Origin of the sequence: Rhizobium sp. R634 (assembly GCF_002211305.1) — a bacterium.
Classification (GTDB): domain Bacteria; phylum Pseudomonadota; class Alphaproteobacteria; order Rhizobiales; family Rhizobiaceae; genus Rhizobium.
The window spans coordinates 1-56,281 of record NZ_LOKW01000026.1 but is presented as its reverse complement, the minus strand read 5'-3'; the positions used below and the strand labels follow the sequence as shown (position 1 = coordinate 56,281).

Genomic DNA, 56,281 nt, shown 5'->3' with positions numbered 1-56,281 from the left:
TTCTGCATCTCGACGTAGAGCTCGCCGCGCTTCTTCGGGTCAGGCTCCATCGATGCCTTCGCCGTCAGGGCCGTCAGTTCGGGGATATCCCAGGCCGAGCGCCAGACGAAGTTGCCGGCATTGTTGGCTTCCTTCGAATTGTCCGGATTGGACGAGAACTGCTCCATCGAGCCGAGCACGTTCGGCATGTAAGCGCTGGTCTGCGGGATCAGCAGATCGAAATCCCGGGCGCGATGGGCCGCAATGATTTCCGAGCCGTTGCCCTGCTGGATGTCGATCTTGATGCCGACCTGGGCGAGCGATGCCTGGATGGCCGTGGCAAGGTCGATACGCGGCGTTTGCGCGATCGTCTTCAGCGACAGCGTAAAACCATCCTTGAACCCTGCCTCGCTCAACAGCTGCTTGGACTTTTCGACGTCGAGATGCCAATCGGGGTTCGGGACGGCATATTCGAAATTCTCCGGAACGGGAACGTTTCTCGCCCGCCCGTACGGCCCCATGATCGTCTTCTCGATGCCCTTGTAGTCGATGCCATAGGCAATGGCCTCGCGAACCTTCGGGTTGGAGAGGTACTGGTTGCCGGCATTCATCGACAGAACGTAGAAGCCGCCTGTGGGAATGCGCTGGATGGTGAAGCCCTGCTTGTCCTTAAATGTCGCGAGATCGGCTGCGGTCAGCGCACTGGCGATGTCGATATCGCCGCGTTCGAGCATCAGCCGCTCGACCTGGCTTTCCGGAACGTGGCGGACGATGACCCGCTTCATCTTAGGAGCGCCGGCCACATAATCCTTATTGGCATCGAGAATCACCAGTTCGTTCGGAGACCAGCGATTGAGGGTGAATGGACCTGAGCCGGCCGAATGGGTGCGCATCCAGGCATTTCCCCAGTCGTTGTCGGTGACATGCTTCTGCACCTCGACACTGTCGACGACGCTGGTGGTCGATGCCGCGAGCCGGTAGAGCAGCATCTCGGCCGTCACCTGGCCGGAAAAATCGATGCGTACGGTTTTGTCGTCGACTGCCGTGACGAGCTTGTCCACATTGTCCTTGTCGTAGCCGATGCGCTTGAGGTTGGCGGCGGCAGCCTGGTCGAGCTTCAGCAGCCGTCCCAGAGAGTAGACGACGTCCTTCGATGTCACAGGGTTGCCGGAGGCGAAATTAGCCTGGCGCAGCGTGAAGGTGATGCCCTTGTCGTCAACCTTCCAGCTTTCGGCCAGCTGCGGCACGATCTTCCCGTCAGCCGTGCTGTTGACCAGCCGGTCGTAAAGGTTCGACATGATCTCGACGGCCTTGCCTTCGGTGGCCTGATGCGGATCGAGCGACAGGACCTGGGCCAGCGATGTGCCGATCACCAACTGGTCTTTCGGCGTGGCCGCCTGCAACTGCGGTGCAGCGATCGTCAGAGCGCCGATGACGGCGCCGACGAACAAGCCTTTAGAAAAATGCTTCATTGTAGCTCCTCCCTGGACTACTATTAAGAGACATATTATGTCGTCCGTATGTCGTATTATGATTTATCCAAGTCCGATACGATTTGCAAGACCCGAGCGGGCGACTTGATGGAAGCGGATTGGGGAACGGAAAATGACGACATTCAGCCGGGGCCGGCAAAGACTGGCGCAGCAGGTCATCGATCAGCTGCGGGCGCAAATCGAAACGGGAAAACTGCGCGTCGGCGACCAGCTGCCGACCGAGCCGCAACTCGAATCGACATTCGGCGTCAGCCGCACCGTGGTGCGCGAGGCCATTGCCGATCTCAGGGCGGCAGGCTTCGTCAAGCCGATCCAGGGCAAAGGCGTTTTTGTCGCCGATCCCAAGTCGCACTCGGCACTGTCCTTGACCCCAGTGGAAATCAAAAGCATTCCGGAAACCCTGGAATTGCTGGAGTTCCGCATGGCGGCCGAGGGTGAGGCCGCAGCCATTGCAGCCTATCGCCGCACGGCCGAGCAGGAGGCCGCGATTCGCGAAGCCAACCGCAGAATGGCGCAGCTCATCGAGACAGGACAGCAGACGGTGGAGGCCGATTACGCCTTCCACATGGCGATCGCCGCCGCCACGAACAACCGATTCTACGTCGACGTTCTGCGCCATTTCGGCCCGCGCGCCATCCCCCGCGGCCAGTTTCCGACACTCCCCGAAGCCAATGACCGCGATTACCTCCAGAAGGTTTATGCCGAACATGTCGAAATCCTGTCGGCCATCGCCGACCAGGATCCGGAGCGCGCCCGCCAGGCGATGCGCGCACACATGATGGCGAGCCAACGCCGCTATCGCATGCTCGCCGAGCAGCAATAAGGCTCGACTCTCTCAAAAATTCATATTATGTCATACGACATCACTGAATTTGAGAGGGTCTCTGATGTATCTGGGAACACAGGTGGCAGCGCGCGACGATGACGATTATCGGATCTTTGCGCAATTGGGCGTCAAGCATATCAGTGCGGACCCTCCGGGAAAGCCGAGCAGTTGGACGCTTGCCGATATCGAGCGCCATCGCGACAAGGTCGAAAGCTTCGGCCTGATCCTCGACATGATCCAGCTGCCCCTGCCCTCGCAGCCGATCGAGAAGGCATCCTATCCCGACATTCTGCTTGCCGGCCCCGAGCGCGACCGACAGATCGACGCTGTCTGCAAGATGATCGAGGATGTCGCGGCTGCCGGCATTCCCGCGGTCAAATATAATCTCAACCTGATCGGCATCCCGCGCACGCCAGACGAGCCGGGACGCGGTGGCTCGCTGAACGCCAGCTTCCGCTGGGACAAGACGGACCAGCATGCAGCACCCGGCCTTGCCGGCGTTTTGTCCGAGGACGAAAACTGGGAGCGGATCGACTATTTCCTGGAGCGCGTCGTTCCCGTCGCCGAAAGCAACCGCGTCCGGCTCGCCTGCCATCCGCACGATCCCTATACGCCGCCGGGCTATCGCGGCGTCACGCGCGTGCTCGGCACGGTCGAGGGCTTGAAGAAGTTCGTGCTGATGCGCGAAAACCCCTATCACGGCCTCAATTTCTGCCAGGGCTCGGTCGGCGAGATGCTCGAAAATCCCGGCGAGGAAATCGACGACATCATCCGCTGGTTCGGCCAGCGCAACAAGATCTTCAACGTTCACTTCCGCAACATTCGCGGCGGCAAGCTTTCCTTCATGGAAACCTTCCCCGACGAGGGCGACATGGACATGGCCCGTTCGGCCAGGATCTACAAGGAAGTCGGCTTCAAATATATGCTGATGCCCGATCATGTGCCGACCGTCAGCGGGAAGGACCCTTCCGCCACGGCCTTCGCCTTCTGCTACGGCTATATCGCAGCACTTCTGCAGACGCTCGAAAGCGCCTGACACGGCCGATTTTCAACACGTAAGGAATAGGACTTGATGATGAACCCGATTGAATTGAAGAAGGCCGTCGGCAGTGGTCTGCTCTCGTTTCCGGTCACGCATTTCGACGATCAGCTTAAATTCGACGAGGCGAAGTACCGCCGCCATGTCGAGTGGCTTGCCGGTTACGACGCCGCCGCTCTCTTTGCCGCCGGCGGCACCGGTGAATTCTTCTCCCTCAACCCGAGCGAGATCCCGCAGGTCGTCAAAGCCGCCAAGGCCTCTGCCGGCAATACGCCGATCATTTCGGGAACCGGCTACGGCACGTCGCTTGCCATCGAGATCGCACAGGCGGCCGAAAAGGCCGGCGCGGACGGGCTGCTGCTTCTGCCGCCCTATCTGATGTTTGCCGAGCAGGCCGGCCTGATCGCCCATGTCAAGGCGGTCTGCCAATCGGTCGGCGTCGGCGTCATCGTCTATAACCGCGACAACGCCATCCTGACGGCCGACAGCATCGCGCGGCTTGCGGAGGAATGCCCGAACCTGATCGGCTTCAAGGACGGCGTCGGCGATGTCGACAAGGTCATCGAGATCACCACGCGGCTCGGCGACCGTCTCGTCTATGTCGGCGGCATGCCGACCCATGAGGTCTATGCGCAAGCCTATTTCGCCGCCGGCGTGACCACCTATTCCTCCGCCGTCTTCAACTTCGTTCCCGCCCTCGCCCAGCGTTTTTACGGGGCGCTCCGCACCGGCGACCAGGCAACCGTCGACCAGATCCTGAAGGGCTTCTTCTTCCCCTTCGTCGCACTGCGCAATCGCAAGAAGGGCTATGCCGTCTCGATCATCAAGGCCGGGCTGCGCGTGCTCGGCCAGAACCCCGGTCCGGTGCGGCCGCCCTTGACGGATCTCACGCAGGAAGAGCTCGCGCTTCTCGAGAAGATCGTTCAGGCCAACGGCGTCTCACGGATTGCCGCGGAATAATAGCCGTGACCGGGAACGGCGGTGGCACTGCCGCCGCAGACTTTTCCTGCGGCTCAATTTGTTGAGAGACCTCGATCCTCACTTAACGTCATCCTCGGCCTTGTGCCGAGGATCTGCTGTGCATCGACCCGTGGCAGATGCTCGGGACAAGCCCGAGCATGACGAAAGAGGAGTTAGCGCCAATCATCAGGTCTTGGTGACTGCGCTTACCCAGCGGTCCGGTCGTTGTTGGGCTGAATGAGAACCGCGCCTACAGCGCCACCCCGCTGCCGCGGTCGAACACGTGCACCTGGTCGCTGGCGATGCTTGCCTCGAACACCGCGCCGTAGCGGGCGGGGTATTCGCCATCGACGATGGCCGTGACCTGCTGGCCGGCGAGATCGAAGACCACATGGGTCTGCGCGCCCGTGGGCTCCACCAGCATGGTGCGGCCGGCAAGCGGAGTGCCGCCAGCTATGCCGGGAATAAGATGTTCTGGGCGCAGGCCGATAGTAATGGCTTGGCCGGGTCTGACCCGACGGTCGGGCGCGATACGGATTGCCGTGCCGTCTTCGAGGCGGGCGGCGGGCTCGCCGTTTTGACCCTCTACCGTGCCGTCGAGCATGTTCATCGCCGGCGAGCCGATGAAAGCGGCGACGAAAAGATTGGCTGGCTTCTTGTAAAGTTCGAGCGGCGTGCCCGCTTGCTCCACCCTGCCCTGGTTGAGCACGACAATGCGGTCGGCGAGCGTCATCGCTTCGATCTGGTCGTGGGTGACATAGATCGAGGTCGTCTTCACCTTCTGGTGCAGCGTCTTGATTTCCGAGCGCATCTGCACGCGCAGCTTAGCGTCGAGATTGGAAAGCGGCTCGTCGAAGAGGAAGACGGCGGGATTGCGCACGATGGCGCGGCCCATGGCGACGCGCTGGCGCTGGCCGCCGGAAAGCTGGGCCGGCTTGCGGTCGAGCAGCTTGGCGAGATCGAGCATGCGGGCGGCCTCACCGACGCGGGCCTCGATCTCGGGCTTTTGAACGCCGGCAAGTTTCAGGTTGAAGCCCATGTTTTCAGCGACCGTCATATGCGGATAGAGCGCGTAGGACTGGAAGACCATGGCGATGTTGCGCTCGCGCGGCGTCATCGCATTGACGATATTGCCGCCGATCGCGATCTCGCCGTCGGTGATCTCCTCGAGGCCGGCGATCATGCGCAGCAGTGTCGATTTTCCGCAGCCGGACGGGCCGACCAGGGCGACGAATTCGCCATCCTCGATATGAAGCGAAATGCCATGGATGACATCGACGGCGCCATAGGCCTTGGTTACATCGTGCAGTGAAACGGATGCCATAATTGCAGCTCCAAAAGTTCGGCTCAGGACTTGACGGCGCCGGCGGTCAGGCCGGCGATGATGTGCCGCTGGGCGACGAAGAAGACGATGATTGTCGGAAGGATGGTCAGCGTGATGAAGGCCAGCACCAATTGCCATTCCGTGCCGTATTCGCCGCGATAGACCATGATGCCGAGCGGCCAGGGATATTTCGATTCCGAGTTCAGCATGATCAGCGGCAGGATGTAGCTGTTCCAGCTGCCGACGAAGGAGATGATGCTGACGGTGGCGACGATCGGCCGGGAGAGCGGCAGCGAGATATGCCAGAAAAACCTGAGATAGCCGCAGCCATCGACGAAGGCCGCCTGAAACAATTCTTCCGGAAGGTTACGGAAATAGTTCCGGAACAACAGGATGCTCATGCCGAGGCCGAAGGCCACCTGCGGCAGCACTACGCCCCAATAGGTGTTCAACAGGCCGAGATCGCGGATACGGATGAACAGCGGCAGGATCGCGGTCGCTGCCGGAAACATCAGGCCGAGCAGGAAATAGTTGAGCAGGAAGGACGAGCCGAAGAAGCGCACATGGGCGAAGGCGAAGGCCGCCATCGACGAGACGATCAGCGTCAGCAGCACGGTCAGCGCTGCAATGATCAGCGAATTGCCGATCTGCAGCCAGTAACGCTCGCCGAAGAGAATGTCGGTATAATTCGCCCACTGCCATTCCGTCGGCAGGCCGAAGGGATTGGTGCGCAGGTCGCCCAGCGTCTTGAAGCCGCCAAGCGCCGTCGTCAGCAGCGGGATCAGCACGATCGCCGCAATCAGGGTCAGCGATACGTAGAGATAGATGCGGGTCGAGGCGCGCATGCGGATGGAAGAGCTCATATCAGTCATGGCGCATGAAGATCCTTTTGTAACCGAAGGCGAGCGTCACGCAGATGATGAAGAGCACCACGCCGACGGCGCTGCCGAGACCCACCTGCATGCGCATGACGCCATAGGTGTAGAGAAAGGTGACCATTGTCTGCGTCGAGTTGGACGGGCCGCCGCCGGTCAGCGGCATGATCATGTCGAAGAGCTGCAGCGAGCCGACGACGGCAAAGAAGATCGACAGGCGTAAGGTCGAGCCGAGCAGCGGCAGCGTGACATAGCGGAATTTCTGCCAGCCGGTGGCGCCGTCGATTTCGGCGGCCTCCAGCACGCTCTTGTCGACCGATTGCAGGCCGGCGATGAACAGCATCATGTGAAAGCCGAAATATTTCCAGACGATGACGCCGAGTACGGCGTAGATAGCCACGTCCTTGTCGGCGAGCACATAAGGATTGGCGAAGCCGAAGAAGTTGGAAACGGCGGCAAACAGGCCGTAATCGCCGTCATAGACGAAGCGCCAGATCAGGCCTGCGGCAACGTCGGCCAGCACATAGGGCAGGAAGAAGATCAGCCGGTAGCCGACGACGCCCGGAATGCGGTGGGCTAGCATGGTCGCAAGCCAGATGGCGAGCGGCACCTGGATGCAGATCGAGATGACGATGATCAGGCCATTATTGACCAGCGCCTGGGTGAAGGCCGCGTTGCGGAACAGAACCTGGAAATTGCGCAGCGCGATGAACTCGGTCGGCGTGCCGTAGCCGTTCCACTTGTAGAGGCTGTACCAGGCCGCCTCACCCATCGGCATGATGACGAAGAGCGTGAACAGCAGCAGCGCCGGCGGCAGAAAGAGCAAGAGCACCGTCAGCCGGTCGTGGGCGACCGAGCTCCTGCTGTTTGCGGCTCTTCGTGCCGGCCTTGCGGCTGATGTCATCGAGGGGACTGAAATATTGGCCATGGATCCTGCTTTCGTTCGTCGGCAGCAATGCCGGCGCTCCACTGGATCGGGAGCGCCGGGAAGGTTCTATGGGCGCTGGTTATTGCTCCAGTTCGAAAGCGTCCTGGATCATCTGGGCGCCGTCCTTGGAATTCATCTGGCCGGAGACGATTTCCACCGAGACGTCGTTGACGACACGGCCGACAGCCGCGCCGAGATCCTGGTCGAAGAAGTTCTGATGCCAGGTCGAACCGGCAAGCTGTTTGGCCGATTCGGCCAGCAGCGGATTGACGACGCCGTCATCGGCGCCGACGGCAACGGGAAGCAACATGCCGGCCTTGGCCATCGCCCGCTCGTTGTCGGCATTCGTCAGGAAAGCGAGGAAATCGAGCGCCTCCTTGGAGGCCTTCTTGGTGACGGCCCAGCCGTTGAGGCCGCCGAGCGTATCCGTCGGCTTGCCGGCGCCGCCCTCGACCGTCGGGAAGACGAAACGGCCGATATTGTCGGGTGAAAGCCCCTTGCCGTCGCCGGCATTCTTGCGCTGGTTGGCCTCGGTGGCTTCGAAACCGAGGATCATCGCCGCCTTGCCGTCACCGAAAACGCCAAGCGTCTGCGGCCAGGTGGCGCCGAGATAACCGGGCTGGAAAGGCTCGAGCTTGCCGAGTTCGGCGAGATCGTCGCCGGCCTTGATAATGGCGGGATCGAGGAAACCTTCGCCCTCGCCGTTCTTGGCGGCTTCGAAGACCTTCTGGCCGCCTTCGCGCATAACGAGATAGCTCCAGTAAAAATGGATCGGCCATTTCTCGCCGCCGCCGCCGGCAATCGGCACGATGCCGGCCGCCTTGATCTTCTTCACCGCTGCGAGAAAATCGGTCCAGGTCTTGATGTCCTCAGCCTTGACGCCCGCCTTGGCGAACAGGGCCTTGTTGTAGAAAAAGCTGACCAGACCGACCTTGTAGGGAATAGCCCAGGTCTTGCCCTCAAAGGTCAGGCCGTCGACCGAGGCCGGGGTATAGGCCTTGCGCAGCTTGCCGCCATCGGCATCAAGCGCTGCCGTCACATCCTGCAGCGCGCCGGTCTCGGACTGCTGCTTCAACACGCCGCCGCCCCAGCTGAAAAAGAAATCCGGCACGTCGTCGGATTGCAGCAGAGTGGGAAGCTTGGCCTTGAAGGCCTCGTTTTCGAGGAACTGCATCTGAATGTCGACGTCGGGATGCTGGGCTTCGTATTTCTTGACAATGTCTTCCCAGGCCGCAACGTTTTTCGGGTCGAGCTCGAGATGCAGCCATTTGACCACCGTCGTCGCGGAGGCGGCACTCGCTCCCGCCAGCAACATGCCGGCTGCCGCTGCCATGGATACGATCCGCCTGCCACCGAAAGCGGCGTTTTTCAGCATAAAATTCATGATTTTCCTCCCAGGGGACCTATCCTCACAATTTTTCCCCTATGCGGATTAATTCACCGGAGCTTTTGCCGGATGTCAACCCAAGTGCCGCTATTTTTACCAAATGCGCTTGACAGGCCCGTGGGATTGCCTGCTATTTATTTCGTAACCCGTTAAAAATATTGGCTTCCGCCCAACGAACGATGCCGGCTAGTTTTTCATGAAGACCGCAGATCCAGAATTGATGCGCGCGATCAATCGCTTGAACGTGCTCGATACCATCCGGCGCCATGGTCCGATCTCGCGCATCGAGATCAGCGAACGCACCGAGCTTTCCACCACCACCGTTTCCGCCATTACCGCCTCGCTGCTCGACGACGGGCTGATCCTGCCGCGTCACGAAGGCGATATCCGCAATGAGGCGGTGCGCGGCAGGCCGCGCGTGGCGCTGGAGCTCAATCCCGATGCCGCCCGCGTCGTGGGCGGCAAGATCGCCGCCAACAGAATGGTTTTCGTGGTCACCAATTTCCGCGGCGACGTGCTGTCGAAGCTTGCCCTGCCGATCCGCATCGACCGGCAGCCGATCGGCGTCATCGCCGATCTCGTCGAAGACGGCGTACGGCGGTGCGTCGTGGACGCCGGTCTTTCGCTGGAGGACGTCGAAAGCATTTGCCTCGGCTTCCCCGGCGTCATCGAGCACCGCACAGGCTACATAAGAAGCAGCCCGATTTTTCGTGACACCAATGTCGATTTCGCCGCGGAGATGTCGGCGCGGCTTGCAACGCCGACCATCGTCGAGAGCGACGCTCACGCCATCACGCTCGGCCATCACTGGTTCGGAAAGGCGCGCGATCTGGAAGATATGGTGTTGATTTCGCTGGAACAGACGCTCGGTCTCGGCGTCCTGCACGGCAACAGCCTGTTCCGCGGCGCCGGCGGCCTCAGCCACAATCTCGGCGATCTCGTGCTCGGCATGGGACCGCAGGGCGTGGTGCGGTTGTTCAGCCAGGCCGGCGAGAGCGCGATCCTCGGCGAACAGCAGGCCGACGGCCGTTTTGCCGAAGCGATCCGTCTCGGCCGCGGCATGACCCATGCCCAGGCGCTGATCAAGGCCGATGACGACCGGCTGATCGGCGCTGCGATCCGCGCCGGCGAAGCCGTCGGCTTGACCATTGCCAATATCGTCACGCTGTTTGCGCCGCCGCGGGTTATCCTGGTCGGCTCCAGCCTGGCGCTCGGCGAACCCTTTCTGAACAGCCTGCGCGATGCCTATGCGCTCGCCATTCCGCCCTCGCTGAAGGGGGTGAGCGAACTCGTCTTCGACGATTCGAGTGATGATTTCTGGGCGCAGGGTGCGGCCGCGGTGGCGCTCTACGAACTCTACGAATCGCCCTGGAGCACCACCGGGCCGGCGCTCTGACGGGCGTCATAATCAATATAGATGGAGGAATTCATGGAGAGAGTCGGTATCGGCATCATCGGATGCGGCAATATTTCGGGCGCCTATCTCAAGGCGATGGCATCCTTTCCCATTCTCGACATCCGCGGCGTCGCCGATCTCAACCGGGAACTGGCAGAGGCCAAGGCGCGCGAATTCAACGTTCCCGCCAGGACAGTCGAAGAGCTGTTCGCCGACCCCGACGTCGAGATCATCGTCAACCTGACGATCCCAAAGGCCCATGTCGCTGTTGCCCTGCAGGCGCTCGAAGCCGGCAAGCACACCTATTCGGAAAAGCCGCTCGGGATTAATTTCGCGGAAGGGAAAAAATTGGCGGAGGCGGCGCGCGCCCGCAATCTGCGCATCGGCGCTGCCCCCGATACCTTCCTCGGCGGCGGCCATCAGACGGCCCGCGCACTGATCGACCAGGGCGTCATCGGCCAGCCGGTCGGCGGCTCGGCGAGCTTCATGTGCCCCGGCCATGAGCGCTGGCATCCGAACCCGGCCTTCTATTATGAAGTCGGCGGCGGACCGATGCTCGACATGGGTCCCTATTACATCACCGACCTCGTCAATCTTCTCGGGCCGGTCGCTCAAGTCGTCGGCTTTGCGACGACGCCGCGGGCCGAACGGTTGATCACGAGCGAGCCGCGCAACGGTGAGCGTATTCCCGTGCATGTGCCGACCCATGTCGCCGGCATGATGGCTTTCGCCAATGGCACCGTTGTCCAGATCGCCATGAGCTTCGACGTCGCCGGCCACAAACATGTGCCGCTCGAAGTCTACGGCACCGAGGGCACGTTAATCGTGCCCGATCCCAACAAATTCGAAGGCCCTGTCGAATATCTCAGGAAGGGCGGCCAATTCGAGGATCAGCCACTCACATCACCCTATGCCGACGGCAATTATCGCTCGCTCGGTGTCGCCGACATGGCGCATGCGATCCGCTCCAACCGGCCGCATCGCGCCAACGGCGACCTGGCACTGCATGTGCTGGAGGTCATGGAAGCGTTCCACACCGCGTCGGCGACCGGCCGGACAGTCGCGATATCAACGGCGGTGGAGCGCCCTGCCCCCTTGTCCGATTCCATCGTCGACGGACGGCTGGCGAAATAAATTCAGGAGGAATAACTATGCGTGAAGCACTGATCGTCTGGGGCGGCTGGAGCGGCCACGAGCCGCAGGAATGCGCCGAAATCATCAAGTCCATGCTCGAGGAGGACGGCTTCAAGGTCTATCTCGAACACGGCACCGAGGCGCTTGCCGATCCGTCCGTCCATGATCTCAGCCTCGTCGTGCCGATAATGACGATGTCGAAGATCGAGAAGGAAGAGGTCAAGAACCTCGCCGCCGCAATCGAAAGCGGTGTCGGCATCGCCGGCTATCACGGCGGCGCGGGCGATGCCTTCCGCGACTCCGTCGACTATCAGTTCATCATCGGCGGCCAGTGGGTCGCCCATCCCGGCAACATCATCGACTATACCGTCAACATCACCCGGCCCGACGATCCGCTGATGGAGGGGATTGCCGATTTCCCCTATACGTCGGAGCAATATTACATGCATGTCGACCCCTCGAACGAGGTTCTGGCGACGACCAAATTCACCGGCGAGCACGCCTACTGGATCGACGGCGTCGTCATGCCTGTCGTCTGGAAGCGCAAATACGGCAAGGGCCGCGTCTTCTATTCCTCGCTCGGCCACCAGGCCAAGGAGTTCGACGTGCCGGAGATGAAGACGATCTTCCGCCGCGGAGCGAATTGGGCCGCGCGGTAAGATAGGGCGGTTCGCGGGGGACCAAAAGACCCCTCCCCACAAGGGGGAGGGACTAGGATGCAGCACCGCTTTACATAAACTCTGTCGTATCAATCCGTCAAACGGTAGCAGCCAACACGACCTCTGCTTTTGGCAGCCGCCGGACACCACAGCTTAGTCCCTCCCCTTGTGGGGAGGGGTTGGGGAGGGATTTTTGGCAATCTCAGCGAATGATCAGCGCCGTCCCATAAAGCCCCAGCGCGAACACCGTATGCGCGAGCAGATTGAAGCAGCGGACCTTCATCGGCTTCGGATGTTTCGAAGCGGCCCAGCCGAGGCCGAGGCCAGGCTGCAGCAGGAACCACCCTGCCCCGACCGTGACGATGCCGAAGATCCAGGCGGGAAGGAATGTCGGCGCGGCGAACCATCCCTGCCCCATGATGATCGCAAAGATCAAGCCGTAGAGAATGCCGACGGCGTAGTGGCTGAACCAGCCGAGCGCCAGTTCGTGCTGATAGGGTTCGGCGTCAGCAATACTCTCATGAAAGACCTTGCCGCGGCCGAGATGCCAGAACCAGCGTCCGACCGGCGCCCAATTGGCCGGCGGCTGGCCGAAGACCTTGGCGAGCACGATCGCCCAGAGATCCATGAGGATGGTTGCGCCGGCGCCGATCGCCAGGCCGCGCCACAGAATATCGAACATCGGGAATCACCGGAAAGCGTTAACGTGAAGGGGTGCCAGAAGACCATTGCAAACGTCTTCGCGCAATGGGTTCGACGCAAGTCGGACCTTGCCTCCTCCGTCAGCCGCCCTCGCCACGGGTTTCGCGCGGATCTCGCGCGCTGCCGGCAATATCGCCGCTGATATCATTGGCGAACTTCCGCATCAGCCGCACCAGCTCATTGAAATCATGCTCTTCCCAGTTCTCGAAGATGGCGCGTCCGATCTTCTCGCGGGCGGCGTCGATGCGATCGGTCATCGCCTTGCCTTTGGGGCTGATGACCGCCTCGCGGACACGGCGATCTGCGGCGCTTCCGCGGCGCTCCACCAGTTCCAGACTTTCGAGCTTGGCGACCTGGCGACTGACGGTGGTGTAGTCGCGCCCGGCGCGGTCGGCGAGTTCGACCACCCCGATCGGCCCGAGACGCTCCACCGCGACCAGCAGCGGAAACAGCGCGCGATCGAGCGAAATCCCGGCCTCGCGGACCATCTGCTCGTCCCGCTGAGGGCGGTTCATGACGCTGACGATCTCGATCAAAGCCCCATGCAACTCACGCAGTTTTTCGGATATGTGTGTATTTTGCACATTATTTGTTGACGCCATATCGATTCTCCTATTATGTGCATAATACACATATGGAGATGAAGATGACAGAACATTCTACAGTCGACGTGTTGATATCGGGCGCCGGCGCAGCCGGGCTGACGATGGCGATCGAGCTTGCGCGGCGCGGCATATCCTTTCGCCTGATCGAAAAACTCGACGATCCGTTCCGCGGCTCGCGCGGCAAGGGCATCCAGCCACGAACCCAGGAGATCTTCGAGGACCTCGGCATCCTCGACCGTATCGTCGCACTCGGCGGCTTCTATCCCCGGCAGCGGGAATATAGTGACGACGGAAGCTTCACCGAGTCCGACGCCGTGCTGCGCGAGGAGCCGACGCCGGCCGAGCCCTATCATCTTCCGCTGATGGTACCGCAATTCCTCACTGAAGCCGCGATGCGGGAACGCCTCATCGAGCTGGGGCACCGTCCAGAATTTGGATGCGAACTCATCGGCTTCGAACAGGACGAGGCAGGCGTGACGGCACGGCTCAAGAGCCAATCCGGCGAGGAAGCCATCCGCGTGCGCTGGCTGGTTGGCGCCGATGGCGGCCGCAGCTTCGTACGCCACGCGCTCGATATCGGCTTTCCCGGCAAGACGCTCGGCGTGCGTGCGATCGTTGCCGACGTCGTGCTGACGGGACTGGATCGCGATGCCTGGCACCGCTTCGGCGAAGGCGACATGCGGCGACAGATCGCGCTTTGCCCACTGGCGGGAACGGAGCTGTTTCAGATCCAGGGACCGATCCCGCTCGAAGGCGAGATCGATCTCTCGGCAGCGGGCTTGACGGCGCTGGTGAGCGAGCGCACCGGCCGCGACGATATTCACGTCCACTCGGTTTCCTGGGCATCGGCCTTCAACATGAACGCCCGGCTGGCGGATCGCTACCGGCTCGGCCGCATGTTTCTGGTCGGCGATGCCGCGCATACGCATCCGCCGACCGGCGGACAAGGTCTCAATACCAGCGTCCAGGACGCCTATAATCTCGGATGGAAGCTGGCGGCAGTCGCTACCGGCGCCCCCGATGCGCTGCTCGACAGCTATGAGGAAGAGCGCCGTCCGATTGCTGCGGCGATGCTCGGCCTCGCGACCAAACTGCTCGACGCTCTGAAGCGCGGCGATATCAGGCGCGGCCGCGAGGTTCATCAACTCGATATCGGCTATCCCGACTCCTCCTTTGCACTGGAAAAGCCGGAACGGCATGGCGGCCTGCTGGCCGGCGACCGTGCCCCGGATGCGCCACTGATGGGCGCAGCCGGCCAGCCGGTGCGTCTGTTCGACCTGTTCAAGGGCGCGCACTGGACGCTACTGGGCTATGAGGTGGAGCAAGCAACGATACCACCGCGTCCAGGACTGCACATCCATAAGGTCGGCCGGCGCGGCGATGTCATCGACGAAAGTGGGCATTTCCGCGACGCCTACGCCCCGGCCTCGGGCGACTGGGTGCTTGTGCGACCGGACGGTTATGTCGGCGCCATCGTTTCGTCCCGCGACGCCTGGGCGCTCGAGGCTTATCTGGACAAGGTCGGTCTCGGTCCGGCTGCGGTACGGTCATGATGTACGAGGAAGGATGTTCGACCGGCGCTGCCGCAGGTGCCGCTTCGCAACGGCTTGACCGGCGGCTGATGCTGCCGGTCTTCATCATCGTCAGCCTCGATGCCGCCAGCAGCGGCGCCATCCTGCCGATCCTGCCATTCTACCTCAGGCATCTCGGAGCGTCGCCGCTCGTTCTCGGGCTCGTCCTCGGCACAGAAGCGCTCAGCCAGTTCGTTGCCGCGCCGTGGCTCGGCCAACTTTCCGATCGTTTCGGGCGCAAGAAGATCCTGCTCGCAAGCCAGGCCGGAGCGCTTGTCAGCCTTTTCCTGCTGGCGCTCGCCAACAGCGTGATCTTCGTGCTGCTGGCGCGGATCCTGCTCGGCCTTACCGCAGCGAATTTCTCGGCGGCGGCTGCCTATGCCGCAGACAATAGCGGCCCCACCACACGGCGTCAGGCCATCGGCATGCTGAGCGCGGCCCTCGGTCTTGGCGGGATGATCGGCCCCGGTCTTTCGGGATATCTTGCCGACATTTCGCTGACGGCACCGATCTGGTTCGCGCTGGGCCTGTCGGCCACCAGCATCGTCGTAACCAGTTTCTGGCTGAAGGATGCTCCCGTGCCCACACAGCCGGAGAGCCATTCAAGTGACAATGGTAAGGAAGAGAGGATCGACCGGAAAGCGCTTTCATTTCGAAACCTCCTCGCCTCGCCTGTCATTCGCGCCCTCGTCGTCGTTCTCCTCTGCCACTATTTCTCATATGGAATGTTCAGCTCGCAGCTCGCCGTATTCCTTGGGAACACCTTTATCTGGAATGAGCATGCCTTCGGACCGAAGGAGCTGGGTTATATCCTCACCGCCGACGGCGCGATCAACATCCTCGCCCAGCTTTTCCTCCTAAAATGGCTCAGCGGCTATTTCTCCGAACGAAGCCTGATCCTCCTCGTCTTCGCCATTCTCTCAGTAGGTTACGTCACAGCAGTTTTCGCCGACAATATTCCAACCCTTGCCTTCGCAGTGGCATGCGTCAGCACCGGCGTGGCACTGGCGCGGCCGACATTGGTTGCAGCGCTTTCCGTGCACGTGCCGCAGCAACGGCAGGGCATCGTCATGGGAACAACACAATCGCTTGTCGCCGTCACCGATATCGTCACACCGGTCCTTGCCGGCTTCATTGTCGGGCAGAGCTTGTACGGCGCCTGGATCGGCGCAGTAGTGGCGATCGCGGTGACGGGGGCGGCCATCGCACGCAGCCGGCTCCCAAAGGTCGATCCGGAAACCGCAGGCGGCTGACGGCCCAACAGATCCAGCTCCCGATCCCGACAGAGGCTGCCGCCGCACTGTTCTTTAGAGGGCGTCGCTGGCGCAGATTTTTGCAGTCGTTGAGCAGCGAGCGTATCGCCGCCCTGGCGTTGTCGTCATGCCAAGCAAGCACGGCTTCGACTTCCCAGGTTTGATCGGACCATGCTTGATCGTGTTCCAAGGTCTTGCCGGCTACATCAGTTCAACGCCAGCGGCAACTGAACCGGGCGAGGCAATGGCGGCAGCGGCCGGCTGAGTTCGACCTTTTTCTGCCATTCGGCACGCCGCAACTGATCCCGCTCGCGGGTCGCACGGGATGCTTCGACAAGGGCTAGGGCGTTGGCGATCACCTGTTCGGTATGCGTCATGATCATCTCCAATGTTCCTGTTTTGTTCCAATTTAGAACTTCGACCGAAGAAGTCAAGCGCTGGATGATCTTGTGTGTCGGAGAGGGCGATCGAGCCGCGAGCTAGGATCGAAGCGCGGCAGGCTTTCAGTCCGCGGCTTCTATGACGGCGATGCCAGCCTCGTGGGCCGCTCTTACGAATGCCGCGCGAACCTCTTCCGGCCTGAGGTCGCCAATGATCGCGTCAAGGCACGCCTTTACCGCTTCGAAATATTCTTCGCCGTCGTCCACCGGCCAATCGTGGAGGAGCGTGCGCGCGGCGTCCCATACAGAGTTAATGACGGCATAATGACCTAGCCCCATTGAGGCCAAGCCGAGCGGTCGAAAATTTGCCGTCTGTCTCACTTTCCTACAGCTTTTCCTAGTTTCGGTGAGCTCATCTCTATCGTGCAATTTGCGTGCCGAATGCGCGCCAAGTCAATGCGGGTCGCGGGCGAAGGTTCGGAAGATTATCTCGCTCAGCGCTGGCGATGACAGCCATGTCTCCCGGATCCCCTGTAGGCTTTCGGCGCACCTGATAGAGCGTCGAGCTTTTGAAACGCCCTAAATGCAGCCGAGGTTCCAGCGTCGGCGAAGGCTTTCTGATTAAAATCCAGGCATTCCCTCACAACTTGCAGCAATCTCCGGCACAATCATGTATCTGCCTTTCATATCCCTATTTGACAATGTAATTCATCGGCAAACTCAAGAAATCGTTCGGATCTTTCGATGCCGTTTGCTTTAGCGAAAGCATCGTCAAGATTTCAATTCTGTTCCTCGACTGTGCCCGATGTAGACGGAACAGCCCTCAGACCGTACAATGCGGCACGTTCACATGGTTCTGATCGGGAGGAGCGCGCGATGCCCATCTTCATGGACCGGCACTATCTCGAAGGCACCTCCCCCGCCGAGGTGGCCCAGGCACATCGCATGGATATCGACATTCAGGATCGATACGGCGTCAAGTTCCTCACCTACTGGTTCGACGAGCGGCGCGGGACAGCCTTCTGCCTGGTGGATTCGCCCGATATAGAAACCGTCCAATGCGTGCATCGCGAGGCGCACGGTTTTGTCGCCAATGAGATTGTCGAGGTGGCTCTGTCAGCGGTCGAAGCCTTTCTCGGCCGCATCAACGACCCTGATCCGGCGCCTGGCCAAACGTCGCCGCAAATGGATCCAGGCCACCGGGCGATTCTCTTTACCGATATCGTGGGCTCGACCGAGATGACGGCACGCCTCGGCGATCGCATGGGGACAGAACTGGTCCGCGCCCATGACGCGATCGTGCGCCGATGCCTCGGCAAAAATTCAGGCCGCGAAGTCAAGCACACCGGCGACGGCATCATGGCAGCCTTCGCGGCGACAACGGCGGCCGTCGAATGCGCCATGGCGATCCAGCAGGAATTCCAACATTACAACAGCGGCAACAACGCCCAGCCGATCCATATCCGCATCGGCCTCGATTGCGGCGAACCGGTCGAGGACAGCAATGACCTCTTCGGATCGACCGTGCAGTTGGCGGCCCGCCTCTGCGCGGCAGCCGCCAGCGACCAGATCCTGGTGTCGGAGAACATATTCCGGGAATACGGCACCACCGATCTTTTCGCTCACGCGACGCGGCGGCGGCTCAAGGGGTTTTCGAAGCCCATGCTGGCCTTCCGATGCGACTGGGCTCATGCCGGCCCCGGCGAAAGGTCGACATCCGCTGGATAGCCCTTTGCCTCCAGCAGTTGGCAATACACATCGTGGTGAATGAGAGGCGGCTATCCAAGCAGCGGACAAGAGTATTGGACCGCGCCGCGAATGACAGCGGCGCGGTATCAGAGCTTCAGGCGTTGCCGATATTTCGATTGCCGATCGCCCGCTCGAATTTGGGGCCACCCTCAAGCACGCCCGACATCTTCAGAAAACGCCGAAAATTCTCGCGCGCAGCGCTGAGCGGGAAACGCCCGCTCGCCGTATCCCTGCATGCTTTCAAGAGAGTGTCATATGCCAGGCCTCGCTTTTCCTCCGGCCATTCATCCAGGACATCGAAGATTTCATCGAGGCATGTGATCTGATCGATGAGATGGTTTCGATGAAGAAAAACCGGATCAAACCGAGCTTCAGACATAGTATCCTCCCATTTATATTACTTTTTTATGCTTTAATTCTAATAAAAAACAATGACGCGTTCAAGACAAAATAGGAATAAAACGACTTCAACCGCCATGACACTACTTCCACAACGGCAGAATAGCCCGATCAGATTATGCTGAAATCAATTTGACCACCGGCCGGGAATCAATTGCGCAAACACAGGCAAGCCGCGCCGATCAGATGCGCGTGATCAAACCAGCCAGTCCTCGCATATGCTTGTAATGGCATGATAGGTTGCATCGAGAACCAACCTGCCAAGGAGAAGCTCGGATGAACAGATTTCTTACATTTGTCGCTGCCGGCGCGCTGATGGGCATGTCCACGGTGGCTTCCTCCTGCACGTCGTCTGGAAGGCCGGAGAGCCAAGACTACCAATATCAGCGGGACACGTCGGTAAACCCGGCATGTGCGGGTGGATTCAGACCTGGCAATGCCCGGTCGTGCAGCTATTGAAAGATGTGACCTCGACAAGCAAGCGAAGCTTACGACAGCGCGAAAATCTTGACTTCCCTGCCGATGCCTTGGAGTTCCGCCATACGGGAAGCCGATGCGATGCCGCTGTCACGCAGGATCTCCGAGACGTGCGCATCTTCGACAATCGCCTCGGTCGTCATGATCACATTGGGATCGGCAAGCCCCTGAACGCGGGAGGCGATGTTGACGGTCTGACCAAAATAATCCTGCCGATCGTTCAGGTTGACGGCGAGGCATGGCCCCTCGTGGATCCCGATCTTCAGGAGAAGATCGTCGCTGCCGTGTTCGGCGTTTAGCCGAAGCATCGCCTCGCGCATCCTGAGTGCAGCCGCCACCGCACGGTCCGGGCTCGGAAAGGTCGCCATGACGGCATCGCCGATCGTCTTGACGACCGCACCGGCCTCTGTGGCGACGATCTCATGAAGAACGCGGAAATGCGCACGCACCAGATCGAAAGCGGCAAGATCTCCCACCCGCTCATAAAGCGCGGTCGAGCCCCTCAGGTCGGTGAAGAGGAAGGTCAGGCTGGTGATCTTCAGGCGCTGGTCGACATCGAGCGTGTCGGTCCGGTAAATGTCGCGGAAGCTCTGGTTGGTCAGCAGGCGCTTGGCGGTCAGGAAAGGCCGCCTGCGGCCCAATAGGTCATGCAGGTCATCGCCTGCAATGCACACGTTCGGCACCACCCTGCGATCGGTGTGGTTCTCAAGGATAAGCCGCAACGAGCCGGGACGCAGCGTCACGGTCTCGTTCAGCGCATGCCCCCGGCTAATGACCATCGAGAGGGTTTGACGTTCGTCGGTGGGTTCCCCCTGCACATCGATGAACTGCGCCGAGTGCGTGACCGCATCGAAGATGATGACGAACTGCGCCGGCAATTGCAGCGAGAGGAAAGCCTTCTCGCCCGGAGCCAACTCGATCATCTCCAACAGGATGCGCGCGAACTTTGCTTCCAGGTTCTCCGGCAAGTCGACACCGGAGCTGAAGAAGATCTGGCGGTAATACTCCAGCGGAGGCAACCGATCGGGATCGTGGGCGGCAATCCTGCGCACGCGGGGACTGACCGTGAAGGTTACCTCGACCATCTCGTCGAGGGTCGGCTCGTATCCGGCCGCGCAGAGCGCGCAGTGGTACGTGTCCTGGGAGACACCCTTGAGGGTGGCACCGCTGTCGAGGACGCCGCCGCATCCCGGGCAAAGGACATTCCAGGTCATCTCGAAGGTGCCGATGCGGGCTGCATGCAGAAACGCCGCGATCGTCTTTTCCTCATCGAGATGATGCTTCTCGGCGAAGGCGAGCGCGTTGATGCGATTGAGATCGCGATCCGAGCCACGCCTGACGACGTTTTCGATACACTCGACCGTCTGCGGGTCGGCCGCCTGTCGCAGGGTGGCAAAAAGCACGTCCACTTCACTCATTAGACAAGTCTCTGTGCAAGCAACACGGCGAACGACGCCAGGACCGAAATCATAACACGGGAACTTGCTAATAGAAATCTATGGGCTTGATGCTGCCGGCAGGCCGATCGACAGGGCCGCTCCCGTCAGGGTGGGAGGACTTTGCGACAGAACCAATCGGATGGTTTACGACGGCCTCACTGTGGAGCGATGGCTTTTTCCGGAATCGTTTCGGCCGCTGACGGCTGAGTGGGATCGGCGGGGTGACCATAGATCGTGTAAGCCGCCCCTGCCAAAATGCCCAGGACGAGAAGAGCCAATACGTACAGCATCATTCCGCGGATTGCGGTTTTGGGTGTTTCATCCATGAGGAATCTCCAAGATTGCTCAATGGTCAAATCGAGCCCGCGCGGATTTGGTTCCAAATGGAAATCGGAGAAAGCAAACGCTGCCGATGGCCACTATAAGGGAACAATCTGGCGCGGATCCGGTTTAACGCTCACCCCTGTCCCTAGCGGAGGCGACGATGTGGGCAATCCTGATTGGTGCCGCTCTCATCATTGGCGGACTTCTTTTTCTGTTTCAATTAGCTCTCGGCCGAAGGCCGAGTAATCCGCATCGGATGCCGCAAGGCGGCGCCACGCTGGAACCACGGCGCCAAGGCCTGAGGTTTCTCGGCCTATACAAAAACTGGCCGGCCCTGGCAATAATCGCGATTGGTGCACTTCTCTTGGCTTTTGGCGCGTATTCCTGACCAAGCGCGGCTGCCGACCATCCTTTTCCGGTCGAGATAGCAGTAGACGCGGGCTTTCACCCACCGCATCCAGGGATCTTCGCTGCTCTATCCAGCTCAGCGCTTTTCTTAAAATAAGAAGACATTGGAACTTATGGTGAGAGCGTCGGGGTTCGAACCCGAGACCTACTGATTAAAAGTCAGTTGCTCTACCGGCTGAGCTACGCTCTCCCGCTCCGCGGGTGTGAAGCACCCCGGCTGGAAGTGGGCGGAACATAGGCAGGCGACCCATTGCGGTCAACCGAAAAATTTGGCTTTTTTCGGCGATCGGCACATTTCTTGCGCGCGCAAGCCATGTCGCTTGCGCTGGCAAGCCATATTCCTGGCGCACGCAAAAAGGTGATTGGCAATCAGGGGGCTGCAAAGCTAGGAACAGGGCGCAGATTTGCAGCCGGAGAGAATGCGTGTCGATTGCCGATATTTCCCTGTGGAGCGCGTTGATTGCAGGGGCGCTTTCGTTTCTTTCGCCCTGCGTGCTTCCCCTCGTCCCGCCGTACCTGTGCTACATGGCCGGCATATCGGTCGAACAGTTCCGCGGCGGCGGCGCGGTTGCGGTTGCGCCTGACGTCAGGCGTGAGATTCTCTTTTCCGCCCTGCTCTTCACGCTCGGCTTCGCCACGGTTTTCGTGGCGCTCGGCGCCGGCGCTTCCAGTATCGGCATGGCGCTCCGCCAGCATCTCGACCTGCTCTCCAAGATCGGCGGGCTGATCATTATCGTCATGGGGCTGAATTTCCTCGGCCTGTTCCGAATCGGCGTACTGGCGCGCGAAGCGCGCTTCCAGGGCGGCGGCAAACCGGCGACGCTGACGGGCGCCTATATCATGGGCCTTGCCTTCGCCTTTGGCTGGACTCCCTGCATCGGCCCGGTGCTCGGCGCCATCCTCGGCGTTGCCGCCTCGCGCGAAACGGTCGGCTCCGGCGCCGGACTGCTCGCCATCTATTCGCTGGGTCTCGCCATTCCCTTCTGGATCGCCGCCGGCTTTTCCGGCGCTTTCATGCGTTTTCTGTCGCGCTTCCGCCGCCATCTCGGCACTGTCGAGAAGATCATGGGCGTCTTTCTCATCCTCACCGGCCTCGCCTTCCTGTTCGGCTGGGTGAGCGATGTGGCGATCTGGTTCCAGCAGACCTTTCCGATCCTGATGCAAATCGGCTAAACAGCTCTTACCCCGCCAATCATCCCCGCGCTTTGGAAGATCTCTTTGGCCGATATCGTCAGCCTGCTCCTGCCGTTCTTCGGCCTGATTCTGATCGGCTACATCGCCGCCAAGGCGACGAAGCAGCCGGCCGAGGCGCTCGGCTGGCTGAACACCTTCATCATCTACGCCGCCTTGCCTGCTCTCTTCTTCAAACTCGTCTCGCGCACGCCAATCGAAGAGCTGACGCGGGTCGATTTCATCGTCACCGATGTCGCTGCGACCTATACGGTCTTCATCCTGCTCTTCGTCGTCGGCCGCGTGCTGCGCGGCAATTCGCTCGCCGACTGCACCATCCAGTCCTTCGCCGGCTCCTACGGCAATATCGGCTATATGGGACCGGGCCTAACGCTCCTGGCACTTGGCGACGGGGCGGCCGTGCCGGTGGCGCTGATCGTCTGCTTCGAAAACGCGCTGCATTTCATCGTGGCGCCGGCGCTGATGGCAGTCGCCGGCGGCGACAAGCGTTCACCCGGCCGGCTCGCCGCCGATATTGCGCGGAAGGTGGCGCTGCACCCCTTTATCCTATCGACGGCGGCAGGCTTTGCCGTGGCGGCCCTGCACCTCGACCAGCCGCCGGCGTTTCTGCGCCTTGTCGATTACCTTGCCCAGGCAGCCGCTCCCTGCGCCCTTTTCGCCATGGGCGTGACGCTGGCGCTCCGGCCGCTGAAGCGCATCCCGGCGGAGATCGGCTATATCGTGCCGGCCAAGCTGATCCTGCATCCGATCGCGGTTTTCCTGGCGCTGACCGCGATCGGCAGTTTCGAACCGGTCTGGATACAGGCCGCCGTGCTGCTCGCTTCGCTGCCGACGGCGACCAACGTCTTCGTCATCGGCCAGCAATACGGCGTGTGGCAGGAGCGCGCGTCGGCGACGATCCTGATCACGACGGTGTTTTCGGTGGTGAGTGTTTCGCTCTGGCTGATCGCGATCCGCTCAGGCCTTCTTCCGTTTCAGCTTTTCCCGTAGGGAATCGGGAATATGGCGGAAGCCGCGGCCCGGCTCGATCCCCTCGCGCATGACGATGTTGCGCAGCGGCGGAATGGCGGAGAGGATATGGAGCCCTGCGGCGCGTAGCATCTGCACGGGTAGGAAATCCGAAAGCAGCGAGCGGTTGAGAAGATCGACGCTGGCCGTGCGCGTCATGATATCGGCGCGGCGCCGGCGGTCGAAGCTGTCGCCGGCATCGGCCGGCACCGGCAATTCAGTCCTGTCGCAAAGGATATCGGTCAGCACCATGATATCGCGCAGGCTGAGATTCAGCCCCTGCGCTCCGATCGGCGGGAAGACGTGGGCGGCCTCGCCGATCAGCGCGATGCGCCCTTTGCCGAAACGATGCGCCATCATGCCGGAGAGCGGCCAGACCTGGACGCCTTCCTCGACGCTCACTTTGCCGAGCATGGACTGCATACGCGCCTCGACGAGAAGCCCAAGTTCGGCAAGGGGCAGTTCCATACGGCTTGCTGCTTCGGCGGGGTCTTGCACCCAGACGTGGCTGGAGCGATTTCCCGGCAGCGGCACCTGAGTGAACGGGCCGTGCTTGGTGTGGAATTCCGTCGAGATATTCTGGTGCGGCAGGGAATGCGCGAAATTCAGCACCATGGCCGATTGCGGATAGGACCAGTTGCGGACGCCGATATCGGCCGCCTCGCGCAGCTTCGAACCGCGGCCGTCGGCGCCGACGGCGAAATCGGCCGTGAGCGTGTCGCCGCCGGCAAGCGTGATCGACACGGCATTCGGGGCAATGTCAATCGATTCGGCCATATCGGTGAAGTGGGTGATATTGCCCTCGCCGGACGCGGCCTCCTCAAGCACGTCGATCAACGTCTTGTTGGGGAAATTATAGCCGAAGGCATTGAGGCCGACTTCGGCCGCGCGGAAAGTGGTCGTCGGCGCCCGCAGCAGCCGGTCAGTGCCGTCGATGATTCGCATGCTGGTGAGCGGTGCTGCAGCTGGGCGCAGCTTTTCCCAGAGCGTCAGGCGGTCGAGGAAGCGGATAGACTGATCCATCAGCGCCGTGGTGCGCCGGTCTTCTTTTGCGGCAAGGGGCGCGACAAGCGCCACGCTACGGCCGCCGCGGGCCAGTGAGATCGCAGCAATCATGCCGGCGAGACCGCCACCGATCACCGCCACTTCGAATGTCTTCATGCTACCGTTCCGTCATCGTAAAACGGCGGATCGGTCGCTTATGCGGCCGGCTTCGCCTGACGGCGCCAACTATAGCCCTTGCCGGCTTCGGCGTCACGCACCGCCGGCTGATAATGATGGGGAATGGCGGGAAGACGGTTTTCGGCCAGCCGCTTCAGCGCCGTGGCGTTGCTGACCGAGAAGCTGTCGATGCCGACGCGCAGCATCAACGGGACCTGGTCGATCAGCACGTCGCCGACGGCGCGCAGTTCCTTGCCGTAGCCAAGGCGCTGGCGCAGCAGCGAGGCATGGCTGAAGGCGCGGCCATCATTGAAGGCCGGAAAGGCGACAGCGACGATTGCCAGGCGATCGAGATAGGGCTCCAGTCGGCGCACGTCATCGGCCGGCTTGATCAGCACGCCGAGACCGACATCGTTGCTTTCGTCGGCCTTGGCGATCAGCTCGTCGAGGCCGAGCAGCTGTTTCTGCTCCCCTATCGCCTTCACCTCTTCGGTTTCGATCACCCAGGGATCGTTTTCGACAAAACCCGTTTCTCTCCAGATCTTCGTCATCATCGCCTCCTTATGCCGCTTCCGCGGCCGAGCCATAGAGCGCAGCCTTGAAAGGCTGCGGCCCGACGCGGCGATAGGCGGCAAGGAAGGTTTCGGACGGATCGAGGCGCAGGCCGAGATAGGTGTCGACGATCGTCTCGATCGCGTCCGTCACGCGGTCCGGCTCGAAGCCGCGGCCGATGATCTCGCCGATCGAGGTATGTTCGTCGCCGGAACCGCCAAGCGTGATCTGGTAGAGTTCGGCGCCCTTCTTCTCCACACCGAGCAGGCCGATATGGCCGACATGGTGGTGGCCGCAGGCATTGATGCAGCCGGAGATCTTGATCTTCAGCTCGCCGATCTCGGCCTGGCGTTCGGGATTGCCGAAGCGGCGGGAGATTTCCTGCGCGACCGGAATGGAGCGCGCATTGGCGAGCGCGCAATAGTCCAGCCCAGGACAGGCAATGATATCGGTAATCAGCCCGGCATTGGCCTCCGCCAGGTTGATGGCGACGAGGCCGCGATAGACGGCTTCGAGATCGGCCAGCGCCACATGCGGCAGGATGAGGTTCTGCTCATGGCTGACGCGGATTTCGTCGAAGGCATATTCCTCGGCGAGATCGGCGACGGCCTCCATCTGCGCGTCGGTGGCGTCGCCCGGAATGCCGCCGATCGGCTTCAGCGAGATCGTCACCATGCCGTAGTCGGGGTTCTTGTGCGGCTGCACATTCTGCTGGACCCAGCGGGCAAAGGCCGGATCGGCCTTCTTCCAGCGGGCGAGATTTTCCCAGCCCTCGGCACGCTCGGGCAGAGCCGGCGGCGCGAAATAGGCGGCGATCGCCTCGACATCCTGTTCCGGCAGCTTGAGCTCGCTATCCTTCAGTGCCGCAAATTCGGCTTCCACCTGACGCGCCAGCTCCTCGGCGCCGGTCTCGTGGACGAGGATCTTGATGCGGGCCTTGTATTTGTTGTCGCGACGGCCATGCAGATTGTACACGCGCACGATCGCCGTGGTATAGGAGAGCAGATCCTCCTCGGGCAGGAAGTCGCGGATCAGCTTGGCGATCATCGGCGTGCGGCCCTGGCCACCACCGACATAGACGGCAAAACCGATTTCGCCCTCGTCGTTCTTCTTCAGGTGCAGGCCGATGTCATGAACCTGGATGGCCGCGCGGTCGCGCTCGGCGCCGGTGACGGCGATCTTGAACTTGCGCGGCAGGAAGGAGAATTCCGGATGGACCGACGACCACTGGCGCAGGATTTCCGCATAGGGTCTGGGATCGGCGACTTCGTCGGCGGCTGCACCGGCAAAATGATCCGCCGTCACGTTTCTGATGCAGTTGCCCGAGGTCTGCAGCGCATGCATCTCGACGCTTGCAAGATCGGCCAGCGCATCGGGGATTTCCGACAGCTTCGGCCAGTTGAACTGCAGGTTCTGGCGCGTGGTGAAGTGGCCGTAGCCGCGGTCATAGGTGCGGGCAATATGGGCAAGCATGCGCATCTGACACGCGCTCAGCGTTCCATAAGGAATGGCGATGCGCAGCATATAGGCATGAAGCTGCAAGTAGACGCCGTTCATCAGGCGCAGCGGCTTGAACGCATCCTCGGCAAGCTCGCCGGAAAGGCGGCGCTCAACCTGGTCGCGGAACTGCTCGACGCGCTCGGTGACAAAGGCATGATCAAATTCGTCGTAACGGTACATCGTCTTCCTCAGACTGCAATGAATTCGGGATCGGCGGGAGCGTAGCCCGGTGCGTATTCCATGGTCGGGCCCTGCGCGCGGATGCGCTCGCGGAGGCGAAGCGGCCAGAGAACGCCGTTGGTTTCCTGAACTTCGACGACGGCGACGTCAACGACCTCGTTGTCGGCATAGGACTTCTTGCCGATTGCCTCCAATGCTTCGACGGCTTCGTTGTGACGGGCGACGAGCGCCTCCTGCAGCGAGGTCGACCACTTGCCGTTCGCATCCAGCCAAACGGCAATGCCGTCCGTCAGCCGGTTGGCGGTCAGAACCTTGTCTACCATATTCAGCTCCTTGCAAGTTCCTCGAGCCGGGCGTTCACACGCACCAGCGGCTCGGACAGTTCGAAATTGGCGCCCGCGACGGCATCGCCGATAATGACCATGACCGGGCCGGTCAACTCATCGCGGTGCTGCAGATCGGGAAGATCGGCAAGCGTGCCGTGCAGCAGGCGGCGCTCAGTGCGGCTGGCATTTTCGATGACGGCGACTGTCGTTTCGGCGGGAATGCCGGCCTGCATCAGCCGCTCAGCGACGGAGGCGGCAACCGTGCGGCCCATGTAGACGGCGATGGTCGCGCCGGAAACGGCAAGGCTTGCCCAATCGGGCAGCACGTCGCCGGTGAGATCATGGCCGGTGGTGAAAACAAGCGAGGAGGCGACGCCGCGCAGCGTCAGCGGCAGCTCGAAATCGGCAGCGGCGGCGAAAGCCGAGGTGATGCCGGGCACGACCTCATAGCTGATGCCGGCAGCGCGCAATGCGGCCATCTCTTCCCCTGCCCGGCCATAGACCAGCGGATCGCCCGACTTGAGGCGGACGACGCGCTTGCCGTGGCGACCGAGCTCGACCAGGAGCTCGTTGATCTCTTCCTGTGACTTCGAATGGCAGCCCTTGCGTTTGCCGACCGAAAGCCGCTCGGCATCGCGGCGCCCCATATCGACGATCGCCTGCGGTACGAGCGCGTCGTAGACGATGACATCGGCCTCCATCATCACGCGCTGGGCGCGCAGCGTCAGGAGATCCTCGGCGCCCGGACCGGCGCCGACCAGCCAGACGTGGCCCGCGACCCTGTCCATCGATCCCAGCAGCCGATCGGCGGCGTGGCGGGCCTGCGGCAGGTTGCCGTTGGCAACAGCATCGGCAACGGCGCCCGAGAAGAAGCGGCGCCAGAAGACGCGGCGGGAAACGCCACGCGGAATGAGCTGCTCGACGGCCTTGCGATAGCTCGTCGCCAGCGCTGCCAAGCGCCCGAGCGAAGGGGAAAGAAGCTGATCGATCTGCGCGCGGATCATCTGCGCCAGAACCGGGCCAGCCCCTTCCGTGCCGATTGCGACGGCAACAGGGGCACGATTGACCAGCGCCGGGGTAAAGAAATCGCAGTAATCCGGCTGATCGACGGCGTTGGCCGGAACTTTCGCGGCACGGGCGGCATCGACGATCTCGCGGTCTTCGGCTTCATTGCCGGTGGCGGCGAAGACGAGCGCGGCCCCTTCGACTTGCTCGGCGGAAAAGCCGGCGCGCACAGTTTCGATGCGATTGGCGATGAGGAAGGCATGATAATCGGCTTCCGGCCTCTCGGCATAAGCGACGATCCGCGCCCGCGTATTGAGCAGCAGCCGCACCTTGGCGAAAGCTTCGTCGCCATTGCCGAAGACAGCCGTCTTCTGGCCTTCCACGCGAAAGAAGGCGGGAAACACCGAAAGCTGTTCAGTCCTGGGAGGCATCATCAATCCACTTCGAAGTTGCCAGAATATGCCCTTGATCGGCAAGGGATTGAAGAAACAGAAATTCGAAAGCCCGAGCATGCGCGTATTCTTTTGCTCGTCCTCTCAATGATTTGAGAAAAGTCACCCATGCTGACCAAAACAGCACACTCCGCGCATTTGCTGCAGCGCAGTGTAAAGCCTGTGGCAAACGACGTCCACCGGCGTTTGGCGCATTTCACTTGCGCCGCCGAGGCGGTAGACTGAGGGAAAACCGGAGATATCAATGCCTGACAAGACGATCGCCTCTCGCCTGCTTTCGGTCATCGAAGATGATATCCTGCCACTGACCGAGCGCGGCGTTTCCTTGGGCAACAAGGTGTTCGGCGCGGCGATCCTGCGCAAATCCGACCTGTCGCTCGTTGTCGCCGAGACCAATAGCGAGTTGGACAATCCGCTCTGGCATGGCGAGGTGCACACGCTGAAGCGCTTCTACGAACTTGGCGACAAGCCGGCGACCAAGGATCTAATCTTCCTTTCCACCCACGAACCCTGCACCATGTGCATGTCAGCGATCACCTGGGCGGGCTTCGACAACTTCTACTATTTTTTCAGCCACGAAGATTCCCGCGACGCGTTTGCCATTCCGCACGACCTGAAGATCCTGAAGGAGGTCTTCGGGCTTGAACCCGGCGGCTATCGCAGGCAGAACGCCTTCTGGAACAGCTTTGCCATCGCCGATCTCGTCGAGACCGAAGACGCTCAACTGAGAGAGGCGCTGAAGGCGCAGACCGTCCGCATCAAGGCGCGCTACGATGCGCTTTCCACCAGCTACCAATCGTCAAAGAGCGCCAACGATATTCCCCTCAATTGAGGATGCTGAACCGAGGCACCATGGAACCTTCAAAAGACATTTCGCGGCTGATCGAGATCATGGCGGCATTGCGCCATCCCGAGACCGGCTGCCCCTGGGACATCGAGCAGAATTTTCAGACGATCAAGCCCTATACGATCGAGGAGGCCTATGAGGTTTCCGACGCGATCGAGCGCGGCGATATGGACGACCTCTGCGACGAGCTGGGCGACCTGCTGCTGCAAGTGGTCTTCCATGCCCGCATGGCCGAAGAAGCCGGCGAGTTCTCCTTCGGCGACGTCGTCAACGCTATCACCACCAAGATGATCCGCCGCCACCCGCACGTCTTCGCGCGGTCGGAAGCAGATACGCCCGACGCCGTGAAAATCCAATGGGACGAGATCAAGCAGGCGGAAAAACGCGAGCGCGCCGAGCGCCGAGCAAGACGCGGCATCACCGAGGACTTCGAAGGCGGTTTCTTGGGTTCCGTCCAGCGCAGCTTCCCGGCCTTGACGGAAGCGCTGAAGCTGCAGGAACGCGCCGCCAAGGTGGGATTCGACTGGTCGGCGCCGGAACCGATCCTCGACAAGATCGAGGAAGAGATTGGTGAGCTGCGGGTGGCGCTGAGAGAAGGTGACCGGGCGAAAGTCAGCGACGAACTCGGCGACCTGATCTTCGCCGTCGTCAATATCGGCCGGCATGTGAAGGCCAATCCGGAGCAGGCGCTGCGCGGAACGAATACGAAATTCCGGCGTCGGTTCAATCACATCGAGCAGGTTCTTGATGCAGAAGGCGAGACGCTGGAGGCGGCGAGCCTGGAGCGGATGGAGGAGATCTGGCAGGCGGCCAAGGCCATTGAAAGAGCACTCGTGGCTGAGTAGGTCCGGCGGAGTTTGGCGAGAAGCAAACCCCACTCTCTCCTCGGCCTTGAGCCGAGGACCCATACCACGGAAGCCGATGATGCGGCAGCGCCAGCTTGTCGACGGCGAAGCGAGCAAGCTGTGACGTCGGAACCGGTTGAGCAGAACGTCGCCGCGTCTCCCTTCTCCCCAGCGGGGAGAAGATGCCGGCAGGCAGATGAGAGGGTGAGCGACGGCAGGAGCGAATGCACGAAGCGCAAGCAAAGGGCAGCATGAAGCGCGTACCGTGTGCCCCCTCATCCGACCCTTCGGGCCACCGACCGGGGTCGAGCCACAGGTCTCGACCCGTCCTTCGGACCCCCGCTGAGGAGAAGGGAATGCGTCACCGCTCCCAATCCTCGCGCGGCGGCTTGGGGCTGTTGCCGATGCGGCGTTCGAGTTCGGCGGCTTCGGTTTCGGAGAGGCGGAGATCAAGGGTGATCGAGCCGTCCTCATTGTCCTCGCGACCATCGACGATCGCGTGGTCGTAGAGCCAGGGCAAGAGCGCCAGCTTATCGACGGGAAGGCGGATCGTGGTTTCGGTCATCACCCCGGAGAGACGGCGGCTGATCTCTTCCATCAGCGTGTCGACGCCCTCGCCGCTGACGGCCGAGACCGCCACCACGTTGGTGGCGCCGGCCGCCTTCTGCACCATGGTGTCGTGCACCTCCGGCTCCAGCCGGTCGATCTTGTTCCAGACTTCAATCAGCCGTTTGCCGGCTTCGGCCTCGTCGATCCCGAGATCACCAAGGATGCGCATCACGTCGGCGCTCTGCGCCGGGTTGTCGACATCCGACATATCGCGGACATGCAGGATGAGGTCGGCTTCCAGCACCTCTTCCAGCGTCGCGCGGAAGGCGGCGACGAGGTGGGTCGGCAGGTCGGAGATGAAGCCGACGGTGTCGGACAGGATGACAGTGCGGCCGTGCGGCAGCTTCATGCGGCGCAGCGTCGGGTCGAGCGTGGCAAAGAGCATGTCTTCGGCCAGCACGCCGGCGCCGGTGATGCGGTTGAACAGCGTCGATTTGCCGGCATTGGTATAGCCGACGAGCGCCACGATCGGATGCGGCACCTTGCGGCGCTTGGCGCGGTGGAGCTGGCGGGTGCGCACGACCTGCTCCAGCTCGCGTTCGAGCTTGATGATGCGGTCCTGAAGCAACCGCCGGTCGGCTTCGATCTGGGTTTCGCCGGGGCCACCCATGAAGCCGCCGCCCCCGCGCTGGCGCTCAAGGTGGGTCCAGCTTCTGACCAGCCGGCCCTTCTGATAATTCAGATGCGCCAGATCGACCTGCAGCGTGCCTTCCTTGGTGGAGGCGCGGCGGCCGAAGATTTCGAGGATGAGGCCCGTCCGGTCGATGACCTTGGCGTTCCATTCCTTTTCGAGATTGCGTTGCTGCACCGGGGTCAGCGGATGATCGACGATGACGAGACCGGAATCGCGCTCATCGAGCAGCGCCTTGATCTCCTCGATCTTGCCAGTGCCGAGCAGTGTCGCCGGTCTCGGGTCGTTGACCGGCACGACCTGGCCGCTGACGACATCGAGATCGATCGCCTGGGCAAGGCCGGTCGCCTCTTCCAGCCGGCTTTCCGGCGTGCGGGTAGAGGCCGATTCGGTCTGGCCGCCGCGACTGCGGGATTTCAGAACCGGCACGACGACGGTCGCACGCATATCGTCCCTGTGCTTGGCGGCCTCAGGGATGATCGAATCGTTCTTGGTATCGCGTGTCGAAATGACGGCTGATCCTGTTAGGACGCGGCTTCTTCACTCTCGAACATCTGCATCGGCTGACCCGGCATGATCGTCGAGATCGCATGCTTATACACCAGCTGCGAATGGCCGTCACGGCGAAGAAGAACACAGAAATTGTCGAAGGAGGTAACAACGCCCGTGAGTTTCACGCCGTTGATCAAAAAGATTGTCAGGGAAATCTTTTGCTTGCGAACAGTATTGAGAAATAAGTCCTGCAGATTCTGAGAACGTTCCGCCATCGCGCCGCTTCTTTCTTTATTGCCGGCCTGAACTGGCCGGTAGAATATCAATCAACCTCTCCATGCAAGACCGGCGGCACCCTCATTCCACCTGTCCAGCAAATCTTGGTATCAAATCGCAATCTTTTCCGCAACGTCGAAAAAGGCTTCGCGGACTTTCTGCGAGACGCTGCCGGGATGGCCGTTGGCGATGGTCTGGCCATCGACGGAAACGACCGGAAAACAAATACTTGTGGCTGCGGTGATGAAGACCTCGCGGGCTGCGAGCATCTCGGAAACGGAGAAGTTCCGCTCGGCGATCTTCAATTCCAGCCGGGCCGCCACATCCATCAATGTGGTGCGGGTAATGCCGCGCAGAATGCCGTGTTCGGCCGGGCGCGTCACCAGCATTCCATCCGAATCGACGATCCACACATTGGTCGCCGCCCCCTCCTTCACCAGGCCGTCGGCGTCGACGTAGATCGCTTCCTGGGCGCCGGCCTCTTTCGCCTGCTGGCGGGCCATGGCGTTCGGCAGCAGACCGACGGACTTGATGTCGACGCGGTCCCAGCGGTTGTCTGCCACGGTGATCGCCTTGATGCCGTTGGCGTTCTTGGCGGCGATGATTTTGGGATCGGTGCTCTTGGCGGTGATGACGAGCGACGGCGGCGTGCCCTCGGCCGGGAAGACATGATCGCGCCGCGCAACGCCACGCGTCACCTGCATGTAGAAAAGCCCGTTGCGGACATGATTGCGGCGCAAGGTCTCACGAATAACCTGCGTCAGCGCCGCCCGGCTCATCGGCCAGGCGATGCGCAGCTCGCCCAGCGACCGGTCGAGACGGTTCAGATGGCGCGTGAGGTCAACGATATAGCCATGGCGCACCTCGCAAACCTCGTAGACGCCGTCGGCGAACTGGTAGCCGCGATCCTCGATATGGACGCTGGCATCGGAATGCTTGACGTAACGGCCGTTCACATAGGCGATTCTCGGCATGGGAAACCTGGTCTTCCGGGAAGCGATGGAGGGATACGGCGCGGCCTCTGCCGCGCCTGCTAGATCAAAAAGCGCAGCATGATGTTGCCCGAAAACCGCTGGCACTTTTCAGCATCATGCTTTAGACGCCGAGCGACTTCAGCTTGCGGTGCAGCGCCGAACGTTCCATGCCGACGAATTCGGCGGTGCGCGAGATGTTGCCGCCGAAACGGTTGATCTGGGCGATCAGGTAATCCTTCTCGAACATCTCGCGGGCTTCGCGCAGCGGCAGCGTCATGATGTGGTAATCGTTCTTGGCCGAAACCTTGGGCAGCATATCGCCGAGATCGGTCGGCAGCATGTCGGCGGTGATCGGCGCATCCGGCCCGTCGGTGCGGGCAAGGATCATCAGCCGCTCGATATTGTTGCGCAGCTGGCGGATATTGCCCGGCCAATCATGGGCCTGCAGCACGGCCATGGCGTCGTCGCCGATGCGGCGCGGACGGATGCCGGCCTGTTCGGAAATCTGGCGCATCAGCTGATCGACGAGGAAAGGAATGTCCTCGCGCCGCTCGGCCAGCGCCGGCACACGCACCGGCACGACGGCAAGGCGATGATAGAGATCCTCGCGGAACCAGCCTTCGGCAATGCGGCTTTCGAGATTATAAGCTGTGGAAGAGATGATGCGGACATCGACCTTGACGCGCTTGGAGCCGCCGACACGCTCGAATTGCTGGTCGACCAACACGCGCAAGATCTTGTTCTGCGTCTCGCGCGGCATTTCGCCGACCTCGTCGAGATAGAGGATACCGCGATGTGCCTCTTCCAGCGCGCCGATCTTGCGCGCCTGGCCCGGCGTACCCTCAGTGCCGAAGAGCGCCACTTCCATGCGATCCGGCGTGATGTTGGCGGCGTTCAGCGCCACGAAGGGGCCGTTGGCGCGCGTCGACTTCTTGTGGATCATCCGCGCCACCAGCTCCTTGCCGGAGCCGGACGCGCCGAGAATCATGATGCGGCTGTTGGTCGGCGAAACCTTCTCGATCGTCTGGCGCAGCTGCGAAACGGCGACCGAGGTGCCGATCAGCTCCAGGGCATCGCCGGTGCGCCGCTTCAGCTCGGAAACCTCGCGCTTGAGCTTGGAATTTTCCAGAGCCCGTTCGGCGATCAGGATCAGCCGGTCCGCCTTGAAGGGCTTCTCGATGAAATCGAAGGCGCCGCGCTTGATCGCCGAGACGGCCGTTTCGATGTTGCCGTGGCCCGAGATCATCACCACCGGCAGATCCGGATGGCGAGTCTTGATCTCATCGAGCAGCGACAGGCCGTCGAGCTTACTGCCCTGCATCCAGATATCGAGGAAGATCAGCCGCGGCACGCGATCCGAGATCGCCGCCAGCGCGCTGTCGCTGTCATGGGCCGTGCGCGTCTCGTGTCCCTCGTCCGAGAGAATGCCGGAAACGATCTCGCGAATATCGTGCTCGTCATCGACGACGAGAATATCAGAGGCCATAAACGCTTTCCTTGTCATTGGCTGCGGGAGCGGCGGGCGTCGGATCCCGGCGTGGCAGATGCACGCGGATCATGGCCCCTCTTCCCCGGTCAAAATCGGCGGGCGCATCGTGCAACTCGAGCTGCCCGCCATGTTCCTCGATGATCTTCTTGACGATGGCGAGGCCAAGACCCGTGCCTTTCTCGCGCATCGTCATATAGGGTTCCAGAATGCTGTGGCGGTTCTCCACCGGCAGGCCGCGGCCATTGTCGATTACGTCGACGGTGAACCGGTCGCGGCCGGCATCGAGTGCTGCACGCACCAGAATTTTGCGTTCGTCGCGTTCGTCGCTCGGGACGGCTTCGATCGCCTCCACGGCATTCTTGATGAGATTGCCGAAAGCCTGGCCGAGCATGCGGCTGTCGAACAGGCCCTCCAGCGGCTGATCGCCGAAATCCTGCTGGAAGGTGACGTGATTGTTGCCCATCTCGCGCAGGAAGATCGCGTCGCGGAGAATATCGCGCAGGTCGCTCGGCTCCTTGGTCGGCTTCGGCATGCGGGCGAAAGCGGAGAATTCGTCGACCATGCGGCCGATATCGCCGACCTGGCGGATGATCGTATCCGTGCACTGGTCGAAGACGGCCCGGTCGCCCTGGTCGATCTGCTTGCCGTAGCGGCGCTGGATGCGCTCGGCAGAAAGCTGGATCGGCGTCAGCGGGTTCTTGATCTCGTGGGCGATGCGCCTTGCGACATCACCCCAGGCGGTCGAGCGCTGGGCGATGACGAGGTCGGTGATGTCGTCGAGCGTGATCACGTAGGATTCGCTCATGTCGCGCACTTCCTCGCGGGTGACCTGGACGCTCAGCGTCCTGACCGTGCCGCCGCGCACCAGCGCGATCTGCTTGCGGAGATCGCCGCGATGGCGCACCGCCGCCTCGGTCAGCACCTGATCGACCTCCGGCGCGATGTCGGCGAGCTGCTTGCCGAGCATCTGGTCGGCCGACAGCGACATCAGCGTTTCGGCCGAACTGTTGACGATCGCGATGCGGCGATCCTGCTCGACGCCGATGACAGCGGCAGTGACGCCCGACAGCACGGCTTCGATGAAGCGGCGGCGGTCGTCGACCTCGTCCTTGGCTTCGAGGATCTCATCGCGCTGAGTGCGGATTTCCGAGATCATCTTGTTGAAGGTGCGCGACAGATTGGCGACGTCGCCATCGACGGAATGCACCGGCACGACGATATCCATATTGCCCGAAGCGACGCTGTCGGCCGCCGTGATCAGCAGCCGAATCGGCCGGACGATGCGGTCGGCGACGGCGATCGCGGTCCAGATTGCCGCCAAGAGCACGATCAGCGCAAAGCCGATGTAAAGCACGGCGAAGGCGATCTGCAGCGAGAAGCGGTTGGCCTCCATCGAGCGGTATTCGGTGGCGTTCTCCTCCATCATGCGCATGGCGCCCATGACCTTGGGATCGACGGCGCGCACCGTATAGAGGAAGGTGCCCTGGATGGCATCGAGCTTGATAATCGCGCCGACGAGATTGGTAACACCGGGCGGAATCAACGTCGGCTGGCCGGCCGCCGCTTTCTCCAGCGCATCCTGCGGAATGGCCGGCAGCGGCTTTTCGGTGGCGATATCGGCCTGGACGATCACCGAGCCGTCGCGCTCGACGAGGAATGCGCCGAGCAGGCCGCGGCCCCTCGCCTGGCGCGTCATCAATTCGGCGAAACCCGTCCTGTCGAGACTGTAGAGCGCGCGGTTGCGCTCGAGGTCGTTGGCCATGGAAACCGTCTGCCCCTGGAGGTAGCTGGCGTTCTCCATCATGTAGGCCTGGCCGATATTGCGCGACGAGCTGACGATCGACTGGGTGCGCAGCGCAAACCAGCGGTCGAGGCCGGCATTCAGCGTAATACTGGCGAAGATAGCGACCAGGATCGCCGGCGTGATCGCGACGATCGAAAAGAGCACGACGATGCGGATGTGCAGCCGTGCCGCCGCGCGGCCGCGCGTGCGCGCCTTCAGCAGCCTTGCCACCTCGCGGCCGATGAGCGCCAGCAGCGTCAGGACGAAGAAGGAGTTGACGATCACCGAGGTGACGACGACATGCGAGGTCGGCGCAATCGGCGTCAGGCCGAGCAATACGAAAAGCGTGATCGTGGCACAGAGAAGCGCGCCGCCGGCAAGCACGAGGCCGGGCACCGCAAAAAGGGCACGGCGATCGGTCACCGTCGTCACCGCCTCGCCCGCCGCCGGCGATACCCCATCCTGCGTCATTCGGCCTCTCTTCAGACGGCACTTTACCGCCCCGCCATCCGATCTAAATCAAACAACGCCGGCTCAAAAAGCCAGCGCCGCTACGACTCGATCGGGAGCGAATGTCCAAAACCCTTGCGTGACCTTTAAGCAACGCATTGTGGCGAAAATGCAACGCGGCTTGTCACGTTGTCAAGCCGCGCCTGACCCTCGGACCGTCACAATGGAGTGTTGCCCAGGGCTATTGTCGCGCCGCCCGCCGACGTCCGCCGGCAATCGTCCTCGAACATCGGGGGACTGGGCAAGGACTTGAACGTCCGGAGATTTCCGCGCCTCCGATGACCGGTTTCAGCGATATTTCGCGTCCATTGAGTCGGCGGTCAGCCCATACGTTCCGACGCGTAAGAACCGGGTGAAGCCGGGAAGACGACGGTCTTGTTGCCGTTGATGAACACCCGGCCATGGATGTGGGCGTGGATGGCCCGGGCGAGCACCTGGCTTTCGACGTCGCGGCCGAGGCTGACATAGTCCTCGCCGCTCTGCGCATGGGTGACGCGGACGATGTCCTGCTCGATGATCGGCCCTTCGTCGAGGTCTGCGGTGACGTAGTGCGACGTTGCGCCGATGAGCTTCACGCCCCGTTCGAATGCCTGCTTGTAGGGATTCGCCCCCTTGAAGCTCGGCAGGAAGGAGTGGTGGATGTTGATGATCCGCCCGGACATCTTGCGGCACATGTCATCGGACAGGACCTGCATGTAGCGGGCCAGCACGATGAGTTCGGCGCCCGACTCCTCGACGATCTGCATCTGCTTCGCCTCGGCCTCCGGCTTGTTTTCCCTAGTCATCTTGATGCAGTGGAATGGGATGTCGTGGTTCACGACGACCCGCTGGTAGTCCGTGTGGTTGGAGATCACGCCGACGATGTCGATCGGCAGCGCCCCGATGCGCCAGCGGTAGAGCAGATCGTTGAGGCAGTGGCCGAAGCGGCTCACCATAAGGATCACCTTCTTCTTTTCGCTCTCATCGAAAAATTCGGCGCTCGCCTCGAACTTCCCGGCGATCGGTTCGAAACCTTGACGAAGCTGGTCCAGCGTATGTCCGTCATGCGGCTGGAAGCTGATCCGCATGAAATAGCGCCCGGTGTCGGCGTCGTCGAATTGCGCGCTGTCGGAGATGTTGCAGCCGTTCTGGGAGAGATAGCCGGCGATGGCGGCCGTCACGCCGCGGATCGACGGGCATGCGACACGCAGAGCGTAGCGAGGGGCCGTGATGGTCATGTCTATCTCCTTGTTCGTCGTCTCAAGCCGTGGTGATCATCGCGTGATGGCGGCGGAATGCGGTGAGCGTGTTGGACAGCAGGCATGCGATCGTCATCGGGCCGACGCCGCCCGGCACCGGTGTGATGGCGCGCGCGTGGCCGGCTTCGCCATATGCCACGTCGCCGACGATCCGCGATTTTTCGCCGTCCTGAATCCGGTTGATGCCGACGTCGATCACGACGGCGCCGGGCTTGATCCAGTCACCCCGAACCAGGCCCGCTCGACCGGCCGCGACGACAAGAATGTCGGCCGCCCGGCAAAGTTCTGCCGCGTTCCTCGTCTGCGAGTGAACGACCGTGACGGTACAGTGGGCATTCATCAGCATCTGCGCCATCGGCTTTCCGACGATGTTGGACTTGCCGACGATGACGGCATGAAGGCCGGAGAGGCTCTCGCCGAGCGTATCCTTGATGAGCATCATGCAGCCGAGCGGGGTGCAGGGAACCAAAGTCGGGTTGCCCGTTGCAAGGCGGCCCGCATTCGACACATGGAAGCCGTCGACATCCTTGTCGGGATTGATGGCCTGGATCACGGCGTTCGGATCCAAATGCGCCGGCAGCGGTAACTGCACAAGAATCCCATGCACTTCTGCATCGTCGTTAAGGTGATGCACGAGGTCAAGAAGTTCGCCCTGCGTGGTTTCCTGAGCAAGCCGGTATTCGAAGGACTTCATTCCGGCGGCAACCGTCTGACGGTGCTTTGAAGCCACATAAATTGCGCTTGCCGGGTCGTGTCCCACCAGAACGACGGCCAGACCGGGAACGGTTCCAGTCGTTGCCTGCAACGTTTCGACATCGGCCTTGATGCGCTGCAGGAGCCCTGCCGCATACTCTTTGCCGTCGATGTTTGCGGCGCGTGTGAATCTGTCCATTCCCATGGGGTGCTCCATTGCATCCAAGCTCGAACCGGCGAAATGCCGCGCCCAGAGATGTGGGCGGGGCATTTCCGCATCCTGGGTACGTTGCCTTAGTGGCCGTAGACCGGGAACTTCTCGGTCAGTTCCGCGATCTTCGCCCTGGCAGTTCCGACGATCTCGTCGGTCCTGCCCTCTGTCTCGGCGTCGATGAGATCCGCGATGACATGGCCGAGGACCCGGAATTCCTCTTCCTTCAGGCCACGTGTCGTCGCAGCGGAGGAGCCAAGGCGCATGCCGACCCACTCCGGAGGACGAGGGCTGTCGCCGGGGATCGGGTTCTTGTTGGATGTGATGTTCGCCTTGGCGAGCAGCGTCTCAGCCTGTTTTCCAAGCAGTCCCTTGCTCGACAGATCGAGCAGGATGATGTGGGTATCGGTGCCGCCGGAAACGATGCGAACGCCACGATCCGCCAGCGTTTCGGCGAGGACTTTCGCGTTGGCAACGACCTGGCGGGCATAGAGCTTGAAATCGTCGCGGAGGGCTTCGCCCAGGCAGATCGCCTTGGCGGCCAGGACGTTGCTGTGCAGCGATCCCTGGACGCCGGGAAACACCGCCGCCTGCAGCTTCTTGTACCATTCCTCGTTGTTCGTCAGGATCAGGCCGCCACGCGGGCCGCGCAGCGTCTTGGTCGTGGTGCAGGTCACGATGTCGGCATGCGGGAACGGCGAAGGATGGACGCCACCGGCAACGAGGCCGGCGATGTGGGCCATATCCACCAGGAAGTGAGAGCCGACCTTCTTTGCGATCTTCGACATGCGCTCGAAGTCGAGTTCGCGCGGATATGCCGAACCACCTGTTATCAGCAGCTTCGGGCGGATTTCTTCAGCGATGCGTTCCATCTCATCAAGGTCGATGACCTCGTTCTGCGGGTTGACGCTGTAATTGTCGGCATCGAACCAGCGGCCCGACAGGTTCGCCTTCATGCCGTGTGACAGGTGGCCGCCGGCCGCAAGGTCCAGCGAAAGCACCTTTTCGCCCGGCTTCAGCAGCAGGAAGAAGACAGCCAGGTTGGCCTGCGTCCCCGAGTGCGGCTGGACGTTGGCGTAGCCGCAATTGAACAGCTGCTTGGCGCGGTCGATTGCGGCCTGCTCGGCAATGTCGACGAACTGCCCGCCACCGTGAAAACGATTGCCCGGATAGCCTTCGAGTGTCTTGTTGGTGATCTCGTGCCCCAAGGCGTCGAGAACCGCACGGCTGACGATATTCTCCGAAGCGATGAGCTCAATCTGGTTCTGCTGGCGGGTCCGCTCGGACGCGAGGGCATCGGCGACGAGTGGATCGGCCTCCTGGACGGTGGTGTTGAAATGCACCCTTGCAGCGTTGGTCATCTGAGTTCTCCAATTCCTCGAATTCGTGAGGCGGAACCTAGATCGATCGAAACACCAGAAAAAGTTAATAATATTTGCTTATATGTTCAGACATGCTAATGATTTCCGAGCTGCGAGGAGGTCGTTATGGATGTCGGACGTCTGCGGGCACTGCGCGAACTGTCGATCCGCAAGACCATGGCGGCGGTGGCAGAAGCCTTACACGTCTCGCCGTCGGCCGTGTCGCAGCAAATTGCGCTTCTGGAAGAAGAGGTGGGCATACGGCTCGTCGAGCGACGCGGCCGGGGCGTCGTCATGACGCCCGCCGGCCAGCAGCTGGTACTGCGGGCAGAGAAGATCCTCATCGAAATCGAATCGGCGAAAGCCGACATCGCCGAATTGAAAAGCGTCGTTTCCGGCGAACTTCGGGTGGCGGCGTTTCCTTCCGTGGCGGCCGCCGTCATTCCGAAGGTCGTCTACGATCTTGCCGAACGGCACCCTCACCTCACCGTCCAGTTCGAAGAAATGGAGCCGGGCGAAAGCCTTGCCGCGCTGCGAAGCTGGCAGACGGATGTCGCGATTATCGATGACTTGAATATACCGACCGGCGCGCTCGATCCCAATATCGAGACGATCTTCCTGATGGAGGACGTCTTCAACGTCATGGTCTCCAAAGATCACAGGCTGTCGGAGCGGCCAACCGTCGGCCTGCATGAGCTTCGGGAGGACCGGTGGGCGATCGACACCGCGTCCGACACCTATACGAGGATGCTGGTGGAGGCCTGTCAGGAAGAGGGCTTCAAGCCCAACATCGTGGCGAGGTGCAAAGGTTTCGAAGTGACCATTGCGCTGATCCGGCAGAATTACGGCATCTCGATACTGCCTGGGCTGCGCGCCAGCTACGATCTCGAAGACGTCTGGGTCTGCAGGCTCGTTCCGGAAATCCGCCGGAGGATATTTATCGCCTTCCGCAAAGAGGAAAAGCGCAGTCCGGCCCTTCAAGTGTTCCTTGACCGAATGGCCGAGAAGCCGCCGCTGTCTTGACGCTGGGTGTCAGCGCAACCGCGCACATGCCGACCATCTCAATGCGGTGTTGAGGCAACAAAACAACAGATTTCCTAATGTATCACCTCAGGAGAATTAAGTAGATTTGAAGAGACCCCACTCCTACTCTCCATCTGCCAATTGATGGGACTGGGAGCGAGGATCGCACGCAGACCTTGGCCAATAGTGGGAACGACGCAGTCAGAAAGGCGATAACGCCTCCAGCGTCTTACCGGACTTTCGATCGAGCCATCGCTCATTGATTTGGCGCCACTGTCACTACGCGATCCGAAAGGGGAACTTCGATGAAACTACTCAAAATCCTGACTGCCGGTGTTTTCGCAGGCGTTGCGTTCACGTCGGCCAATGCTTCCGCTTCCGTTCTGGACACGGTCAAGCAGCGCGGTGTGCTCAACTGCGGCACCGATAACACCGCTCCCGGCTTCGGCTATCTCAATACCACGACCGGACAGATGGAAGGGCTCGACGTCGACTTCTGCAAAGCGGTTGCCGCCGGCGTTCTCGGCGACGCCTCCAAGGTCAAGTTCATCACAGTGACCGACAAGAGCCGCTTTGACGCAGTCCTTACCGGCCAGGTCGATGTCGTCTTCGCCCACACCACAATCAAACCGGCGCGCGAATCGTCGATCGCGATCGATTTCCTGCCGATCAACTTCTACGATGGTACCGGCCTCATGGTGAAAACCGATGCCGGGATCAAGGAATTCGCAGACCTCGATGGCGCAACGATCTGCACCACCCAGGGATCGGCCACCGAGACCGTTCTGGCTGCTGCCTTCAAGGCACGTGGCTGGAAGGACTCCAAGGTCCTGACCTATGAAAACCTCGAGAAGCTTTTCTCCGCTCTCAACTCGGGTCGCTGCAACGCGATGAGCACCGACAAATCAGCCCTTGCCGCCTGGGCGGGGAATGCACCGAAGCCGGCCGACTATCTGATCCTCCCGGACACGCTGGACAAATCCCCGTTCGGCGGCTTCGTGGCTGCCAACGACTCCAAGTGGCGCAACGCGCTGCGCTGGATCGAATACGGTCTCTTCCAGGCTGAGGAGTCCGAGATCACCCAGGCCAATCTGGCCGAAAAGCTGAAGAGCGAAGATCCCTTCATTCAGAAGTTCCTCGGCGTCGGCGGCGGCTACGGCAAGGACTTCGGCCTCTCCGACGACTTCATTGCTCAGGCGATCAAGGCCGTCGGCAACTACGGCGAGGCCTATGATCGCAACCTCGGTCCGAAGACCAAGATGTATCTCGACCGCAAGGGCACGCCGAACGCCTTGTGGACGCAGGGTGGCGCAATCTACTCGCCGCTCTGGAACTGATGCCTTCCGGGGGTCGGAACCACAACGTTTCGCCCCCCAAGCTCTTGGAGCCTGAACATGACAATCCACGAAACGAGTGCGATCCGCGGCATGGCAGAGAATGATAGGCTCAGGTCGCGGCGCCTGCGCAATCGCATCCGGCACGAAGCGATCCAGCTCGGAATCGTCGCTCTGGTCGTCGGGCTGCTCGGCATGCTGGCATATGCGGTCAAGGCTGGCCTTGCCGAGAAGGGCATACGCTTCAGCTTCTCGTTTCTTGCCAACACCGCCGGCTTCGATATCAGCGAAGGATGGACGCTGACGTCTGGTGAAGGCTTCGTTCCCAGCCTCGCCCAGTTCTCTTCGGAGATGTCGATCGCGTCGGCTTTCGTCACAGGCATTTTCAACACCGCCAAGATCGCACTGCTGGCAATCATCCTCAGCACGATCCTCGGAACGATGCTGGGCGTCGGCCGTCTCTCCACGAACTGGGTGGTGAGGAACCTCTGTTTCTGGATCGTCGAGTTCGTCCGCAACACGCCGCTGCTCATACAGCTCGTCTTCTGGTATTTCGCGGTCGTCCTGCACTTTCCGCCAATGGCGTCTGCAGCAAAGCTCTATGGCGGCCTTATCGTCAGCCAGCAGGGCATATACGTCCCCACGCTGTCTTGGACCGGAGGCGCATCCACCCTTTCGCTGATCCTGGTCACCGCCACAGGAGTGTCGGCCTTGGGCGCAATATTCGACCCCGTCCGTGGAGCGCGGCGGATATGCGTCGGCGCGGCGGTCGTCTGCCTCGGGCTGCTGGTCGCGACCGGCGGGATGACCGTGAATTTCCCCGTCGCCAACAAGTTCAAGGCCAGCGGGGGAACCAGCATCAGCCCGGAGATGGCAGCCCTACTGCTTGCCATCGTCGTGAACAGCGCTTCCTTCATTGCCGAAACCGTCCGCGGCGCAATCGATGCTCTTCCGAAGGCACAGTGGGAAGCCGCGGGATCGCTGGGGCTCAGCCGGCGCGACACCGTCAACGACATCATCCTTCCGCAAGTGTTCCGCGTCGTTCTGCCCTCTTTCGGCAACCAGTATATCAGCCTGTCCAAGAACACCGCGCTCGGGATCGCGGTCGGCTATCCGGATCTGTTCAACATCTACGGGACGATCGCCAATCAGACCGGCCACAGCCTTGAAGGCATCATCATCGTCATGGCGTCCTACCTGATCCTCAGCTGGATCATCAGTTCAGCCGTGTACTGGGCGAACCTCCGTCTTAACCCCATGGGAGTGCCGCAATGATCGCCACCTCAATAAAGTGGACCCGTCACAACCTGTTTGGAAAACCTTTCGACGTCGCCCTGTCGCTGCTGGTCATTCCGGGCGTTCTCTGGATTGCCTATTCCATCTCGGACTGGGCGCTCACCACGGCAAGGTGGGACATCATCGTGCAGAGCCTGCGAGTGTTAATGATCGGCGTTTTTCCAGCCGATCAGGCGTGGCGGGCTTGGACGGCGTCGGCGATCATCGCAGCGACCCTCGGCGCCGGCCTTGGCTGCGTGTTTTCGTTCAAGCCCCACCATGGGCTGGTTCTCGTCCTCGTCCCCTTGTTGATTTTGATCGTCGATCATGGCGATCCGGGGAACGCCCTATCTGCGGCAGGCGTCGTTGCCGCAACCTCGCTCGGATGGGTGCTGACGTCGTATGTGCCATTGTCCAGAAAGGTGATGCCTGCTGCGGCGTTTACGGGCTTCATCGTCGTCGTTGCGGTCATGGCCCCTCCGGGCGTGGGGCTCTGGGGCGGACTTCTTCTCAGCGTCCTGCTGACGCTGGTGACGTCGGTCCTGTCTCTGCCGATCGGCATCCTGCTCGCGTTCGGACGGCAGAGCCGGCTCTCAAGTCTCAGGATCATCTGCACCTGGTACATCGAGGTCATGCGCTCGGTGCCGCTCATCCTCGTCGTTTACTGGATCTGGATCCTCATGCCGGTGCTTGCGCCGCAGTGGGGACTGGCCGACGTTGCGCGCGGCATGATCGGGTTCACGATCTTCTACTCCGCCTACGTCGCCGAATATGTCCGAAGCGGGCTTCAGGCGGTTCCGCGCGCCCAGACCGAGGCGGCAAGGTCTCTCGGCATCAGCGAATTCGACATCAACCGTTCGATCGTCCTGCCACAGGCGCTCCGGGTCGTGGTGGCGCCGCTGGTCGGCAACGTGCTCGACATCTTCAATTCCGCGCCGCTCGTCTTCATAATCGGGCTGACGGATTTTCTCCGCGCGGGGCAGATGATCCTGGCGAACCCGCAATATGGCGAGCGGACTTTCGAAGTCCTCTCGTTCCTGCTCGTCACCTATTTCCTGGTCGGCTCGATGATCACCTATGCCGCCAGAAAGCTCGAAGACCATTTGGCAACGAGTGCCCGCTGAGTTGTTCCAACACGGAGACATCACGATGAACGCCATCGTCGAAATGAAAAGCATGAACAAGTTCTACGGCGCCCACCATGTGCTCAAGGACATCGATCTCGCCGTCACACGCGGCGAAGTCATGGTCATCCTCGGGGCCAGCGGCTCAGGAAAATCGACCCTCATCCGCTGCGTCAACGGCCTCGAAATGTACCAGAACGGCAGCCTCGTCGTGGACGGCTATGAAATGCCGGTCGAGGCCGACCGGAAGCTTGGCGGAGAACGCGAACTCGCGGCAATCCGCAAGGGCGTCGGCATGGTATTCCAGCAATTCGGCCTGTTCCCGCACAAGACCGTGCTGGACAATATCACCATCGCGCCGATGCGGGTCCGCAAAAAGTCGCGGGAAGAGGCCGAAGCGACCGCCATGAAGCTCCTCGACCGCGTCGGCCTCAAGGCGCATGCGCACAAGTATCCGGACCAGCTGTCCGGCGGCCAGCAGCAGCGCGTGGCGATCGCCCGCTCGCTCGCCATGGAGCCGCATCTCATGCTGTTCGACGAGCCCACGAGCGCGCTTGATCCGGAAATGGTCGGCGAAGTCCTCGACGTCATGCGGGAACTGGCCACCGAAGGCATGACCATGATGGTCGTGACGCACGAAATGGGGTTCGCAAGAGAGGTCGCCGACCGCGTCGTCTACATCGACCAGGGCTCGATCATCGAGATCGGGAAGCCGGACGAGTTCTTCGACAATCCGAAAAACGACCGGGCTCGCTCTTTCCTCGCCCGCGTCCTAAGACACTGACCAACCGCAGCCCGGCTCACGAATGGAAATGTCCATGAACACGATACTGCCCAGTGATCCCGCTCGCGATGATGTTCTCGCCGGCCGACCGACCCTCTGGCTCAATCCATCCTACCGGAAACAGGCGATCGATACCTCGGACCTGCCGGTTTCACCGGCCGACGTGCAGAGCGCGCGCCAGAGCTGGCGGCGCTTGGCGCCGCTTCTTGCCGAATGCTTTCCGGAACTGAAGGATACGGGCGGCGAGATCCGCTCCGAACTGGTCGAACTCAAGGAACTTCGCGAGGCGCTCGGCTATCGAACGAGAGAGTTCGGCAACGTCTTCATCAAGGCCGACAGCCACCTGCCGGTTGCCGGCTCCATCAAGGCGCGCGGCGGCGTCTACGAGGTTTTCCTGTTTGCCGAAAGCCTCGCCCGTCAGAACGGACTACTCGGTGACGGCGAGGATATCCGGAAGCTGGCAACCGAAGAGGCCCGCTCGTTATTTTCAGGCCATACCGTGGCGGTGGGCAGCACCGGCAATCTCGGCCTGAGCGTCGGCATCGCCGCGCGCGCGCTCGGCTTCAAGGCCACGGTTCACATGTCGTCCGACGCCAAGGCCTGGAAGGTCGAGCGCCTGCGGAAGCTCGGCGTCGATGTCATCCAGCACGAGGCGGACTACACGACAGCCGTCGAGAACGCCCGCGACATCGCCGACGCCGATCCGACGATCTATTTCGTCGACGACGAACAATCGCGGCACCTGTTCCTCGGTTACAGCGCAGCGGCGTCGGAGCTGGCATCGCAGCTCGACGAGCGTGGGATCACGATCGATGAGGAAAATCCGCTTTTCCTCTACCTGCCCTGCGGCATCGGCGGCGCACCGGGCGGCGTCGCCTTCGGCGCCAAGGCAATCTTCGGCGACCATGTGCACGCCTTCTTCGTCGAGCCGGTTCAGTCGCCCTGCGCCCTCGTCCACATGATGTCGGGTTCGCAGGAGCTGGTGTCGGTCTACGACGTCGGCCTGACCAACAAGACCGAAGCCGACGGCATGGCCGTCGCCCGCATGTCGGCCTTCGTAGCCAAGGTGATGCGCGAGATGCTCGCCGGCGTCTACACGGCCGCCGACGACGACCTGTTCAAGCTGCTTCGCATGGCGTGGATCACCCAAAGGCAGAAGCTGGAGCCTTCGGCCGCCGCCGCCCTGCTCGGCCCGGACTTCCTCTTGCGCCATAAAGAGGGCCGGCGTTTCCAAACCCTGAACGGCATCGAGGAGAAGATGTCGCGGGCGACACACATCCTCTGGACGACAGGCGGCTCGTTCGTCCCGGAGGAGCAGTTCCAGAACTTCCTCCGTCAGGCGGAAGCTCTCGCTTAGTCCCGCAGGCCGAATGGTGCCACAGGCGCGGTCGGGAACGATCCGCGCCTGTCGACCTGATGCCGCAGCCTTCAGGCCTCTGTTTTCATGCATGTCGTCAGCGCACAGTCTCGCCCGACAGGTTCTAGAATCGACGCGGGCCTTCCGGTTTGTTTCCCACAATCCCGTCGATCCGGTCCAGTACCTCGGGCGTCATCTTCTGCCTGTGGGACAGGGCCGCAAGATTGTCCTGGAGCTGGCTGGCGCGCGAGGCGCCGAGAATGACTGTGGAGACGTTGCGATTGGCGAGGCACCACAACAAGGCGAGATGGGTGATCGACAGGCCGATCTCGTGGGCAAGCCTGGCGAGTTCGCCAACTTGTTTGAGCTGGGCGCGGCCGGCGTCGCTGGACCACTTCTCCTTCAGCCATTCGTAGCCCGGCAGGTTCATGCGGCTGTCGGCCGGCACGCCGTTATTGTATTTGCCGGTCAGGACGCCGGAAGCGAGCGGCGACCAGATGGTGGTGCCGAGGCCGATGAGGTCGTAGAGCGGGAGATAATCGGATTCGACCTTCTGGCGTTCGAAGATGTTGTACTGCGGCTGCTCCATCGTCGGCGGCGTGATGCGCAGGTCGCGGGCTACGGCATAGGCTTCCGTCAATTGCTGCGCCGACCATTCCGACGTGCCCCAATAGAGCACCTTGCCCTGGGCGATGAGATCGTGCATCGCCCGGACCGTTTCCTCGATCGGCGTGTCGACGTCCGGGCGATGGCAGAAGTAGAGGTCGAGATAGTCGACCTGAAGCCGCTTCAACGCCGCATGGCAGGCGTCGGTCACATGCTTGCGCGACAGGCCGCGCTGGGTCGGCTTCTGGCCTCCCCAGAAAACCTTGCTCGAGACGACGAAGCTGTCGCGGCTCCAGCCAAGCGACTTCAGCGCCTCGCCCATCACCAGCTCGGACTTGCCGCTTTCATAGCCTTCGGCATTGTCGAAGAAGTTCACCCCATTGTCGTAGGCAAGCTTCATCAACTCGACGGCATCGCCTCCTTCGACCTGCCTGCCGAACGTGACCCATGAGCCGAAGGAGAACTCGCTCACCTGCAGGCCCGACTTTCCCAAACGACGATATTCCATCATCCAACTCCCAGACGTTATGAACATGTGCGGGGCAACCGGCGTCGACGTCGCACGAGCGATCCGCGTAATCTATGGCATGAACAAAGATATGCGAGGCTTGGCCCCGCCAAATCGACCGGCATGAAACACGATGTCGCAGCCCGCGTCAGCCCCACTCGTAAAGAAAAAGGGCGCTCCGCGACATCAGTCGGGGCGCCCATGGCATGCGGTCGACGACAGTTGCGGCGGAAATCGACAGCAGCAGCGGCAGATGACGAGATTCGGAACGGATAGGCAACATGGAAGCGAAATTGGGGACGCTTTCGCCTGCCGATCGGCCACGTCATCCACCTGTTATCCACAGCTTATCCACAGGAGCGGCCGCGACGATCTCAGCAACTTCAATGACATTCGGCCGGCGGCAAACAATAGCTCGCAAATACTATGTGACCGTAGAATGACACTGCGTTTTTGTTTGCCGGCGCAGATACAAACCGCCATCCTGCTCGGATACATTCAGTTTGTTCCCGACCGTGGCGGCGGATACTGGGGAGGAGGAGGCGGTGGGCAAACGAGGAGCCCACCGCCTTTTTTCAGGCGGTGCGGGAGCTTCTATAAACAGAGACGCCCAATTCCCTGATCTTCTTGCGCAAGGTGTTGCGGTTGAGGCCGAGGAGATCAGCCGCCTTGATCTGGTTGCCGCGCGTTGCCGTGAGTGCTGCGAGAATCAGCGGATATTCCATTTCGGTCAGCACGCGGTCATAGAGGCCGGGCGGCGGCAGGTTTTCGCCGAAGCCTGCAAAATAGGTGCGCATGTTCTCTTCGACGGCTTGAGCGATCGTCATCGCGCCGTTGCGGATCGGCCCCTTGTCGATCGGGCTGTCGGGCACGTCGGAGCGCAGCTCGGCATCGATGATCTCGCGGGTGATGACATCCTGCGGATAGAGCGCCATCAGGCGGCGGATGAGATTTTCCAGCTCACGGACGTTGCCAGGCCAGGCATAAGCCTTCATCAGTTCCAGCGCTTCCTGGTCGAAGCGCTTGGAGCCAAGCCCTTCCTTTTCGGCCTGCTGGATGAAATGGCGCACGAGATCGGGAATGTCCTCGGCACGGTCGCGCAGCGGCGGCAGGCGCAGCGGCACGACGTTGAGGCGGTAATAGAGATCCTCACGGAAGAGGCCCTGGTTGATCGCCTGCTTCAGGTCCTTGTTGGTGGCGGCGACGATGCGCACGTCGGTGCGGATCGGCGTGCGGCCGCCGACAGTGGTGTATTCGCCCTGCTGCAGGACGCGCAGCAGCCGGGTCTGCGCATCCATCGGCATGTCGCCGATTTCGTCGAGGAAGAGCGTGCCGCCTTCGGCCTGTTCGAAGCGGCCGGTCGAGCGGGTCTGTGCGCCGGTGAAGGCACCCTTCTCATGGCCGAAGAGCTCGGATTCGATCAGGTCGCGCGGGATCGCCGCCATGTTGATCGCGACGAAGGGGCCGTTGCGGCGCTTGCCGTAATCATGCAGGGCGCGGGCGACGAGCTCCTTGCCGGTGCCGGATTCGCCGGTGATCATCAGCGTCAGATCCGTCTGCATCAGGCGGGCGAGCACGCGGTAGATTTCCTGCATCGCCGCCGAGCGGCCGACGAGCGGCATGCCGTCCTGCATGTCCTCTTCGAGCTTGGCGGGCTTGCGCTTCGGCTCGGCGAGCGCCCGGCCGATGATGCCGATTAGTTCCGTCAAGTCGAAGGGCTTCGGCAGATAATCGTAGGCGCCCTTCTCGGAAGCCTTGATCGCCGTCATGAAGGTGTTCTGCGCGCTCATGACGAGGACCGGCAGATCGGGACGCGCCTTCTTGATGCGTGGCAAGAGGTCGAAGGCGTTCTCGTCGGGCATCACCACATCGGTGACGACAAGATCGCCCTCGCCCGCCGAAATCCAGCGCCAGAGCGTAGCGGCGTTGGAGGTGATGCGAACGTCATAACCGGCGCGGCTCAAAGCCTGGTTGAGCACGGTCCGGATGGCCGCATCATCATCTGCAACGAGGATCGTAGCTGTCATCGAGAAGGTCCTGTCGAGCTTACGGTAGAGGCGTCTTCAAGCGAGGCATCCTTCGATGCAGGCATGAGAACGCGGAATGTCGTGCGGCTGTTCTGGCTGTCGCATTCGATGATGCCGCCGTGATCGCCGATGATCTTGGCGACCAGCGCCAGCCCGAGGCCGCTGCCGTTCGTCTTGGTAGTGATGAAGGGATCGAAGAGATGCGGCAGCAGGTCGGCGGGAACGCCGGGGCCATTGTCGTGGACGCAGAATTCCAGCGGCAACGAAATCTTTTCGCGCGTGCCGGCGACGGAAAGGCGGATGCCGGGGCGATAGGCCGTCGTCAGCAGGATCTCGCCGTCCGGCCGGTCGCCGACCGCTTCGGCGGCGTTCTTCACCAGATTGAGGAAGACCTGGACGAGCTGGTCGCGATTGGCATAGACCGCCGGCAATGACGGGTCGTAGCTCTCGGTAATGCGGATGTTGCGGGCAAACCCCGCCTTGGCGACGGCCTTCACGTGATCGAGCACGGAATGGATATTAACCGGCATGCGGTCGACCGGGCGCTCGTCGGAAAAGACTTCCATGCGGTCGACCAGCGAGACGATGCGGTCGGTCTCGTCGCAGATCAGCCGGGTCAGCGCCCTGTCGTCGTCGAGCGCGGATTGTTCGAGCAGCTGGGCGGCGCCGCGGATGCCGGAGAGCGGGTTCTTGATCTCATGCGCCAGCATCGAGGCAAGACCGGTCACCGAACGGGCGGCAGCGCGATGCGTCAGCTGCCGGTCGATCTTGTCGGCCATTGACCGTTCCTGGAAGACGATGACGACGGCGCCCGGCTCGCTGAGAACGGGAGCGACGTAAAGATCGACGAGCTTGTCCTGGCCGAGCCGGGGCGAGCTCAGGTCGACGCGATATTCGTTGACCGGCGCCTTGCGCTCGCGCACCTGGTCGATCAGGGCGAGCAGCGGGCTGCCGAAGGGAATGAAGGTCGAGATCCGGTAACGCGCCAGATGCGAGGCGCTGGCGCCGAAGAAGGCTTCCGCCTCCCAATTGGCGAAGGCGACGAAGCCGGATTCGTCGACCATGACGACCGGGTTCTGGATGGCGTTCAGCACGGCCATGGCGACGGTTCCGCCGGCGTGATCGGGCGGAGATTTCGTATCCTTCGTCATGCCGCCTCCCGGCTGTCGAGCGCACCTGCATCCAGCGCATCGTAAAGGCGCGCGGCAACCTCACGCGGATCACGCGAGGTCATGATCGCTGCCTTTTCACTGCCGGCAAGATCGGGGGCGAAACGCTCCAGATACCAGCCGAGATGCTTGCGGGCATGGCGGACCGCCACCGCCTCGCCGTAGAAATCGAGCATCATCCGGTAGTGTTCGACGGCGATTTCGGCAATCTTGCCCGGCAGCGGCTCCGCCGCACCGGCAAGCACGCCGGCATGCCACGGCCTGCCCTGGCAGCCTCGGCCGATCATGACGGCATCGGCGCCGGAACGGCGCAATATTTCCTGGGCGTCGTCAGCAGTCTCCACATCGCCGTTGGCGATCAGCGGAATGGAGATCACCTCGCGCACGGCGCGGATCGCATCCCAATCGGCGCGGCCTTCGTAAAATTGCATGCGGGTGCGCCCATGGATGGTCACAAGCTGGATGCCGGCCGCTTCGGCGCGGCGCGCAATATCGGGTGCGTTGATCGAATTCTCATCCCAACCGAGGCGCATCTTCAGCGTCACCGGGATGTCGACGGCCTTGACCGTCGCCTCGATCAGGCCGAGCGCGTGATCGGGATCGCGCATCAGCGCCGAGCCCGAATAACCGCCGATCACCTTTTTCGCCGGGCAGCCCATATTGATGTCGATGATATCGGCGCCATGGTCGGCGGCGATCTTTGCCGCCTCCGCCATCCAATGCGCCTCGCGGCCCGCAAGCTGCACCATATGCGGCCGGAAGCCGGCGGCTCTCAGCCGCGACCAGGATTCGGCCGTGTCGTTGACCAGTTCGCGGCTCGCCACCATTTCCGTGACCACGAGGCCGGCGCCGAAGCGCCAGGCAAGCTCGCGAAAGGGCATGTCCGTGACGCCGGACATTGGCGCGAGCACGACGCGGTTCCGCACGGAGACAGATCCGATTCGGAAAGGCGCTGCGAGGTCCTTGGAAATCAACTGATTATCTTTCGGGCACACCATAGAACTGCATTATTTTTAGCCATTGTTCCGCGGCTTGCCAAGAGGGCTGGGATCGAAATCGATATTTTTCGGGCAGATGCTGGAAAAGGCCAAAGCAAGACGTTAGAGCACTCGGGTCAATTCCGGATCTTTCGGGGATTTATGCTGCAAATGCCTTCCAAGCAACCAATATCGGCCGGAATTGTCATCGTCGCCGCCGGCCGCGGCGAGCGTGCAGGAGCCTCCACGGAAGGCCCGAAGCAATATCGCATGATCGGCGGCAAGCCGGTTATCGCGCATACGCTTGAAAACTTCGTGACATGGGAACCGGCAACGCAGATCGTCGTCGTCATCCATCCCCACGACGAGGCGCTGTTTGCGAGAGCCTTCCGCCACATCGTTTCGGCAACGCCGATCGAAACGGTACTCGGTGGCGCGACACGGCAACAATCCGTGCTCGCCGGCCTTCGGTATCTTAAGGACAAGCACGTCAGCCACGTGCTGATCCACGATGCCGTGCGCCCCTTCTTCGATCATGTGCTTCTCGACCGGATCGCCGAGAGCCTCGGCGATGGAGCACCGGCGGTCCTGCCGGTCATGCCCGTGACCGATACGCTGAAACGCGCCGACAGCGCCGGCACCATCTTGACGACGGTTTCGCGCGAGCAGCTCTACGCGGCGCAGACGCCGCAATCCTTTGCTTTCGAAGCGATTCTCGACGCCCATGAAAAGGCGGCGGCGAGCGGGCGCAGCGATTTCACCGACGATGCCTCGATCGCGGAATGGATGGGCATTGCGGTAACGATCGTCGAAGGCACGGCCGACAACGTCAAGCTGACCGTCAAAAGCGATATCGCCAAGGCCGACGACAAGCTTTCGGCGCCGCCGCTTCCCGATGTGCGCACCGGCAACGGCTACGATGTGCACCAGCTCGAAGCCGGCGACGGCGTCACCCTTTGCGGCGTCTTCATTCCTCACGATCAGAAGCTCAAGGGGCACTCCGATGCCGACGTCGCCCTGCATGCGCTGACGGATGCCCTGCTCGCCACCTGCGGCGCCGGCGATATCGGCGACCATTTCCCTCCCTCCGACCCGCAATGGAAGGGTGCGGCCTCGCGCATTTTCATCGAGCATGCCGCCCGGATCGTGCGCGAGCGCGGCGGCACGATCATGAATGCCGATGTCTCGCTGATCGCCGAGGCGCCAAAAGTCGGCCCGCATCGCGATGCTATGCGGGCGAGACTGTCGGAATATCTCGGCATCGATATCGAGCGCTGCTCAGTCAAGGCGACGACCAACGAGAAGATCGGTTTCGTCGGCCGGCGCGAAGGCATCGCGGCAATCGCCACGGCGACCGTCGTCTATGGCGGGAGGAAAGGATGAGCCTGTTTCCGCGGGATATCATTTCGGCGGCCGAGGCGATCATCCGTGATTTCACCGCCGCCCGGGTGATGATCTCCACCGCCGAATCCTGCACCGGCGGGCTGATTGCAGGCGCCTTGACCGAGATATCCGGCTCATCCACCGTCGTCGATCGCGGCTTCGTCACCTATACGAACACGGCGAAGATCGAGCTGCTCGGCGTACAGGAGGCAACGCTCATCTGCTTCGGAGCGGTCTCCGAGGAGACCGCGCGGCAGATGGCGCACGGCGCCCTCTTCCGCTCGCGCGCAGACATCTCCGTTGCCGTCACCGGCATTGCCGGCCCCGGCGGCGGATCGGCGGAAAAGCCGGTCGGCCTCGTGCATCTCGCCGCCAAATCACGCACCGGCGCGCTCATTCACCGAAAAATGCTCTATGGCGACATCGGCCGCAGCGAGGTTCGGCTGGCGACAATCCGGACGGCGCTGGACATCGTGCGCTCGCTCTTTTCAGACAGATAGAGGTCGCTCAAACCGGAGCGTAGATCTTGCTTGCGCGCGTCTCGAAGGCCTCTGTGAACATCCGGAAGGCCCGATCGAACATCGAACCCATCAGAGCGCCGAGGATGCGGCTCTTGAACTCGTAGTCGATGAAGAAATCGATGGTGCAGCCTCCGGACGGCGTATCGGCGAAGTGCCAACGATTGTCGAGATATTTGAACGGGCCATCGATATATTTGACCTCGATGACGCGTTCGGCCCGGTTCAGCAGCACCTGTGTCGTGAAGGTTTCCCGGATTGCCTTATAGCCGACCGTCATTTCGGCGACGAGCAGGATCCTGCCATCGCGCTCCCGGCGGCTCTTGACGACCAGCGCCTCGCAGAGCGGCAGGAATTCCGGATAGCGCTCGACATCGGCAACGAGGTCGAACATCTGGTCGGGCGTGTGCGGGACGGAACGGTGCGTTTCGAATTGCGGCATAGGCGGCACTTAAGCGGGCCGGTCCAGAAGATCAAGAAGCTCGCGCATCTGGCGGCGGGATTTTAGCTGGAGAACCGGCACATCGGGGCCGTGTTCGGCGATACCGGCGGCGACGCGCGGAGCAAATTTCTCCTCGAAGGTCCAGATGTAGCGCAGGAATTCCAAATCGAGCTTCTCAAAGCAGCCCGGGGCCATTTCCGGGCGCGTGCGGCCGATCCATTTCGCCCATCGGCTGATTGCACCCCAGATGCACAGCAGCCGTGGCATGCGGACCCATATGACGAAATCGGTCCGCGGCAGCCGAATATCAAAGGACGAGGGGTTGGTGCCGTCCATGATCCAATGCTCTTCGAGGATCCGCCCGGCGATGATATTTCTTTGCTCGCCCCTGTCGCGCGCCACCCAACCGGGAAGCCAGAACACGTCGCGATCGAGGGAAATGTACGGAAGCCCGAAACGCTTGGCGATTTTCCGAGAAAGAGTTGATTTCCCGCCACCCGAGCAGCCCACGACGCGAATGCGTCGGGCCGCACGAATGCCTTCGGCCGCCTGATCGAGGTCGGTGATCTGCTGACGCAGCGGCAGCTCCGCTCTCTGGTCCATCATGCAACACCCTCATGTCCGTGCGCGGTCGCATCCTTGAATGCGAAGAGCGGCGAGCCGGTTGCTTTGGGTGATGTCGTGATGCAGGTATCCGTCGACCACCCAAAGAAAAACCGCGGCGAAAATCGCCGCGGTTCGATCAAAAAGCAAGGGGTGGATCTTACTCGGCTGCGATCAGCAGCTTCTTCTCCCGTGCCGCCCTCAGCCTTGCGAAATCGTCACCGGCATGGTGGGAGGAGCGGGTCAGCGGGCTTGAAGCGACCATCAGGAAGCCCTTGCTGTAAGCGACCGTCTCATAGGACTTGAATTCCTCGGGCGTGACGAAGCTTTCGACCTTGTGGTGCTTGCGGGTCGGCTGCAGGTATTGGCCGATCGTCAGGAAATCGACATCGGCGGTGCGCAGGTCGTCCATCAGCTGGAGAACTTCATTCCGCTCCTCGCCGAGGCCGACCATGATGCCCGACTTGGTGAACATGGTCGGGTCGAGTTCCTTCACCCGCTGCAGCAGGC

53 protein-coding genes, 1 tRNA gene and 1 pseudogene (1 of these 55 cut by a window edge) are annotated in these 56,281 nt (G+C 61.7%); 22 read left to right on the top strand and 33 right to left on the bottom strand.

Annotated elements, in window-relative coordinates:
* A protein-coding gene (locus tag ATY77_RS25620) for an ABC transporter substrate-binding protein (protein WP_088674072.1) crosses the window boundary here: on the bottom strand, nt 1–1,451 show its 5' portion. 145 nt of this gene lie to the left of the window's left edge; the window shows 1,451 of its 1,596 coding nt (coding positions 1–1,451); its start codon is at nt 1,449–1,451; its stop codon lies off the left edge, out of view.
* A 133-nt stretch (nt 1,452–1,584) separates the two neighbouring features.
* On the opposite strand from ATY77_RS25620, the gene ATY77_RS25615 reads away from it, so the two are divergent.
* From ATY77_RS25615 to kdgD, 3 genes are all read left to right on the top strand, one after another.
* A complete protein-coding gene (locus ATY77_RS25615) occupies nt 1,585–2,295 on the top strand; it encodes a FadR/GntR family transcriptional regulator (RefSeq protein WP_088689378.1) in 711 nt (236 codons plus the stop codon).
* Nucleotides 2,296–2,359: 64 nt separating this feature from the next.
* The gene (locus ATY77_RS25610; protein WP_088689377.1) at nt 2,360–3,334 is read left to right on the top strand and encodes a mannonate dehydratase; all 975 of its coding nucleotides are present in this window, start codon (nt 2,360–2,362) and stop codon (nt 3,332–3,334) included.
* Between the two features lie 36 nt (nt 3,335–3,370).
* Complete coding sequence (kdgD, locus tag ATY77_RS25605) at nt 3,371–4,297, top strand: 5-dehydro-4-deoxyglucarate dehydratase (RefSeq protein WP_088689376.1); 927 nt, start codon at nt 3,371–3,373, stop codon at nt 4,295–4,297.
* A gap of 250 nt (nt 4,298–4,547) precedes the next feature.
* Here kdgD and ugpC read toward each other — a convergent pair whose 3' ends face one another.
* The 4 genes from ugpC to ATY77_RS25585 form a co-directional block, all read right to left on the bottom strand.
* Nucleotides 4,548–5,621: a sn-glycerol-3-phosphate ABC transporter ATP-binding protein UgpC gene (gene ugpC / locus ATY77_RS25600; protein ID WP_088689375.1), complete on the bottom strand. Its 1,074-nt coding sequence runs from the start codon at nt 5,619–5,621 to the stop codon at nt 4,548–4,550.
* A 23-nt stretch (nt 5,622–5,644) separates the two neighbouring features.
* Nucleotides 5,645–6,493 carry a carbohydrate ABC transporter permease gene (locus tag ATY77_RS25595; RefSeq protein ID WP_037138761.1) on the bottom strand — a complete coding sequence of 283 codons (849 nt, stop codon included), beginning with the start codon at nt 6,491–6,493 and terminating at the stop codon, nt 5,645–5,647.
* Nucleotides 6,486–7,424 carry a sugar ABC transporter permease gene (locus ATY77_RS25590; protein WP_088689374.1) on the bottom strand — a complete coding sequence of 313 codons (939 nt, stop codon included), beginning with the start codon at nt 7,422–7,424 and terminating at the stop codon, nt 6,486–6,488. Before ATY77_RS25590 ends, ATY77_RS25595 begins: the two co-directional genes overlap by 8 nt.
* A gap of 79 nt (nt 7,425–7,503) precedes the next feature.
* Nucleotides 7,504–8,808, bottom strand: coding sequence for an extracellular solute-binding protein (locus ATY77_RS25585; RefSeq protein ID WP_088689373.1), 1,305 nt, complete (start codon nt 8,806–8,808; stop codon nt 7,504–7,506).
* Nucleotides 8,809–9,007: 199 nt separating this feature from the next.
* Here ATY77_RS25585 and ATY77_RS25580 point away from each other — a divergent pair, with 199 nt between their 5' ends.
* From ATY77_RS25580 to ATY77_RS25570, 3 genes are read left to right on the top strand one after another with little or no spacing between them, the layout of a single operon-like run.
* On the top strand, nt 9,008–10,207 hold the full coding sequence (locus ATY77_RS25580; RefSeq protein ID WP_088674080.1) for an ROK family transcriptional regulator: 1,200 nt from the start codon (nt 9,008–9,010) through the stop codon (nt 10,205–10,207).
* Between the two features lie 33 nt (nt 10,208–10,240).
* A complete protein-coding gene (locus tag ATY77_RS25575) occupies nt 10,241–11,341 on the top strand; it encodes a Gfo/Idh/MocA family oxidoreductase (protein ID WP_088689372.1) in 1,101 nt (366 codons plus the stop codon).
* Nucleotides 11,342–11,358: 17 nt separating this feature from the next.
* Nucleotides 11,359–12,000, top strand: coding sequence for a ThuA domain-containing protein (locus ATY77_RS25570; protein ID WP_088689371.1), 642 nt, complete (start codon nt 11,359–11,361; stop codon nt 11,998–12,000).
* Between the two features lie 202 nt (nt 12,001–12,202).
* Here ATY77_RS25570 and ATY77_RS25565 read toward each other — a convergent pair whose 3' ends face one another.
* Both ATY77_RS25565 and ATY77_RS25560 read right to left on the bottom strand, forming a co-directional pair.
* A complete protein-coding gene (locus tag ATY77_RS25565) occupies nt 12,203–12,682 on the bottom strand; it encodes a DUF2938 domain-containing protein (protein ID WP_088689370.1) in 480 nt (159 codons plus the stop codon).
* Nucleotides 12,683–12,782: 100 nt separating this feature from the next.
* A complete protein-coding gene (locus ATY77_RS25560) occupies nt 12,783–13,304 on the bottom strand; it encodes a MarR family winged helix-turn-helix transcriptional regulator (RefSeq protein ID WP_088689369.1) in 522 nt (173 codons plus the stop codon).
* 44 nt (nt 13,305–13,348) lie between these two features.
* Here ATY77_RS25560 and ATY77_RS25555 point away from each other — a divergent pair, with 44 nt between their 5' ends.
* Together ATY77_RS25555 and ATY77_RS25550 are read left to right on the top strand one after the other, a co-directional pair.
* Nucleotides 13,349–14,860 carry an FAD-dependent oxidoreductase gene (locus tag ATY77_RS25555; RefSeq protein ID WP_088689368.1) on the top strand — a complete coding sequence of 504 codons (1,512 nt, stop codon included), beginning with the start codon at nt 13,349–13,351 and terminating at the stop codon, nt 14,858–14,860.
* Entirely contained in the window at nt 14,857–16,131 is a 1,275-nt protein-coding gene (locus ATY77_RS25550) for an MFS transporter (RefSeq protein ID WP_245314396.1), read from the top strand. The genes ATY77_RS25555 and ATY77_RS25550 overlap by 4 nt, the downstream gene beginning before the upstream one ends.
* A 206-nt stretch (nt 16,132–16,337) precedes the next feature.
* Here ATY77_RS25550 and ATY77_RS25545 read toward each other — a convergent pair whose 3' ends face one another.
* Nucleotides 16,338–16,508: a hypothetical protein gene (locus tag ATY77_RS25545; RefSeq protein WP_190233618.1), complete on the bottom strand. Its 171-nt coding sequence runs from the start codon at nt 16,506–16,508 to the stop codon at nt 16,338–16,340.
* A 126-nt stretch (nt 16,509–16,634) separates the two neighbouring features.
* Entirely contained in the window at nt 16,635–16,892 is a 258-nt protein-coding gene (locus ATY77_RS25540) for a DUF982 domain-containing protein (protein WP_088674087.1), read from the bottom strand.
* A gap of 495 nt (nt 16,893–17,387) precedes the next feature.
* Here ATY77_RS25540 and ATY77_RS25535 point away from each other — a divergent pair, with 495 nt between their 5' ends.
* The gene (locus ATY77_RS25535; protein ID WP_088689366.1) at nt 17,388–18,239 is read left to right on the top strand and encodes a nickel-binding protein; all 852 of its coding nucleotides are present in this window, start codon (nt 17,388–17,390) and stop codon (nt 18,237–18,239) included.
* A gap of 115 nt (nt 18,240–18,354) precedes the next feature.
* Here ATY77_RS25535 and ATY77_RS25530 read toward each other — a convergent pair whose 3' ends face one another.
* The 3 genes from ATY77_RS25530 to ATY77_RS32980 form a co-directional block, all read right to left on the bottom strand.
* Nucleotides 18,355–18,639 (bottom strand): DUF982 domain-containing protein, encoded by a 285-nt coding sequence (locus ATY77_RS25530; RefSeq protein ID WP_088689365.1) that lies wholly within the window; start codon nt 18,637–18,639, stop codon nt 18,355–18,357.
* Between the two features lie 508 nt (nt 18,640–19,147).
* Entirely contained in the window at nt 19,148–20,554 is a 1,407-nt protein-coding gene (locus ATY77_RS25520) for an adenylate/guanylate cyclase domain-containing protein (protein ID WP_088674091.1), read from the bottom strand.
* A 176-nt stretch (nt 20,555–20,730) separates the two neighbouring features.
* Complete coding sequence (locus ATY77_RS32980) at nt 20,731–20,901, bottom strand: hypothetical protein (protein WP_176538866.1); 171 nt, start codon at nt 20,899–20,901, stop codon at nt 20,731–20,733.
* 158 nt (nt 20,902–21,059) lie between these two features.
* Here ATY77_RS32980 and ATY77_RS25515 point away from each other — a divergent pair, with 158 nt between their 5' ends.
* Nucleotides 21,060–21,287: a hypothetical protein gene (locus ATY77_RS25515; RefSeq protein ID WP_088689363.1), complete on the top strand. Its 228-nt coding sequence runs from the start codon at nt 21,060–21,062 to the stop codon at nt 21,285–21,287.
* 134 nt (nt 21,288–21,421) lie between these two features.
* Here the strand turns inward: ATY77_RS25515 and ATY77_RS25510 are convergent.
* Nucleotides 21,422–21,497: transfer RNA gene (locus ATY77_RS25510), tRNA-Lys, on the bottom strand.
* A 233-nt stretch (nt 21,498–21,730) separates the two neighbouring features.
* Here ATY77_RS25510 and ATY77_RS25505 point away from each other — a divergent pair.
* On the top strand, nt 21,731–22,480 hold the full coding sequence (locus tag ATY77_RS25505) for a cytochrome c biogenesis CcdA family protein (RefSeq protein ID WP_088689362.1): 750 nt from the start codon (nt 21,731–21,733) through the stop codon (nt 22,478–22,480).
* Nucleotides 22,481–22,525: 45 nt separating this feature from the next.
* Entirely contained in the window at nt 22,526–23,488 is a 963-nt protein-coding gene (locus ATY77_RS25500; RefSeq protein WP_088689361.1) for an AEC family transporter, read from the top strand.
* On the opposite strand, the gene ATY77_RS25495 is transcribed toward ATY77_RS25500, so the two are convergent.
* From ATY77_RS25495 to cysG, 5 genes are read right to left on the bottom strand one after another with little or no spacing between them, the layout of a single operon-like run.
* The gene (locus ATY77_RS25495) at nt 23,456–24,667 is read right to left on the bottom strand and encodes a UbiH/UbiF family hydroxylase (protein WP_088689360.1); all 1,212 of its coding nucleotides are present in this window, start codon (nt 24,665–24,667) and stop codon (nt 23,456–23,458) included. The two genes, ATY77_RS25500 and ATY77_RS25495, sit on opposite strands and share 33 nt — an antisense overlap.
* A 38-nt stretch (nt 24,668–24,705) precedes the next feature.
* Complete coding sequence (locus ATY77_RS25490; RefSeq protein ID WP_088689658.1) at nt 24,706–25,218, bottom strand: DUF934 domain-containing protein; 513 nt, start codon at nt 25,216–25,218, stop codon at nt 24,706–24,708.
* Between the two features lie 10 nt (nt 25,219–25,228).
* Complete coding sequence (locus ATY77_RS25485; RefSeq protein ID WP_088689359.1) at nt 25,229–26,899, bottom strand: nitrite/sulfite reductase; 1,671 nt, start codon at nt 26,897–26,899, stop codon at nt 25,229–25,231.
* An 8-nt stretch (nt 26,900–26,907) separates the two neighbouring features.
* Nucleotides 26,908–27,222: a DUF2849 domain-containing protein gene (locus ATY77_RS25480; RefSeq protein WP_003586607.1), complete on the bottom strand. Its 315-nt coding sequence runs from the start codon at nt 27,220–27,222 to the stop codon at nt 26,908–26,910.
* Nucleotides 27,223–27,224: 2 nt separating this feature from the next.
* Nucleotides 27,225–28,661 (bottom strand): siroheme synthase CysG, encoded by a 1,437-nt coding sequence (cysG, locus tag ATY77_RS25475; RefSeq protein WP_088689657.1) that lies wholly within the window; start codon nt 28,659–28,661, stop codon nt 27,225–27,227.
* Nucleotides 28,662–28,926: 265 nt separating this feature from the next.
* Here cysG and ATY77_RS25470 point away from each other — a divergent pair, with 265 nt between their 5' ends.
* Nucleotides 28,927–29,514, top strand: coding sequence for a nucleoside deaminase (locus ATY77_RS25470; protein ID WP_088689358.1), 588 nt, complete (start codon nt 28,927–28,929; stop codon nt 29,512–29,514).
* A 20-nt stretch (nt 29,515–29,534) separates the two neighbouring features.
* Nucleotides 29,535–30,374, top strand: coding sequence for a nucleoside triphosphate pyrophosphohydrolase (mazG, locus tag ATY77_RS25465; RefSeq protein ID WP_088689656.1), 840 nt, complete (start codon nt 29,535–29,537; stop codon nt 30,372–30,374).
* Between the two features lie 361 nt (nt 30,375–30,735).
* Here the strand turns inward: mazG and hflX are convergent, their stop codons facing one another.
* The 8 genes from hflX to glyA form a co-directional block, all read right to left on the bottom strand.
* Nucleotides 30,736–32,061 carry a GTPase HflX gene (gene hflX, locus ATY77_RS25460; protein WP_088689357.1) on the bottom strand — a complete coding sequence of 442 codons (1,326 nt, stop codon included), beginning with the start codon at nt 32,059–32,061 and terminating at the stop codon, nt 30,736–30,738.
* A gap of 77 nt (nt 32,062–32,138) precedes the next feature.
* The gene (gene hfq, locus ATY77_RS25455; protein WP_003539403.1) at nt 32,139–32,381 is read right to left on the bottom strand and encodes an RNA chaperone Hfq; all 243 of its coding nucleotides are present in this window, start codon (nt 32,379–32,381) and stop codon (nt 32,139–32,141) included.
* Nucleotides 32,382–32,492: 111 nt separating this feature from the next.
* Nucleotides 32,493–33,356: a D-amino-acid transaminase gene (locus ATY77_RS25450; protein WP_088689356.1), complete on the bottom strand. Its 864-nt coding sequence runs from the start codon at nt 33,354–33,356 to the stop codon at nt 32,493–32,495.
* A gap of 121 nt (nt 33,357–33,477) precedes the next feature.
* Nucleotides 33,478–34,842 carry a sigma-54 dependent transcriptional regulator gene (locus ATY77_RS25445; protein ID WP_004674822.1) on the bottom strand — a complete coding sequence of 455 codons (1,365 nt, stop codon included), beginning with the start codon at nt 34,840–34,842 and terminating at the stop codon, nt 33,478–33,480.
* Entirely contained in the window at nt 34,832–37,099 is a 2,268-nt protein-coding gene (locus tag ATY77_RS25440) for a PAS domain-containing sensor histidine kinase (RefSeq protein WP_088689355.1), read from the bottom strand. The genes ATY77_RS25445 and ATY77_RS25440 overlap by 11 nt, the downstream gene beginning before the upstream one ends.
* Nucleotides 37,100–37,458: 359 nt before the next feature.
* Entirely contained in the window at nt 37,459–38,355 is an 897-nt protein-coding gene (purU, locus tag ATY77_RS25435) for a formyltetrahydrofolate deformylase (RefSeq protein WP_088689354.1), read from the bottom strand.
* A gap of 22 nt (nt 38,356–38,377) precedes the next feature.
* Nucleotides 38,378–39,274, bottom strand: a complete 897-nt coding sequence (gene folD, locus ATY77_RS25430; RefSeq protein ID WP_088689353.1) for a bifunctional methylenetetrahydrofolate dehydrogenase/methenyltetrahydrofolate cyclohydrolase FolD — start codon at nt 39,272–39,274, stop codon at nt 38,378–38,380.
* Nucleotides 39,275–39,363: 89 nt separating this feature from the next.
* Nucleotides 39,364–40,641, bottom strand: a complete 1,278-nt coding sequence (glyA, locus tag ATY77_RS25425; RefSeq protein WP_088689352.1) for a serine hydroxymethyltransferase — start codon at nt 40,639–40,641, stop codon at nt 39,364–39,366.
* Nucleotides 40,642–40,767: 126 nt separating this feature from the next.
* Between glyA and ATY77_RS25420 the strand changes: the two genes are divergently transcribed.
* The 6 genes from ATY77_RS25420 (at nt 40,768) to ATY77_RS25395 (ending at nt 47,538) form a co-directional block, all read left to right on the top strand.
* Entirely contained in the window at nt 40,768–41,664 is an 897-nt protein-coding gene (locus ATY77_RS25420) for a LysR family transcriptional regulator (protein ID WP_088689351.1), read from the top strand.
* 305 nt (nt 41,665–41,969) lie between these two features.
* A complete protein-coding gene (locus ATY77_RS25415) occupies nt 41,970–43,001 on the top strand; it encodes a transporter substrate-binding domain-containing protein (protein ID WP_088689350.1) in 1,032 nt (343 codons plus the stop codon).
* Nucleotides 43,002–43,058: 57 nt separating this feature from the next.
* Entirely contained in the window at nt 43,059–44,273 is a 1,215-nt protein-coding gene (locus tag ATY77_RS25410) for an ABC transporter permease subunit (protein ID WP_088689349.1), read from the top strand.
* The gene (locus ATY77_RS25405) at nt 44,270–45,397 is read left to right on the top strand and encodes an amino acid ABC transporter permease (RefSeq protein ID WP_088689348.1); all 1,128 of its coding nucleotides are present in this window, start codon (nt 44,270–44,272) and stop codon (nt 45,395–45,397) included. Before ATY77_RS25410 ends, ATY77_RS25405 begins: the two co-directional genes overlap by 4 nt.
* A gap of 25 nt (nt 45,398–45,422) precedes the next feature.
* Nucleotides 45,423–46,181: an amino acid ABC transporter ATP-binding protein gene (locus ATY77_RS25400; protein ID WP_088689347.1), complete on the top strand. Its 759-nt coding sequence runs from the start codon at nt 45,423–45,425 to the stop codon at nt 46,179–46,181.
* 34 nt (nt 46,182–46,215) lie between these two features.
* Complete coding sequence (locus ATY77_RS25395) at nt 46,216–47,538, top strand: D-serine ammonia-lyase (RefSeq protein WP_088689346.1); 1,323 nt, start codon at nt 46,216–46,218, stop codon at nt 47,536–47,538.
* Between the two features lie 124 nt (nt 47,539–47,662).
* On the opposite strand, the gene ATY77_RS25390 is transcribed toward ATY77_RS25395, so the two are convergent.
* The 4 genes from ATY77_RS25390 to dusB all read right to left on the bottom strand — a co-directional run bounded on the left by ATY77_RS25390 (nt 47,663) and on the right by dusB (nt 52,846).
* The gene (locus tag ATY77_RS25390) at nt 47,663–48,652 is read right to left on the bottom strand and encodes an aldo/keto reductase (RefSeq protein ID WP_088689345.1); all 990 of its coding nucleotides are present in this window, start codon (nt 48,650–48,652) and stop codon (nt 47,663–47,665) included.
* Nucleotides 48,653–49,227: 575 nt separating this feature from the next.
* Entirely contained in the window at nt 49,228–50,679 is a 1,452-nt protein-coding gene (gene ntrC, locus ATY77_RS25380; RefSeq protein WP_088674113.1) for a nitrogen regulation protein NR(I), read from the bottom strand.
* Nucleotides 50,676–51,830, bottom strand: coding sequence for a nitrogen regulation protein NR(II) (locus ATY77_RS25375; RefSeq protein WP_088689344.1), 1,155 nt, complete (start codon nt 51,828–51,830; stop codon nt 50,676–50,678). Before ATY77_RS25375 ends, ntrC begins: the two co-directional genes overlap by 4 nt.
* Nucleotides 51,827–52,846 carry a tRNA dihydrouridine synthase DusB gene (gene dusB / locus ATY77_RS25370; RefSeq protein ID WP_088689343.1) on the bottom strand — a complete coding sequence of 340 codons (1,020 nt, stop codon included), beginning with the start codon at nt 52,844–52,846 and terminating at the stop codon, nt 51,827–51,829. Before dusB ends, ATY77_RS25375 begins: the two co-directional genes overlap by 4 nt.
* A gap of 141 nt (nt 52,847–52,987) precedes the next feature.
* Between dusB and ATY77_RS25365 the strand changes: the two genes are divergently transcribed.
* Both ATY77_RS25365 and ATY77_RS25360 read left to right on the top strand, forming a co-directional pair.
* On the top strand, nt 52,988–54,208 hold the full coding sequence (locus ATY77_RS25365; RefSeq protein WP_088689342.1) for a bifunctional 2-C-methyl-D-erythritol 4-phosphate cytidylyltransferase/2-C-methyl-D-erythritol 2,4-cyclodiphosphate synthase: 1,221 nt from the start codon (nt 52,988–52,990) through the stop codon (nt 54,206–54,208).
* On the top strand, nt 54,205–54,708 hold the full coding sequence (locus ATY77_RS25360) for a CinA family protein (protein WP_088689341.1): 504 nt from the start codon (nt 54,205–54,207) through the stop codon (nt 54,706–54,708). Before ATY77_RS25365 ends, ATY77_RS25360 begins: the two co-directional genes overlap by 4 nt.
* A 7-nt stretch (nt 54,709–54,715) precedes the next feature.
* Here the strand turns inward: ATY77_RS25360 and ATY77_RS25355 are convergent, their stop codons facing one another.
* The 3 genes and pseudogenes from ATY77_RS25355 to ATY77_RS25345 form a co-directional block, all read right to left on the bottom strand.
* Nucleotides 54,716–55,168, bottom strand: coding sequence for a type II toxin-antitoxin system RatA family toxin (locus tag ATY77_RS25355; RefSeq protein ID WP_088689340.1), 453 nt, complete (start codon nt 55,166–55,168; stop codon nt 54,716–54,718).
* 9 nt (nt 55,169–55,177) lie between these two features.
* Nucleotides 55,178–55,774 (bottom strand): AAA family ATPase, encoded by a 597-nt coding sequence (locus ATY77_RS25350; RefSeq protein ID WP_088689339.1) that lies wholly within the window; start codon nt 55,772–55,774, stop codon nt 55,178–55,180.
* Between the two features lie 157 nt (nt 55,775–55,931).
* Nucleotides 55,932–56,281, bottom strand: a pseudogene (locus ATY77_RS25345) (lipoyl synthase); the annotation flags it as partial.

Coding starts and splice junctions, on each gene's coding strand:
- ATY77_RS25390 (WP_088689345.1), bottom strand. CDS start 48,652: ATGGAATATCGTCGTTTGGGAAAGTCGGGCCTGCAGGTGAGCGAGTTC.
- hfq (WP_003539403.1), bottom strand. CDS start 32,381: ATGGCGGAACGTTCTCAGAATCTGCAGGACTTATTTCTCAATACTGTT.
- ATY77_RS25355 (WP_088689340.1), bottom strand. CDS start 55,168: ATGCCGCAATTCGAAACGCACCGTTCCGTCCCGCACACGCCCGACCAG.
- cysG (WP_088689657.1), bottom strand. CDS start 28,661: ATGCCTCCCAGGACTGAACAGCTTTCGGTGTTTCCCGCCTTCTTTCGC.
- ATY77_RS25395 (WP_088689346.1), top strand. CDS start 46,216: ATGAACACGATACTGCCCAGTGATCCCGCTCGCGATGATGTTCTCGCC.
- ATY77_RS25375 (WP_088689344.1), bottom strand. CDS start 51,830: ATGACGAAGGATACGAAATCTCCGCCCGATCACGCCGGCGGAACCGTC.
- ATY77_RS25610 (WP_088689377.1), top strand. CDS start 2,360: ATGTATCTGGGAACACAGGTGGCAGCGCGCGACGATGACGATTATCGG.
- ATY77_RS25480 (WP_003586607.1), bottom strand. CDS start 27,222: ATGGTAGACAAGGTTCTGACCGCCAACCGGCTGACGGACGGCATTGCC.
- ATY77_RS25410 (WP_088689349.1), top strand. CDS start 43,059: ATGACAATCCACGAAACGAGTGCGATCCGCGGCATGGCAGAGAATGAT.
- ATY77_RS25570 (WP_088689371.1), top strand. CDS start 11,359: ATGCGTGAAGCACTGATCGTCTGGGGCGGCTGGAGCGGCCACGAGCCG.
- ATY77_RS25490 (WP_088689658.1), bottom strand. CDS start 25,218: ATGACGAAGATCTGGAGAGAAACGGGTTTTGTCGAAAACGATCCCTGG.
- ATY77_RS25615 (WP_088689378.1), top strand. CDS start 1,585: ATGACGACATTCAGCCGGGGCCGGCAAAGACTGGCGCAGCAGGTCATC.
- ATY77_RS25515 (WP_088689363.1), top strand. CDS start 21,060: ATGTGGGCAATCCTGATTGGTGCCGCTCTCATCATTGGCGGACTTCTT.
- kdgD (WP_088689376.1), top strand. CDS start 3,371: ATGATGAACCCGATTGAATTGAAGAAGGCCGTCGGCAGTGGTCTGCTC.
- ATY77_RS25520 (WP_088674091.1), bottom strand. CDS start 20,554: ATGAGTGAAGTGGACGTGCTTTTTGCCACCCTGCGACAGGCGGCCGAC.
- ATY77_RS25545 (WP_190233618.1), bottom strand. CDS start 16,508: ATGACGCATACCGAACAGGTGATCGCCAACGCCCTAGCCCTTGTCGAA.
- ATY77_RS25405 (WP_088689348.1), top strand. CDS start 44,270: ATGATCGCCACCTCAATAAAGTGGACCCGTCACAACCTGTTTGGAAAA.
- purU (WP_088689354.1), bottom strand. CDS start 38,355: ATGACCATCACGGCCCCTCGCTACGCTCTGCGTGTCGCATGCCCGTCG.
- ntrC (WP_088674113.1), bottom strand. CDS start 50,679: ATGACAGCTACGATCCTCGTTGCAGATGATGATGCGGCCATCCGGACC.
- ATY77_RS25590 (WP_088689374.1), bottom strand. CDS start 7,424: ATGGCCAATATTTCAGTCCCCTCGATGACATCAGCCGCAAGGCCGGCA.
- ATY77_RS25495 (WP_088689360.1), bottom strand. CDS start 24,667: ATGAAGACATTCGAAGTGGCGGTGATCGGTGGCGGTCTCGCCGGCATG.
- folD (WP_088689353.1), bottom strand. CDS start 39,274: ATGGGAATGGACAGATTCACACGCGCCGCAAACATCGACGGCAAAGAG.
- ATY77_RS25400 (WP_088689347.1), top strand. CDS start 45,423: ATGAACGCCATCGTCGAAATGAAAAGCATGAACAAGTTCTACGGCGCC.
- mazG (WP_088689656.1), top strand. CDS start 29,535: ATGGAACCTTCAAAAGACATTTCGCGGCTGATCGAGATCATGGCGGCA.
- ATY77_RS25445 (WP_004674822.1), bottom strand. CDS start 34,842: ATGGCCTCTGATATTCTCGTCGTCGATGACGAGCACGATATTCGCGAG.
- ATY77_RS25580 (WP_088674080.1), top strand. CDS start 9,008: ATGAAGACCGCAGATCCAGAATTGATGCGCGCGATCAATCGCTTGAAC.
- ATY77_RS25585 (WP_088689373.1), bottom strand. CDS start 8,808: ATGAATTTTATGCTGAAAAACGCCGCTTTCGGTGGCAGGCGGATCGTA.
- ATY77_RS25420 (WP_088689351.1), top strand. CDS start 40,768: ATGGATGTCGGACGTCTGCGGGCACTGCGCGAACTGTCGATCCGCAAG.
- ATY77_RS25350 (WP_088689339.1), bottom strand. CDS start 55,774: ATGATGGACCAGAGAGCGGAGCTGCCGCTGCGTCAGCAGATCACCGAC.
- ATY77_RS25575 (WP_088689372.1), top strand. CDS start 10,241: ATGGAGAGAGTCGGTATCGGCATCATCGGATGCGGCAATATTTCGGGC.
- ATY77_RS25595 (WP_037138761.1), bottom strand. CDS start 6,493: ATGACTGATATGAGCTCTTCCATCCGCATGCGCGCCTCGACCCGCATC.
- ATY77_RS25450 (WP_088689356.1), bottom strand. CDS start 33,356: ATGCCGAGAATCGCCTATGTGAACGGCCGTTACGTCAAGCATTCCGAT.
- ATY77_RS25530 (WP_088689365.1), bottom strand. CDS start 18,639: ATGTCTGAAGCTCGGTTTGATCCGGTTTTTCTTCATCGAAACCATCTC.
- dusB (WP_088689343.1), bottom strand. CDS start 52,846: ATGGTGTGCCCGAAAGATAATCAGTTGATTTCCAAGGACCTCGCAGCG.
- ugpC (WP_088689375.1), bottom strand. CDS start 5,621: ATGGCATCCGTTTCACTGCACGATGTAACCAAGGCCTATGGCGCCGTC.
- ATY77_RS25555 (WP_088689368.1), top strand. CDS start 13,349: ATGACAGAACATTCTACAGTCGACGTGTTGATATCGGGCGCCGGCGCA.
- ATY77_RS25365 (WP_088689342.1), top strand. CDS start 52,988: ATGCTGCAAATGCCTTCCAAGCAACCAATATCGGCCGGAATTGTCATC.
- ATY77_RS25550 (WP_245314396.1), top strand. CDS start 14,857: ATGATGTACGAGGAAGGATGTTCGACCGGCGCTGCCGCAGGTGCCGCT.
- ATY77_RS25440 (WP_088689355.1), bottom strand. CDS start 37,099: ATGACGCAGGATGGGGTATCGCCGGCGGCGGGCGAGGCGGTGACGACG.
- ATY77_RS25565 (WP_088689370.1), bottom strand. CDS start 12,682: ATGTTCGATATTCTGTGGCGCGGCCTGGCGATCGGCGCCGGCGCAACC.
- ATY77_RS32980 (WP_176538866.1), bottom strand. CDS start 20,901: ATGGATGAAACACCCAAAACCGCAATCCGCGGAATGATGCTGTACGTA.
- ATY77_RS25535 (WP_088689366.1), top strand. CDS start 17,388: ATGCCCATCTTCATGGACCGGCACTATCTCGAAGGCACCTCCCCCGCC.
- ATY77_RS25360 (WP_088689341.1), top strand. CDS start 54,205: ATGAGCCTGTTTCCGCGGGATATCATTTCGGCGGCCGAGGCGATCATC.
- glyA (WP_088689352.1), bottom strand. CDS start 40,641: ATGACCAACGCTGCAAGGGTGCATTTCAACACCACCGTCCAGGAGGCC.
- ATY77_RS25470 (WP_088689358.1), top strand. CDS start 28,927: ATGCCTGACAAGACGATCGCCTCTCGCCTGCTTTCGGTCATCGAAGAT.
- ATY77_RS25415 (WP_088689350.1), top strand. CDS start 41,970: ATGAAACTACTCAAAATCCTGACTGCCGGTGTTTTCGCAGGCGTTGCG.
- ATY77_RS25560 (WP_088689369.1), bottom strand. CDS start 13,304: ATGGCGTCAACAAATAATGTGCAAAATACACACATATCCGAAAAACTG.
- hflX (WP_088689357.1), bottom strand. CDS start 32,061: ATGCGTGCGACCGTCGTCGTGCCGGTTCTGAAATCCCGCAGTCGCGGC.
- ATY77_RS25485 (WP_088689359.1), bottom strand. CDS start 26,899: ATGTACCGTTACGACGAATTTGATCATGCCTTTGTCACCGAGCGCGTC.